Genomic DNA, 57,671 nt, shown 5'->3' with positions numbered 1-57,671 from the left:
GGCGCCCCAGGCGCTCTCGTTGGACAGGCCGATGTGGCGGATCTTGCCGGCGGCGACCATGTCGGCCAGCACGCCCAGAGTCTCGGCGATCGGCACCTCGGAGCCATCGCCGCCGCCCCGGGCGCGGGCGGTGTCGCCATGGCCGAACAGCGGCACGGAGCGATCGGGCCAATGCAGCTGGTAGAGGTCGATATAGTCGGTCTGGAGCCGCTTCAGCGAGCCCTCCAGGGCCTCGACGATATTGGCGCGGTCCAGCTTGGTGCCGGTGCCGGCGGCGCGGATGTAGTTGGTGTCGCTGCGGCCCAGCACCTTGGAGGCCAGCACCACTTTGTCGCGATTACCGCGGCTCGTGAGCCACTGGCCGATGATGCGCTCGGTGGCACCCTGGGTCTCCGCCTTGGGCGGGATGGGATACATCTCGGCGGCGTCGATGAGATTGATGCCGCGATCCAGCGCGCGATCCAACTGGGCGTGGCCTTCGGCCTCGGTGTTCTGCTGCCCGAAGGTCATGGTGCCAAGGGCGATGGACGACACCTGAATGTCGGTCCGCCCGAGCCTGCGATACTCCAGCATGGACACGAATCTCCGTGAGGACGGCCGGGGCGGCCGCGTTCAGCCGCCGGCAAAAGGTGGGGGCGTTCATAGCAGCCCAGATCGAATTGTGGAATGTAATATTGCTCAGAATGTTTATGTGTAAAGTGGCAACGCCGGCCCCTGCCAAGCGGCCCCGTATGGCCCCCCCCCCCGCGACCTTCAGGCGCCGCCGGTCCCGATCCGCGCTCACGGCAGGGGCGGGACCAGTGCAGCCAGCACCAGCTTCACCTTGGTGCGCAGGGGCAAGGCGTCCGCCGTGGCGCGCTCGAACGCGGCAAAGGATTGGTCGAGCTTGGCGCGCTGCACCTGGCGGTCCGCCTCGGACAGAAAGGCATGGGCGATGGCGTTGTGGGCGAACCGCTTCAGCGACCGATAGCCGAACCCGTAATCGCGGGCGGCGCGATAATATTCATTGCTCAGATCGATGCGTGAGACGCCGGCATCGTCGGTGGCCAGCACCACCGGCACCCCGGCGGAGAGATAGGTGGTGATGGGGTGTTCCTTGCCGCGCACGCCGAGGATCACGTCGCTGGAGGTGAGGGCGATTTCCACGGCGACGCCGCGCGCGCGCATTTCCGACAGCAGGCTGTCCATGCCGCGCTCGAAGCCGATGGCGGTGCCATGGCCGATGCGGCGGGCGCCGGCCACTTCCACCGCCTCGCGGATGTGGAAGTCCATCTCAGCCGGCGGGGTGAGGCCGAGCCACAGTTCGCCCGCATGCAGCGCCACCGGCACGTCGGCGCGAGCGAGGAAGGCGATCCACTTCATGTGGGTGCGATAGTCGCGCAGCGAGACCCGATAATCCTCCGGCCCCACATAATTCAGCCCGGCGACGATGCCGGGCACCGCCCGCACCAGAGCGGCCGCATGGGCGGTCTGGGTGAACACGTCCGCCGGGCTGCCGTTGCGGTTCACCTGCGCCAGGAAGCGGAAGGCGACATTGCAACCGGGCTTGGCCGCATCGCCCTTGCAGTCACGCAAGGCATCGATGCGCGCCACCAGCGCCTTCATCTGCTCCGCCTTGGTGGCCACCGCCTGGCTCAGGCCCGCGCGCTCCAGCGCCGCCAGCATGGCGGCGGGGTCGGTTTCGCTGCCGATGGCCTGGGCCAGCCGGCGGCGATCCTCGCCCTCCAGCAGGGTGACCATGAATTCCGCATATTGGGCGGACTCCGCCTGATATTGCTGGATCTGGTCGAATGTCATGGCGGCGATGGCGGCGGCGGTGCTGTCCCACTCGGAGCCGCCGGTGGCGGCGTTGAACTTGCCGAAGGTGGCGAAGAACTGGTCATGGCCGGAGGGCACCGCCAGCGTCGGCACGAACCAGCGGGTGGAAAGGGCGTTGATCAGTAGGTCATAGGTGGTCTGGCCCTGCCGCCCGGCCACCGCCTCGGCGATGGGCGCCACCGCCGGATCGGTGCCGCAGGGCTGCTCCGCCGTGGCGCCTTCGGGCCGCGGCAGGATGGCCCAGTCCGCGCGGCGCAGGCACAGCCCATCGCGCACCGCCCAGGCCACGAAGCGCTCGGCATAGACCGCGCCGGACAGATGGGTGTGCAGATCGCCGCCCTTGGGCATGCCATGCAGGAAGGCGCGCATGCGCGGGTGGTCGGCCCGCAGGGTGTCGAACTGTCCCGCGGTAAGGGTCTCGGGCAGATCGCGGGTGACCAGCAGCAGGCGGGCCCCCAGGGCCACGACCGCGAGAAGGATGACGGCGATCCAGATGCGACGGCGCACGCGCAGGCCTCCGAGGGGGGAATCAGAGGCCACCCTAGCTTAGGCGTGGGCTGGCGGGAAACCACCTCGCCCCCTCCCGCCGTGCCACAGCGGCGCGGCGGGGGAGGCGCGGCGCGTTCAGGGATATTCGATGCGGATCTGATCGCCCACCATGGCGAACGCGGCTTCCGCGCCGGCAATGGCCAATGCCTCGTCCGCGTCGGACAGCGGCACCGCATCCAGCGCGGCGGTGAAGGTGCGCCAATGCAGGCCGCGCCCGGTGGGATGGCCAGCCAGATGCCGGGCGCCGAAGCTTTCCGACAGATCCAGCTTCGCCGCCGCCTTCAGCAGGAAGGCCGCCCCCAGGTTCGAGCCTTCCACCACATAGAGCCAGCCCAGCGCCGGAGCGATCTGGAGCGGGGCCTCGGCGTGCCCGTCGAGGGTCGGCAGGGGTGTTTCCAGATCGGCGGCATCCTGCTCCACCAGATCGAGTCGTCGGCGCCCGGCCAGATCCGGCAGCAGGGCGGCCAGCGCAGGATTGCGGAACAGCGGGTCCACCGCATGGTGAATCCGGTACTGCAAGCGGACAAACCGGCCGTAATTCGCGCGCGAGGCGAACGGGTTTGCCGCCATGATGCGGGTATCGATGGCCTCATGGGCGGCCTGGGTTGCCGCCTTCATGCGTTTTGCCCGGCTCTCCTCCCGTGGGGAGGGGGCAATCGGAGCATCTGATTGCGCGTGTTCCAAGACGTCCATGGGAAAAATGCTCCTTCAAATTACAATAATTCTACGAATGCAGCGCTCGTATCCTGATGGAGCACGCCATTCGACGGAATAGTCTCTTTGTCAGATATGCCACATCTTGCCGTGATTTGAATACCATGCGCGGTGCAAAAAGAAGCGGCTGCCCGTCTGTGAGGCAGCGCTGAGACGCCATGGGCGCCCGTGCGCCCGCGGTCCGCCGGGCGCCCCGCGCGACGGTAAACTTGCGTCCGCGGCCGGTCATGGCCACTGTCTGGCGATGGACCTGAACGAACGCCAACAGGAGATTCTGGCTGTCGCCCGCGCCTCAGGCCGGGTGATGGTGGAGGATCTTGCCGCCCGCCTCCAGGTCACGCCCCAGACCATCCGCAAGGATCTGAACGATCTGTGCGACCGGCAATTGCTGGCGCGCATCCATGGCGGGGCGGTGGTCACCTCCAGCGTGGAGAATGTGGCCTACGAAGCCCGCCGCCGAATCGCCGATGCGGAAAAGCGCGCCATCGGGCGCGCGGCAGCGGCGCTGGTGCCGGACAATTCCTCGCTGTTCCTCAATATCGGCACCACCACCGAGGAGGTGGCCAAGGCGCTGGCCGACCGGCGCGATCTCCTGGTCATCACCAACAATCTGCACGTGGCCATGCAGCTTTATCCCAATCCCGCCATCCGGGTGATCGTGGCCGGCGGCCAGGTGCGTCATAGCGACGGGGCGGTGATCGGGGCCTCGGCTATCGATCTGATTCAGCAGTTCAAGGTGGATCTGGCCATCATCGGCGCCTCGGCCATCGACGAGGATGGCACGCTGTTGGATTTCGATTATCAGGAAGTGCGGGTCAGCCAGGCCATCATCGCCCATGCGCGGCGGGTGGTGCTGGTGTCGGACCATCTGAAAGTGGGTCGCTCGGCGCCGGTGCGCATCGCCCATATCAAGCAGGTGAACGTGTTCGTTACCGACACCATGGTCTCGCCCAAGCTGGCCGAGGTTTGCCGCACCGAGGGGGTCGAGGTGATCGAGACCGGGGCGGAGCCCGGCGCCTGAAGGCAAAGGGCCCCACCGCCGCGGGAGTCGACGGTGGGGCCGCGAGCGCGCCGGCCGAAGGCGGCGCGCTGGTCGGTGCTGCGGCAGGTCGCCGTCAGATGAAGGCCCGGATCATCGCCGCGGCGATCAGCGCGCCCACCAATGGCCCCACCACCGGGATCCAGGCATAGCCCCAATCGGCCCCGCCCTTGCCGGCGATGGGCAGCACCGCATGGGCGATGCGGGGGCCGAGGTCGCGGGCTGGGTTGATGGCATAGCCGGTGGTGCCGCCCAGCGACAGGCCGATGCTCCACACCAGCATGCCCACCATGTACGGGCCGAGGGTGGGGGGAATGCCACCCGCCATCACCGCCTTGGAGAAGATGGCCGCGACGATGAAGATCAGCGCCACCGTGCCGATGATCTCGCTGATCAGATTGGCCGGTGCGCTGCGAATGGCAGGTCCGGTGCAGAACACCGCCAGCTTCAGGCCCTTGTCCTCGGTCTTGGCCCAGTGCGGCAGATATTGCAGCCACACCAGCACCGCCCCGAGGAAGGCACCGATGAACTGGGCCGGCACATATGTGGGGATCTTGGAATAATCGCCGGAGACCACCGCAAAGCCCAGCGTCACCGCCGGATTGAGGTGGGCATCAGCGCTGCCGGTGGCGATGGAGGTGAAGACCCCGGCCATCACCGCAAAGCCCCAGCCGGCGGTAATCACGATCCAGCCCGAATTCTGCGCCTTCGAACTGTGCAAAAGGACACCGGCCACCACGCCGTTGCCCAGAAGAATAAGCACCATGGTGCCGAGAAGCTCACCCATAAATGGCGTGTGCATGGGACGTCTCCAAAGGTCGTTTCTTATTGGCGTGCTGTGCAATGCCCGCCCCGGCGCCGCTGTGCGGTCACCGGAGCGAGGGGGAATGGCGCGGGGCTCAGTTCGCCCAATCCAGCGAACGCTCCACGGCCTTGTTCCAGGAGCCGTAGAGATGGGCGCGCTGGGCCTCGTCCATGTGCGGATGCCAGCGGCGGTCGACGCCCCAGTTCTGGGTGATGTCGTCGGTGGAGGTCCAATAGCCCACCGCCAGGCCGGCGGCATAGGCCGCGCCCAGAGCGGTGGTCTCGATCACCTTGGGGCGCACCACCGGCACATTGATCATGTCGGCCTGGAACTGCATCAGCAGTTCATTGACCACCATGCCGCCGTCGGTGCGCAGTTCGCGGATGGCGACCTTGGAATCCTTCACCATGGCTTCCAGCACCTCGCGGGTCTGGTAGGCGGTGGCCTCCAGAGCGGCGCGGGCGATATGGCCCTTGTTGGCAAAGCGGGTGAGGCCGCAGATGACGCCGCGGGCATTCTCCTGCCAGCGCGGGGCATAAAGGCCGGAGAAGGCGGGGACGAAATACACATCGCCATTGTCGCTCACCGAGCGGGCGAGCGGCTCGATGTCGGCGGAGGTCTGGATGATGCCCAGATTGTCCCGCAGCCACTGCACCAGGGCGCCGGTAATGGCGATGGAGCCTTCCAAAGCATAGATGGCCTTGGCATTGCCCAGCTTGTAGCCCACGGTGGTGATGAGGCCGCAGGTGGAGGGGAACGGCTTCTCGCCGGTGTTCATCAGCATGAAATTGCCGGTGCCATAGGTGTTCTTGGCTTCCCCCGGATGCAGGCAGGCCTGGCCGAACAGCGCCGCCTGCTGGTCGCCCAGGATGCCCGACAGGACGACGCCCTCCAACGGCCCCTTGCCGGTGCCGTAGGTCTCGGACGAGGAGACGATGCGCGGCAGGCAGGCGCGGGGGATGCTGAACAGTTTCAGGATGTCCTCGTCCCATTCCAGGGTTTCGAGATCCATCAGCTGGGTGCGCGAGGCATTGGTGACATCGGTGATGTGGATGCCGCCATCGGGGCCGCCGGTGAGGTTCCACAGCATCCAGGTATCGATATTGCCGAACAGCGCATCGCCGGAGGCCGCCTTCTCGCGGGCGCCGGGCACATTGTCGAGAATCCAGTGCAGCTTGAGGCCGGAGAAATAGGTGGCCAGCGGCAGGCCGGTCTTGGCGCGCAGGCGATCCTGCCCGCCCTCGGCGGCATAGCGGGCCACCAGCTGGTCGGTGCGGGTGTCCTGCCAGACCAGGGCATTATAGAGCGGCTCGCCGGTCTTGCGGTCCCACAGCAGCGCGGTCTCGCGCTGGTTGGTGACGCCCACGGCTGCGAGATCGGCGGTGGAGAGGCCCTTCTTCTCCAGCGCCTCGAAGATCACGGTGCGGGTGTTGAGCCAGATTTCAACAGCATTGTGCTCGACCCAGCCGGGGCGGGGATAGATCTGCTCATGCTCGCGCTGGGCCACGCTGACGATCTGGCCCTTGCGGTCGAAGACGATGAAGCGCGTGCTCGTCGTGCCCTGGTCGATGGCGCCCACATATTTGCTCATGGTGTCCTCCCAGTTGGTCTTTGCTCATTCCCGGCATTGGGGCCGGTTGTGTCTTACCGGAGCGCGGGCGGTTGCCTGACAGGGGCGATTTCGCCGCGCGTGTGCGTGCGCCGAACGGTGGCGCGCGTTCAGTGGCCTTGCAGGAAGGCGTCGATCTCGGCGGCGGCCTCGGGCGGCAGCTTCAGGCCCAGCTTGGTGCGGCGCCACAGCACGTCGCGGGCGGTGCGGGCCCATTCGACGGTCTTGAGATAGGTCAGCTCCAGCGCGGTCAGGCCGGCGCCGAAGTCGCGGCCCATGTCCTCCACCGAGGCGGCGGTGCCCAGCAGCGTATGCACCCGCGTGCCATAGGTATGCACGAGGCGCGCGGTGCGCGCCCGGCCCAGGAACGGCTTGGCCTTGGCCAAAGCGTCGATATAGCGCTCCACATCCCCGTCCGGAATGTCGCCGCCGGGCAGGGTGCCCTGGTCGGTCCAGCCGGGCTTGAGGCCGGGGATGTAAGGCGCCAGATCGCGCATCACATGCTCGGCGAGCTTGCGATAGGTGGTGAGCTTGCCGCCGAACACCGACAACAGCGGCGCGCCGCCCTCCGGCGCGTCGATGTCGAACACATAGTCGCGGGTCACCGCGGAGGCGTTGATGGAGCCGTCGTCGAACAAGGGCCGCACGCCGGAATAGTCCCACACGATGTCGTCGCGGGAAATCTCGCGCTGGAACCAGCCGTTGATGGAGGTGATCAGATAATCCACCTCGTCATCGGAGATGGAAACATCCTGCGGCGCGCCCTCGTAAGGCACGTCGGTGGTGCCGATGAGCGTCAGATCATCCTGATAGGGAATGGCGAACACGATGCGCTTGTCGTGGTTCTGCAGGATGTAGGCGTGGTCGCCGTCATAGAGCCGGGGCACCACGATGTGGCTGCCCTTCACCAGGCGCACGCCCTTGGCGGTATTGAGGCCGAGGCGATGGTTCAGCACATCCGCCACCCACGGGCCGGCGGCATTGACCAGGATGCGCGCGCGCACCTCGCGGGTGGCGCCCGTGGCATCGGTGAGGGTGGCGACCCACAGATCGCCCTCGCGCCGGGCGCCCTCCAGGCGGGTCCCCACTTCGATCACCGCGCCGCGGGCCTGCGCATCCAGGGCGTTGAGAACGACGAGCCGGGAATCGTCCACGGCGCAGTCGGAATATTCAAAGCCCACCTTGGTGATGGGCTTGAGCGGCGCGCCGCGGCGGTCAGTGGCCAGATCCAGCCGCTCGCAGCCGGGCAGGCGCTTGCGGGGGGCCAGATGGTCATAGAAGAACAGGCCGAGCCGCACCAGCCAGGCCGGGCGCACGGAGACATCGTGCGGCAGCACGAAGCGCAGCGGGCGGATGATGTGCGGCGCCATGGCCAGCAGCCGTTCGCGCTCCAGCAGCGCCTCGCGCACCAGGCGGAACTCATAATATTCCAGATAGCGCAGGCCACCGTGGATCAGCTTGGTGGACCAGGAGGAGGTGTGGGCGGCCAGGTCGTCCTGCTCCACCAGCATGACGGAGAGGCCACGGCCCACCGCGTCACGGGCGATCCCGGCGCCATTGATGCCGCCACCCACCACCAGAATGTCGAACGGGCTGGTCTGCACGCCGCCCTCCCTGTGCCGCTGCTGCGCCTCTGTGCCATGAACGCCGATGACACTAATCATGTTTCATAATCTCTTCATAGTGCGTTCAAAACGAAAATTTCAAGAAAATCCATAGCGGACGATATTGCCCCGCCGCATGAATGAAAGCGTTGCATTGCAGCATGTTTGGCGCGTTCCGGTCTCTGAGCGAGTGGGAAGCGCTGGTTTCGTTTCGGTTTGGCGCATGCTGCACTGCATCGCCCGTGGGGCCGCAAGGGGGCGTTGAAACCGGCGGGTTGTGGATTCACCCATAGCCGTCCCCGAATGCTCAATCGACGCAAAGGTCCTGCTCAGGGTGAATGGGGATCATCAAATCCCGGGTGTCGCAGCCGCATCGACGTGCCGGCCGATCCACGTGGCACGCGTTCGAAGAGGGAACTGGTGCGCGACACCACCTGTCGCCACCGCAGGCCAACAGGCCATAACCAAACGTCCGGGCGACCTCAGCGCTGGATCAGGGCGGGGGGCAACGTCACCCTTTCCAAAGCGGTCACCAACTCATCGCGTGCCGCGCCTCGCCAAGCCGTTGACCCAGGAACAGCTTTCCACGGCGATTGCGCGGTTGCCCCAGTGCCGGCGAGAGGGAATGGCCCGGTCCTCGGCAGGGGTCATCTCGCCGCGTCAGAATTTCACCGTGAAGCTGCCCTTGACCATGTTGTCATAGGCATCCGAGGCCACTTGCCCGTTGTAGTAGAGGCCCAGCGTGGTGTTGGCCGTCACCGCCACGTCGAAGCCGACCTCCAGCAGGGCCGAGTCCTTCGCGACCGGCACGCCGGTGATGGCAAATGAGCTGCCACTGGCGAAGGCCACGGGGACTTCCCCATAGGTATCGCCGAATGCGTGCTGCCAGCCGAGCGTCGCCTTCACCGTCGCGGGGAGCGCGAACAGTTGGAAGCTGCTGGACGCGTGCAGGCCGAGCGTCGTGTAGGTGATCGATTGGTCCACCCCGGAGCCGGTGAGCGCGGAGACGCCGCCCGCTTCCCGGAAACTGTCCGTGTCCACATTTACATAGGCCAGCCCGATGAACGGCTCCAACATGCCGCGGGTGAATGCCATGCGGTAGCCAAGTTCGCCGAACACCTGCCCCGTGCGGGCGGAATAGTCCGCCTCGGCCGGCTGGAAAAAGCCCGGAAAGATGATGCTGCGATGGTTGGAGATGTCGCTCCAGGTGAAGGCGCCGCCGAGCTTCAGGTCGAACGCACCCAATGCCCCGCCGCCATAGACCGCCACGTGGTAATTGTCGCTGGAGCCGGACGAGTTCAGCGCATCCACCGAGAACATGCTGGAGCTGTAGCCAAGCGCGAAACCCACGCGCCAGGAATCGGCGAGCGTTCCGTCATAGCCCGCGAATACGCCGTCGGTGTTGCGCGACAGGCTCGAGGCATTGCCGTTGCCGTCAGTGTGCCCCCACGAGCCGAAGCCCTGGACCCAGAACGCGTTGCCGGTTCCGGCCATGGCGGCCACCGAAGCGCCGGCCGCCGCCGATCCCTCGCCGTGCATGCGATCGAGCAGGGCATTGCGGATGAGGCGGCTGTCGTCCATCAGCACCGTGGTCGTGCTGGCATAGATCTCGCCGGAGAGGGCGTTGAAGGCCTGCTGGGCGCCGGCCACGCTGTTCTGTGCAACGATGGCGCCATAGAGCGCGTTCGATGGCCCGAGCGCCTCCAGCGCACCAGCGGTGGCGATGTCATTCGGGGTCGCGGCGACGGCGGTGAAAGACGTGCCATTGCGGCTGACGTCGAGATAGACGTCGTTGGCATCATAGGCCAGCAGCAGGTCCACGAACGGCAGGTCCTGGGTCGGAGCGGAGAAGGCACCGAAGACACCGCCTGCGGCGGTGAGGATGGTGAAACGGGTGCCCGGAAGATAGGCGCCTGGCGCCTTCGTGACGGCCACGCCGCCGGCGATGCTGGCGCTGCCGGTGATGCTCAGTTGCGAACTCTGGCCGGAGGGCGCCAGCTCCACCTGGAAGGTGCCAGCGGGAGTCTGCACGAAATTGCCGGTGAGTTGCAGCGGACTTCCCGGTGTGCCCGCCTTCAGCGTGCCGGAATTGCTGACGCTGGCAATGGTCCAGGTGCCGCTTGCCGTCCACGCCGCGCCGCTGGCGATGGTGAGCGCACTCCCCCCGCCGAAATTGGTGATGGCGCTGGTCAAGGCGCCGGTGCCGGTAAGCACGACCTGACCTGCGCCGCCGCCGCCATCCAGGCCACCGTTCAGCACCGCGCCGGTGCCGAGCGTCAGCGTGTTCACGCCGGCGCCGAACTGCACCGCCACGCCGCCCGTGCCGGTGATGGTGCCGGTGTTGGTGATGCTCGCCCCGGTGCCGTTGAACAGAACACCGATGACACCGCCGACGGTGCCGCTCGCGCTGTTGGTCAGCACCGCATTGCTGGCGAGCAATGCGCCCGCGATGTCATCGTCGAGGATGGTGCCGGCGTTGGAGACGACGGCGCCCACGCCTGCCTGGACACCGAAGCGCCCCCCTTGCACCAGGGCGCCGGCCGCATTGGTGAGCGATCCGCCGGCCCCCAGATTTACGCCGGTGTCCGAGGTGCCGATGATGGTGCCGCTGTTGACGATGGCGCCGCCGGACACGCCGGACACGCCCGTCGCGTCCGCGATCACCGTGCCGCTATTGGTGAAGCGGCCGCTGGTGACGATGGTGCCGGAGCCGATGATGGTGCCGGTATTGTTCATCTGGCCGGTGTTGGTCACGAGGCCCGTATTGGTCAGCGTGCTGGAATTGTTGAAAATGCCCGCATTGGCCAGGACGCCGCCGTTGGTGGACGGGGTGTCCATGGAGACGAGGCCGGCATTGGCCAGCGTGGCGGCAAGATTAACCTGCACCCTGCCGTTGAGCGTGCCCTGGTTGTTCAGTGTCCCGGCAATGACGATCGGGTTGGTGATGGTGGAATTGGCATCGATGACCTGCGTGGAATCGATGAAACCCACCTGTCGGAAGCCGATGGCCTGAACGGATTCCAGCATGGCGTTGTCGCGCACGATCAGGGTGTTGTTGCCGAGCGACCCATCGGCAATGCCGTTGAGTACGCCGTTACTTTCTATGATCAGCGTGTTGGTGCCGCCGGCGAATTTCACCGCCGTGCCGCCCGCCCCCGATATGGTCCCGAAATTGTCGATGGTCCCCTGGCCTGTCTCGGTGAAGAGCACGCCGATGCCGCCCGCGCCTGTGGCTGCGATGAGGCCGGAATTGGTCAGGGTCGCGGTGCCGCCGGCAACACGCACGCCGGCCGAATTGCCGGACACCGTGCCGGAATTGGAAAGGCTTCCTCCCAGCGCCAGTGCGATGCCGACCCCGGCAAGACCGGCAACGGTGCCGGCATTGATGATGGTGGCGAGCCCGATAGACGTGATGCCGTCCTGCCCGCCTTGGATCACCGCCGAAGCGGCGGTGCTGGACACCACGCCCGCGGACAATGCGATGCCGGTGCCATCGGACCCGTTCGCCATGATCTGGCCGGCATTGACCACGGCGCCCTCGCCGGAAATGCCGGCGCTCACGCCCAGGATACGCGCGCCGGCCAGGTTGGTCACCGCCCCGCCGGACATGGCTACGGTGCCGTCCACCCTGCCGCCATTGGTGAAGGCGCCGGAGGTCGTGAGGCTGCCGCCGCCCGTGAGCGTGCCGGTGTTGGTGAAGATGCCGGCATTGGTGAACAGGCCGGTGTTCTGGAACAGGCCCGAATTGCCGAAGCTGCCGGAATTGGCCAGCGTGCCGCCATTGGTGAAGGTCGAACTGTTGGCCAGGGCGCCGGTACTCGTGAACGTGCCGGTATTGGTCAGGCCGCTCGAATTGGTGAATGCACCGTCGTTCGCGAACGCGCCGGCTGTGGCGAAGGTGCCGGTGTTGACGATGCTGCCGCCATTGGTGGACGCCCCGTTCAGGGCGACGACGCCGGCGTTGAACAGCGTTCCTATGTCCACTTCCAGGCGGCCGGTCAGCGTGCCCGCATTGGTGAGCGTGCCGGCGATGAGCCGGGCGTTGTTGATGGTGGAATTGGCATCCACCGCCTGTGTGGCATTGAGGAAGCCCACATACTGGAAGCCATAGGCCCGCACCGTGTCGAGTTGCGCCGAGCCTGCCACCACCAGGGTATTCACGCCGAGCGTGCCGTCGGCGATGCCGTCGAGTTGGCTGCCGCTCTCCAGGATCAGCATGTTGGTGCCGCCGGCGAACCTCACCGCCGTGCCGCCGCCGCCCGAGATGGTGCCGAAATTGTCGATGGTGCCCTGGGCAGAGCCGGTGAAGTTCACGCCAATGCCCGTGCCCCGGATGATGCCGCGGTTGACCAGCGTGGTCACTCCGCCGGTCAGTAACACCGCCGCCGTACCGCCGGCAATCAAGCCGGTATTGCTGATGCTGCCGCCTAACCCCAGGCTCAGGCCGACGACGGTGCCCCCCGCCAGGGTCCCGGCATTGGTCACCGTGCCGGCACCGTTGAGTTGCACGCCGCTCTGCGCTCCCCGGATGAGCGCGGCAGGATCGCCATTGGTGAGGATGGCGAGAAGAGAATTGGAGGTGATGGCCGACCCGACGGTGGCGACGATCGTTCCGGCATTGGTGATGCGCGTCGCAGAACCGGAAACAGCTTGGCCGGTGGTGGCCGAAATGGTCGCGCCGGCCCGGTTGTCGATCACCCCTGCCGCACTCAGGGTCAGCCCACCAGAGATTCTGCCGGCATTGGTCACCGTTGAGAAGATATTCGAACCCGCAGTGTTCCAGGTGGCGGGATTGTCCACGATGGCAATGGTAAAATTCACTATGTTCGAGTTGGTCATCGTCCCGGAGACGAACTCCACGGTGTTGCTCCCCGCCCCACCATCCACGCGGCCGACAAAGCTCGCCCCCTGCGAGATCTGCAAGAGGTCATTGCCGGACGCGAACTGAACCGCAGTGCCGCGGGTCCCGATAATCGTCCCGGAATTGATTACTGTGTTTGCGGGTGCGCTGGCCAGGCTGGGATCGTCCGTGAAGGCGATGCCCGTCGGGCCGCTGACGATGCCGGAATTGACGATGGTGAGCCCGGCGGCATTTCGATCTCCGGAGATGCCGGCCCTCTCATTGCCGGTGATGGTGCCGGCATTGGAGATCGACGCGCCGCCGTGGCTCCAGACGCCATTTTCATAACCCGATATGACGCCGGAGGCGGTGTTTGTGACGGTGCCGCCGCTGAACAGGTAGACGCCTTGGGACACGCCCGACTGTCCGGTGATCTTACCGCTGTTGGATAAGGAGAGGATGCCGTTGCGTGACCCCACGCCCATATTGGAACCCGAAATCGTTCCGGTATTGGAGACGGTTCCGGCGCCTCCGAAACGAATGCCGTAGGTGCCACCGCCGATGCTGCCTTCATTGATCACTGTCCCGCTGTCAGAAAACTGCACACTCCCGGACAGTCGTCCGGAACTACGGTTTAAGATCAATGCCTTGCTGACGCTTAGTATCGAAGTCAGTCCCGAGATGACGCCCGCATTGTCCACAATGTTCTGCCCAACGGAGACACCCCGCAGAGCAATTCCGGTCGTTCCGCTGATGGTGCCTGTGTTGGCATTGGTGACGCTACCGCCCTGTCCCAGGGAGATACCCGTTCCGCCGATACCCAGGACCCACGTGGAGATGGTGCCGGCGTTCACGACCGTGCCGGTAGCGTTGGCGATGTTCACGGCATTCGAGCTGCCGACGATCCGTGCGGTGGCAGTGGTGTTCAGCACCGTCCCGCCACCAAGCAGCACGACCCCTTGTCCAATATTGCCGATGCTAACGTAGCCGCCCGTAATTGTGCCGGAATTTGTGACCGTTGCCGCGCCGCTGAGGATGTTGACGCCGATCCAGGACCCGCTCCTAATGATGCCTTGATTGGTTATCGCGACTGGTCCGTTAGCAGACCGCATGCCCGCCGTTTTCCCGTAGATCATGCCGGTATTGTCGACCCTGCCGCCGGCGCCGAGGGAAAGCCCATACGCGTAGTTGCCGCTAAGGGTTCCGGCGTTGAAGACAGCGCCCGGCACGTCGAGAACGACGCCGCTCTGTCTGCCCATGATGCGGGAGGCCGAGCCGACGTTTGAAACCGTTCCCGCGGAATGCAGGACGACCCCGGAAGCCAAGCTGGACGTGATGATGCCTGCATTGACCACGGACAGGTCAACGCCCGAGAGGGCAATGCCGAGGGCAAGGCTAATGACGCCTCCAGCCTGGTTCTGTACTGCACCTGAACCAGTCAGCGGCGCCGAGCCGGTGATGCTGCCGCTGTTGATAAGCGTTCCACTATTGGTGAAAACTCCGAACGCGGTCAACGTTCCACTGTTGGACAGCGTGCCCGCATTGGTCAAGGAGAACGACCGTATTCCCGTCAGGTTCAGCGTCGCACCGCTGTCCACTACGGCAATCGCGAATCTGGTGAGAGCCGGCAAGGTGTTGGAGCCGGAGAGAATTTCCACGGTATTGGCCCCGGCGCCGCCATCCACCAAGCCGGCGAAGGTCGCCCCCTGCGAGATCTGCAAGAGGTCATTGCCGGACGCGAACTGAACCGCAGTGCCGCGGGTCCCGATAATCGTCCCGGAATTGATCACTGTGTTGGAGGGTGCGCTAGCCAGGCTGGGATCGTCCGTGAAAGCGATGCCCGTCGGGCCGCTAACGGTGCCGGAATTGACGATGGTGAGCCCGGCGGCATTTCGATCTCCGGAGATGCCGGCCGTGTGAATGCCGGTGATGGTGCCGGCATTGGAGATCGACGCGCGCCCGTGGCTCCAGATGCCATTTTCATAACCCGATATGACGCCGGAGGCACTGTTCGTGACGGTGCCGCCGCTGAACAGGTAGACGCCGTCGGATGCGACCGTCCGGGAGGTGATCCTGCCGCTGTTGGACAAGGAGATGATCCCGCCGCGTGACCCCACGCCCATATTGGAACCCGAAATCGTTCCGGTATTGGAGACGGTTCCAGCGCCTTTGAAAAGGATGCCGTAGGTGAAACCGTTGATGCTGCCTTCATTGATCACGGTGCCGGTGTCAGACTGCACGGTCCCGTCCATTCTCCCGGAATTACGGTTTAAGATCAATGTATTGCTGTCGCTTAATACCGAAGTAAATCCCGAAATGATGCCCGAATTGTCCACAGTGTCCTGCCCAACGGAGCTCCGCCGCAGCAGAATTCCGGTGGTTGCACTGATGGTGCCAGTGTTGGTGTTTGTGACGCTACCGCCCTGTCCGAGGGAGATACCAATTCCGCCGATGCCCACGATCCAAGTGGAGATGGTGCCGGCGTTCACGACCGTGCCGGAGGCGTTGGCGATGTTCACGACGGTGTTGCTGCTGATGATCGATGCTGTGGGAGTGGTGTTCAGAACCGTCCCGCCACCAAGCAGGACGACCCCTTGTCCAGGGCCGCGGAGGAGACCAGCCGCTATTGTGCCGGAATTTGTCACCGTTGCCGCGCCGCTGAGGACGTTGACACCGATCCAGGCCGCGCTCCTGATCGTGCCCTGGTTGGTTATCGCGACTGGTCCATTAGCCGACTGGATGCCCGCCATTTTCCCGTAGATCATGCCGGTATTGTCGACCCTGCCGCCGGCGCCGAGGGAAAGCCCGTATGAGTAGTTGCCGCTAAGGGTTCCGGCGTTGAAGACAGCGCCCGGCACGTCAAGAACGACGCCGCTCCGCCTGCCCATGATGCGGGAGGCGGAGCCGACGTTTGAAACCGTTCCGGCGGAATGCAGGACGACACCGGAAGCCAAACTGGACGTGATGGTGCCTGCATTGACCACGGACAGGTCAACGCCCGAGAGGGCAATGCCGGGGGCGAGGCTGATGACGCCTCCAGCCTGGTTCTGTACCGCACCCGCACCAGTCAGCGTCGCCGAGCCGGTGATGCTGCCGCTGTTGATCAGCGTTCCGCTATTGGTGAAAACTCCGGTCGCGGTCAACGCTCCGCTGTTGGACAGCGTACCCGCATTGGTCAAGGTGGCGAACGAGCGTGCTCCCGCCAGGTTCAGCGCCGCACCGCTGTCCACCACCACAATCCCGAAATTGGTGAGAACCGGCAAGATGTTGGAGCCGGAGAGGATCTCCAGGGTATTGGTCCCGGCGCCGCCATCCACCGAGCCGGCGAAGGTCGCCCCACCGGCAATCTGCAGAAGATCGTTGCCTGCGCCGAAGCGCACGGCCGTGCCGGTGCCGGAGATGGCGCCGCTGTTTGTGAGCGTGTTGCTGAAGGTGCCGGCCGTGTCGGTGAACAGGACCCCCGGACCGCCGGTTGCCGTAATGGTGCCGGCATTGGTCACGCGCGTGGCGCCACCGGAGCCGTAGACAGCGAACACCGTCCCGGTAAGCAGGCCCGTGCTGGCATTTGCGACGCTGCCGCCCGCCTGCAACTTCACCGCACCGTCGCCCGTCGCTCCTCCGGACATGACGCCGGAATTCGCGATCGTGCCGGCGCTGCCATTCACCAGAATGCCATTGGAACTGACGGAGCCTGAGGTTTGAATGACGCCGCCCGCGGCATTTGTGACGGTCCCGCCAGCCAGCAGATTGATCCCCTGCCCAACCCCTGTGATCGTTCCAGAATTAGATATTAATCCGCCGTTGTCTAAATCAACTGCCACGCCGCCCTGTATATTTCCGTTATTTATAATCGTGCTATTCGAAATCAGGTGTACGGAAGAATTTGATGATGAAATATATCCGTTATTCGTAAGCGTCCAGGGCTGAGCGCTTGATCCGACTATTCCATTTGAAGTCGGCACCGCAATGGACTGGCCGCTGGGCAAGATAAAGGGATTGCCAGTCGAATAAGCGTCAAGACTGACAGTGGAGGTGGAGCTTCCGAGCGTGGTCTGAGCGCCTGCCGGGCTGACCAATGTGACACCCAGGCCGACAATGGCCGGCGCCGCCCGCAAGGCGCGGATCGATGTGCTGTTCAGCAATGCGCGAAGGCGGCTGCCATTCGAAGCGCCGACCGGGTGACGAGTTTTTGCGCGTGCCGCGCCGATCATGATCCCACCTGAAAAGCGCGCCAGGACGCGCCACTGACGGGGCGCAGGCATCAAGTCGAGCGCGCGGCGGCGCCGCATGTCAATGGGAGTGGCGCCATTAAAACCTTGGCGCTCGTTGAAATCTGTCGTCGCGAGCAATCAGTACAGGTTCGCAATGGAGAGATACGCGGCAAATGGAGCGCTCGTCTGAGGTGTGATGGTGGGGTGGCATATCAATTTGAATCGACCGTTGCGGCGGTGCCACATCACCCCAGCCTCCCCGTCTTTCGTCCATAGGCAGGCCGACCGCCGTTCCGCGAGGTCATAAGCGGCACGCGCGGGAGATCCTGCCGTTTCGCCTCCATGATCGGGTTTTTGGCGCTCCCGTCCGTGGGAAACGTGATCGCCGTCGACGGGTGGTGGAGGTAACCCGACTGCGGTAGCGCACCACTCAGTCACTGAAACGCATCCCAGGCTCCGAGCGAAAGCTCGGCGCCGTTCTTGTTGCGTGTCTCAGGCCCCTCATGCCGAGGCGGGACTTTGGATGAATTGAGCATCCTGATGACAACAATCAGGGACGGAAGTCAGCATATGCAACGGTTAGAGCTGGAGTCCGAGCACGACGATGGGCGCAATCCACATTGCGCCCTGCGCAGGGGATCGCCTTTCCGGCGGGCGCGTGCTTTATCCGCCCCTGTCTTCAGCAAGGCGCGGCCCATGACGCTCCATAAACTTGATCGCTCCACAACCGAGGTCATCGCCGGGCCGGTGGACCCCGCCGTGGTGATTTCCGGCCAGCCCGAAACCAGGGCCTTCGTCACCTATGACGCCCCTGCCGAACGCCTGTGCGCCGGGGAATGGGAAGCCAGCATCGGCAAATGGCGGGTGACCTATGACGAGTGGGAATATTGCCTCATCGTCTCGGGCCGCTGCGTGGTTACCGGCGACGACGGCACGGTGATCACCGCCGGGCCCGGCGACGCCTTCGTGCTTGAGCCGGGCTTTACCGGGACGTGGGAGGTGCTGGAGCCGGTTCGCAAGCATTGGGTGGTGCGGACGCCGTAGCCGCCACCACAGGCCTCACTGAAAGACCTGAAACTGCGCAATGGGGCCGAGCGTCTGGCCAATGGGCTGATCCGCGCGGAGCTGGACCAGGGTGCCACCGGAGCGATGCCCATTCCCGTCGAGACGCGCACGCTCGCGGCCCGCCTCGGCATGACCCCGGAAACTCTGTCCCGCGCCTTCGCCACGCTGGCCGACGACGGCGTGCGAACCAAGGGCGCGCGGGTTGATCTCACGGACAGCGCTGCCCTGATGGCCTATGCCAAGCCGGATCCGTTGCTGGACCTCCCGGAGTGAGCCTGCGCTCACGGGCGCGCCTCAGCGCCTGACGGCGCATCGGGGGCGGCGGGGCAATGTGCCCGCCGGGATGTCACCGATCTTCGCTCAGGCGGCGAGCAATTCGTCCGCCGGCCCAAAGAATTCGTAGTGGATGCGATCGGCTGGAACGCCCGACAGCGAGAGCGCGGCGACCAGGGTGCGCAGGAAGGGGCGGGGGCCGCACAGGAAATAGTCTGCGTCCTGCAGCGGCGTATGCGCCGTCAGCCAGGCGGCATCGATCCGGCCGGCCACGTCGAAGTCGCGGCCGACAGCATCCTGCGCGCGCGGAGCTTCATAGAAGATCGTCACCTTCGCGGCCTGCGCCGTGGCCGCAAGGCTCCGGACCTGGAGGCCCATGGCATGGGTGGTGCCGTCCAGCGTGCCATGGACGAACTGCACCGGCTGCTGCGGATGGCGGTGCACCAGAGTCTCCAGCATCGCCACCATGGGCGTGAGCCCAACGCCGCCCGACAGCAAGACGACGGGGCGCTCGGGATGGTCGGCAAGGACGAACTCGCCGGCCGGCGGCGCCACCTTCAGCACCGTGCCGGGCACGGCCTGTTCGTGCAGCCAGGTGGAGGCCAGCCCCTTGTCCTCCCGTTTCACCGAGATGCGGTAGGTCTCGCCATTGGCGGCATGCGAGATCGAATAGTTGCGCTTGATGGGCGCTTGACCGGGAATCTCGAGCCAGAAGGTGAGGTATTGCCCCGCTTTGTGGCGGAGCACTGGCTTGCCATCGGTGGGGCGCAGGACGAAGGAGGTGATGATGGCGCTCTCCCGCTGAACCGCATCCACGGTGAAGGTGCGCCAGCCGGCCCATCCGCCATCCGCCGCCGCCAGTTCGCGATAGATGCGGCTCTCGCGGGCCATCAGGATATGGGCGAGAAACCAATAGGCCTCGCCCCACGCCGCCAGGATCTCGTCGGTGGCCGCATCGCCCAGGACCGACTTGATCGCTCCGAGCAGCGCCTCGGCCACGTGGGGATAATGCTCGGGCAGAATCTGCAGCCCCACATGCTTCTGCGCGATCCGCTCGACGGCGGGCGCGAGGGCCGCGAGATTTTCGATGTTGGCGGCATAGGCGAGGATCGCCGTCGCCAGCGCGCGCGGCTGCGATCCGGCATCGCCATGATGGGACTGGTTGAAGAGATCGCGAATGTCCGGATTGCGGAACATCCGGTCATACATCTCCCGCACGATATCGAGGCCGTGGGCCTCGAGCGCGGGGACGGTGGCCTTCACGAGCAGCACGGTCTGATGGCTGAGGGTCTGCGACATTATTCTCTCCCGGAGACGGCGCGGGCCGCTGCGCTACAAGCGATGAACGACCGTCCAGGAGCGGGCGCGCGCGGCATGGCCAACTCGATCTCGCGAGACGGTCAGCGCGGCCGATGCAGCTCTCGACAGGCGAGACGGCAGTGCATGAAATCATGCATATGAAATGCATGTATCAGCGCGGGTCGAAATATGCAAATGCGATGCATATATCGACGCATCGGGTGTTCGCGGGGGATCCATGCGACTGACGCTCTACAGCGACTACGCCATGCGGGTGCTGGTCTACCTTGGGACCCATGCGGATCGGCTCTGCTCCATCGCCGAGATCGCTCGCGGCTATGGCATCTCGCAGAACCATCTGATGAAGGTGGTGAATGACCTCTCGCGGGCAGGATATGTGGAAAGCGTCCGCGGCCGCTTCGGCGGCATCCGGCTTGCGCGCCCGGCAGAGACGTTGAACGTCGGCGAAATCATCCGGCACACCGAGGAGGGGTTCGACCTCGTCGATTGCCCGAACTGCGTCATCGCACCGGCCTGCGGCCTGAGCAAGGTGCTTTGCGAAGCGGTCGGCGCCTTCCTGCAGGTTCTCGACCGCTATACGCTGGCGGACCTGATCGGCCGGCGGGCGGCGCTGGCCCGCATCTTTGCCATTCCGGTGGCGGAGGCCAACACCGGCCCTTCAGCGCGGCGTCCTGAGCCGCCTCCGCCGGAACTGCCCCCGGTTGCGGCCAAGGCCCCGCGGCGGAAAAAGACTCCGGCCGCATGACCGTCCGCGCGTCAGAGTGGGGCGACGACCATGCCTGATATGGCCATGCCTGATATGTCCATGCTCGATATGTCCTTGCTTCATCTTTAATAATGTATTTTATATACATGATAAAGAGAGGCCGGCGCCCGCCGATCCTGCGGCGCCCGGACCCAAGGCCGGGAGTTGAACGATGCCAGGCGAGACCGAGACCCGCGCGACCACGCCAGAACAGGCTGCTTGGACCGGATGGCGGTCCTTCGTCCTCGATGCCCGCCACGATGAAAGCGCGATCATCACCTCCTTCATCCTGCGGCCGCGCGACGGCGGCGCGTTGCCCGCGCATCGTCCCGGCCAGCATCTGACGCTTCAGGTGGCGATCCCGGGGCAGGGCAGCCTCACCCGCAACTATACGATTTCAGCGGCGGCCACTGGCGAGACGCTGCGCATATCCGTGAAGCGCGAACCCTCTGGGCGGGTCTCCAATTGGCTGCACGACCATGCCACGCCCGGCACGATCGTGAACGTGATGGCGCCGAGCGGCGCCTTCGTCTTGCCCGACGACAGCACCCGGCCCCTGGTCCTGCTGAGCGGCGGTGTCGGCGTGACGCCTATGGTCAGCATGTTGGAGGCCATTGCCCGCCGCCCGGCGGGGGCAGCGGTCCTGTTTGCCCACGCCACCCACAACGGCCGGACGCACGCCTTCGGCGCCCATGCGCAAGCGCTCGCGGCCGGACGAAGCGACATCACCCTCGCCACGTTCTACTCCCGCCCGGACGAAACGGATGCCGCGCGCGCGGGGGGCGCCCATGCGGGACGGCTCGATATGGCCTGGCTGGAGCATCATAGCCCCATGGCCGAGGCCGACTATTTTGTCTGCGGCCCCCTGTCCTTCATGCGCACCTTCGTCACCGGGCTTGCGCAGGCCGGGGTGCCGATGGGACGCATCCATACGGAATTCTTTGGCGATGTGGAGGATTTGATGGAGGACGAGCGCGCCCCGCGCGATCAGGGCGAGAGCGCCGGCCGGGGCGCCGCGCGCACAACGGCATCGTCCGGCGGCGTGGGCGCGATCATCGGGCGTCCCGACATTGCCGACGGCCTGCTGGACAGCGCATCCGATGCTCTGGTGGCCAGCGACCGGGACGGCCTGATCGTGTTCTGGAATCCGGGCGCGGAGCGCATCTTCGGCTTCAGCGCGGAGGAAGCGGTGGGCCAGTCCCTGGACATCATCATTCCAGAGCCGTTCCGCGCCCGCCATTGGGACGGGTATCACCAGACAGTGGCCAGCGGCGAGAGCCGCTACGGGGCCGGCGACTTGCTGGCAGTCCCAGGGCTCTGCAAGGACGGGCGCAAGATCTCCATCGAGTTCACGATCGTGCTGCTGAAGGGCGCATCCGGTCGGGTGGAAGGCATGGTCTCATCGGTGCGTGACGTGAGCCGCCGCTTCGATGAGATGAAGGCGCTGCGCAAGCAAGTGGCGGAGATGCAGCAAGCCCGGGGATAGCCGACGCGGCCACGCCACCTGCCGCAAGCGGGTGCTTGCGACAGGCCGCGGGATGCAGGGGCATGGTGGGGCCCGATCAGGCCGACCCAAGCTCGGCACCCGGCGTGGGCCTCCAGGACACCGCCATCCTGTGGCGAGGGCGCGCGCCGCGGGTGGCGACGGGGGGGTGCGCACCGGCGCGGAAATATTCGCATCGCTCCTTCGGCGGGCTTCGGCTATCCATGGTCGCCGCTTTCGCCAGAGGACAGTCCATGCCGCACGCCGATCGTCTCGCCGCTTTGCCCACCCCTTCGCTCGTCATCGACGAAGCGAAGATGATGCGCAATATCGCCGGGCTGCGGGACCGGCCGGAACTGGCCGGCGTGACATTGCGCCCGCATCTGAAGACGGCGAAGTCGGTGGAGGTCGCCCACCGCCTGCTGGCCGGCGGCCCGGGGGCGGCAACGGTGTCCACCTTGCGGGAGGCCGAGACCTTCTTCGCTGCGGGCATCACCGACATTCTTTATGCGGTGGGCATCGCGCCGCAGAAGCTGGACCAGGTGCTCGCTTTGCGCGCCGCCGGCTGCGATCTCACCGTGCTGCTGGATTCATCGGCCCAGGCGCAGGCGGTGGTAGCAGCCTCGCTCCGGTCCGGCCGTCCCATCCCGGCGCTGATCGAGATCGACAGCGACGGCCATCGCGGCGGCCTGTCGCCGGACGACCCGGCGCTGATCGAGATCGGCGGCATCCTTCATGCGGGCGGCGCCACCTTGGGCGGGGTGATGACCCATGCGGGCGGAAGCTATGGGGTCGTGGGCGCTGAGGCCCATGCGGCCTTCGCCGCACAGGAGTGTGCCGCCGTGGTGGCCGCCGCCGAGCGCCTGCGCGCGGCCGGCCTGCCGTGCCCGGTGGTCAGCGTCGGCTCCACCCCCACCGCCCATGCGGTGCGCGATCTGGACGGCGTCACCGAGGTGCGGGCGGGCGTGCATGTGTTCTTCGATCTGGTGATGGCCGGCATCGGCGTCTGCCGCACGGAGGACATTGCGCTCTCGGTGCTCACCACCGTCATCGGCCACCAGAAGGCCAAGGGCTGGATCCTGGTGGATGCGGGCTGGATGGCCATGTCGCGGGATCGTGGCACCGCGACCCAGGCGGTGGACCAGGGCTATGGATTGGTGTGCGATGCGGACGGGACCGTCATCCCGGACCTGATCCTGGTGTCCGCCAACCAGGAACATGGCGTCATCGCCGTGCGGCCGGGCAGCGATGGCACCCTGCCGGATCTACCGGTGGGCACGCGGCTGCGCATCCTGCCCAATCATGCCTGCGCCACCGCCGCGCAATATGAGGCTTATGCGGTGGTCCCGGCGCAGGCCGATGCCGCGCTTCTGCACTGGCCGCGCTTCGGCGGCTGGTGAGCGGATTGCGCGGGCCGCCGATCCAAGCCCGCGCCTCCGCCCCGATGCTCAGCCGGCGCGGGCCAGGACCGCGCGCAGCAGCACATTCACGCCGGGCTCAATATCGGCCAGCGTGACGTTCTCCGCCTCATTGTGGGAGAGGCCGCCCTCGCACGGGGTGAAGATCATGGCGGTGGGCACAGCGTGCGCCACATGCATGGCGTCGTGGCCGGCCTCGGTGAGCATGTCCTGGTGTGAATAGCCCAGATCCTGTGCCGCCTGCCGGGTAAGAGCGGTGCAGCCGGCATCGAAGCTGATGCCGCCATAGGTCCAGCTTTCCCGCACGGCGATGCGGCAGCGGGACTTTTCCTCCAGCTCGGGAATGCGGTCCAGGAACATCTGCAGATGCGCCTGCACCACCTCCTCGGAGGGATGGCGCATGTCGCAGGTCATCTCCACCCGGTCGGGGAGGATGCCCAGCAGGTTCGGCTCCGCCTTCAGCCGCATGGTGGTGGACTTGCCGCCGGTGGGATGCAACAGCCAGCCGATCTCCTCCACCGCTAGCGTGACATGAGCCGCGCCCACCAAAGCGTTGCGCCGCTGCGGCATGGGGGTGGGGCCCACATGGCCCGTCTCGCCGAGGACCTCCACCACGAAGCCGCGCACCCCGAAGGCGCCGGTGACGATGCCGAGCTGGATCTTCTGGTCATCCAGGCGCGGCCCCTGCTCGATATGCAATTCGAACAGGCTGTCATAGCTCTGCGGACCGATGACGGCGTCGCCCTTGAAGCCGATCTCCTCCAGCGCCGCGCCCAGCGTGATGCCGTCCTTGTCGGTGCGGTCCCAGGCGAATTGCGCGCTCTTGGCGCCGGTGAACACCGCCGAGCCGATCATGGGCGGCTCGAAGCGGGCGCCTTCCTCATTGGTCCAGTTCACCACTGCGATGGGCAGGCGGGTTTCGATGTTGTGGTCGTTGAGCGTGCGGATGATCTCCAGCCCCGCCAAGACGCCGAGGATGCCATCGAACCGGCCGCCCTTGATCTGGGTGTCCAGATGGCTGCCCACCAGCACCGCCTTGCCATTCGCTTCCCGCCCCGGGCGGAGGGCCACCATGTTGCCCACGGCGTCGATGGCCACCGTGCAGCCGGCGGCCTCGCACCAGTCTTGGAACTGCCGGCGCATCTCGCCATCCTCCTGGGACAGCGCCAGCCGCCGCAGACCGCCGCGGGGCGTGGCGCCGATTTCGGCGGAGCGCGCGAGGGTGGCCCAGAGGCGGGCCATGTCGGGGCGGAGATTGCTGGTGCGGGACATGGAGCGGGCTTTCACGAATGGGCGAAGGCGTGGACGGCCTCAGGGGAGGGGGAGCAAGTGGCGCCGACGCGCGCCTCATTCGCTCTTTGGCGCGACGGGCTCGCTCGGCGGGCGAAACAGGATCAGGGCGTCCTCGAAGGAATTGGCGAACAGGAACAGGCGGGCCAAGCCGCTGATGTCGAACACCTGGAAGACGTTGCCGTGCACCGATGCCAGTACCACCCGCCCGGCTTTGGCATTGGCGAGGCTGGAATGGCGCCAGAGCAGCTTCAGGCCGGCGCTGTTGATGTAAGTGACGCTGGCGAAATCGATCAAGGTATTGCTGCCGCCGGTGGCGAGCCATTCATCCAGGACCTTGCCGAGGTCCGTACACCCCTGCATGTTCAATTGACCGGTGAGGTTCACGGTCAGGATGTCGCCCAAGGTGGCATGCTTGATGTCGAGCATCAGGCGGCGCCCGTTCCGGCGGCGCGCATGGCTTGGAAATGGGCTCGGCCCCCGGTTTCAACTTTGCACATGGGCTTCATCGCACCATTCTTGCCGGTAAGGTCTCGAGATACCGCGTCGCGGCGTTGACTTGTATCGTGCGGGTTTTCGTGGCTGAAATTCGACTCGCCCCTCAGGCAAATGTGCCGAGGCCGGCAGCAGAGACAAGGCTTTTTGGATCCATGGCGGCTGTGAAGATCCTTTCTCTGGATGGTGGAACGCGGCCGCTGGTCACCTGCTACATGCTGCGGCGCCTGATGCGCGAGCAGCCCTTGCTGCTGGAAGATGTGGACGTGTTCGCCGGCACCTCCGCCGGTGCCATCACCTCCTCCATTATTGCCGTGTCCGATACGGTACGGGAAGGGGTCGATCGGGCCATCGCATTCTGGCAGCTCTGGAACCCGTTCGACGGCTTCGGCCCGTTCAGCCCGCGCACCCTGGCGGGCATGTCCGGCCTCTCGGCCTTCCTGACCCATGACATGCTCTATCGACGCCTGCGCGAGGTCCTGGGCGAGGTGCGGCTGCGGGATGCGCAGCGTCGGCTGGTGATGCCGTCGGTCAGTATCGACAATCACGTGGGCCTGAAGCAGCACCGCCATTGGTCCATCGAGATCCGGCACAATCTGGTGGTTCAAGGCCTGCCGGAGTCACCGCTTCTGGCCGATTTGGCGCTGCGCTCCAGTTCCATCCCGGTCCTGCATCCGGTGTTCCAGGGCCATGTGGACGGGGGGCTTTATGCCAACAATCCCAGCATGTGCGCTTTGACCATGGCCATGGATTTCCTGAGCGCCGATATCGCCTCGACCATGATCCTGTCGGTCGGACAGGGGCAGGCCAACAGCTTCATGGCCCTTCCGGGCGGAGATGTGGGCTATGGCGCGTGGCTTTTGAACATGGACAATCCCATGGCGCTTATCAAGCTGGTGATGGAAGCCAATTTGCAGGCGACCAATTATCAGGCCAGCCGGATCCTGGAAGAGCGGTTCGTGCGTCTGGACCCGGTACTGGAGATGGACCTGGAGCCCCGGCCCACCGTGCCCCCCTCAGAGTTCAACGCCCAGCAGGAGGAGAAGGCCGAGGGGGCCGATCTGGTCTCGACCGTCGAGCAACTCAAGGATATCGGTTGGATCGTGGAGGGGGAGGTGCCCCAGCGCAAGGCGCCGCCGGAGCACTGGTCCGCCTGATCGCTTCAGCGCGGCGCGGTCCTAACCGGCGCTGCGCTTGCTGCCGGCCTGATCGGACAAGTCCTGCTCCGGCAGGGCCCGGATCGCAAGGAAGCCCAAGGCAGCGATCACGCTGGCGGTGGCAAAGATGGCGAATATGGCCGACTGATAGTGGCCGATCACGACTGCTTGCTCAGCGGCGTTCAGCTGCGCCAGCTGGTTGAGGCCGATATTGTACATCTCCTTCACTTCCCCTTGGCGCACGGGCAGCAGGACGCCCACGTGGCTCGCCAGGATCGCCCCCGCCACCGAGATGCCGAAGGCGCCGCCCAGGGAGCGGAAGAAGCCCGAGGTGGAGGTGGCGGCGCCGATGTCCTTCGGGTCCACCGCATTCTGGAACGCCACCGTAAGGCCCGGCATCAGCAGGCCCAGCCCGGCGCCGAGCGGGAACAGCAATCCCCCCATGATGATGGGATGGGGCGCAGCGTAGGATGCCACCGTCAGGAGGATCAGCGCGGCGGTGGCGAGGCCAACGCCGGCCACGGCGAACACCTTATAGCGCCCGGTCTTGGTGATGAGCCGGCCGCCGATCACCAGCGACAGCATCAGGCCGGCGGCGGACGGCACCATGGCCAGACCCGATTCCGCCGGCGAGAGCTCTCCCACCAGTTGCAGATAGAGCGGCAGAAAGGCGAGGGCGCCGAACACCGCGATGGTCAGCAGGGTCGAAACCCCGGTGGCGATCAGCCAGATCCGGTTGCGCAGCATGCGCGGGGGAATCAGCGGCTCCTTCACCCGCGCCTCCACCGGCACCAGCGCCAGCGCCAGAACGACGGTGGCAATGCCGAAGCCGATGACCGAGGGCGAGGTCCAGCCCTCATGGCTGCCCCGGTTCAGCGCCAGCAGCAGGCAGGAGGTGGCGGCCATGGTGATGAGCACGCCGAGATAGTCGATCTGGTGGGAGGTGGTGCGCTTGCCCGGCGGCAGCCCCATCCACAGCAGCACCAGCGCGGCGAGACCCAGCGGCAGGTTGACGTAGAAGATCCAGCGCCACGACCAGTATTCGGTGATGATGCCCCCCAGCGGCGCGCCGCCGAGGCTGGCCAGGGTGAACACAGCCCCGAAAATCCCCTGATAGCTGCCGCGGCGCCGCGGCGACACCAGATCGGACATGGTGATCTGGGTCAGGGTCATCAGCCCGCCGGCGCCCACCCCCTGGATGGCGCGGCCGAGGATCAGCTGCCCCATGCTCTGGGCCATGCCGCAGAAGGCAGAGCCGGCCAGGAACAGCACCACCGCCACCATCAGCAGCGGGCGGCGCCCATACATGTCGCTCAATTTGCCATAGAGCGGGGTTGCGGCCGTGCTGGTGAGCAAGAAGATGGTGAGCACCCAGGCCAGTCCCCCCAACGCGCCGAAATCGCTGGTGATGAGCGGCAAAGCCGGGCCGACGATATTGGCGTCCAGGGCGCTCAGCGCCAGCACCAGCAGCAGCCCGGCCAGCACCCGGTGAAACCGGTCCGGCGGCAGGGCCATGGCGGCGGTGTCGTCCTTGGCGTTGGGCACAGCGGTCACGACAGCATCTCTCCTGTGGCGCTGTCCGCCCGCTGCGGGCGTAAGGCGTGGACGGCGTCGGCGCACGACAGCAGCAGGCGGGCCACGTCGTCGGGCACATCGATCATGGCGTCATGGCCGCAGTCCAGTTCCGACACGCGAAAGTGACCATCTGCGGCCAGTTGGGCCGCAATGTCACGGAAATCGGCGGGCTGGAACCGCAAGGTGCAGGCATAGGCCAGCACCGGGATCTGCCGCCACGCCCCGGTGACGACGGCGGGGTCGGCAAAGCTGCGCAAGGCCTGCGGCACGCAGCGGCGGTCCACCCAGGCCACATCGCTCGGCGAGGCCAGCGCATAGATGATGGCGGGGGCGGCGGGAATGACCGGGCCGTGGGGCGTTTCGACCACCCGCGAGAGGATCGCCTGCCGCCGCTCCGGGGTGTCGAGGTCCAGCAGCGAGCGACCGTCTTCCGGCAACAGTGCATCAAGGAGCACCAAAGCGCTGATCTTGTCGGGCATGCGGTCCGCCACCTGAATGGCCACAGCGCCGCCGTAGCTGTGGGCGCAGAGCACCACCTCGCTCAATTCCTCGGTCTCGATCACCGCCAGCACGTCATCCACATGGCTCGCCAGCCCCACGTCGGCGGTGAGAAGATGGGCGCGATCGCCGAGGCCGGTGAGCGAGGGCGCAAACACGCGGTGGCCCTGCCTCGCCAGGATCTCGACCACGCGACGCCAACACCAGCCGCCGTGCCAGGCGCCATGGACGAGAACAAAATCAGCCATTGTCAGGATCTCGCCGAACGATGATGTCGAGGCGTTTGGTGATTGCTATAGTCGCATCAGTTGCAGGCTTTCCTCAAGGTGGGTTCGGGGTGTGTCCCGTCCCATCGGCGAGTGGGCCAGCGCCGGACCGCCCGGGATCGCTCGACCGCGGCGGGACGCGCGCCAGATGCTGGAGATGACCCGATGAAGCCGCACGTCCTGTTGATCGGTGAAGCGGTGACCCTCACCCATGTGGTGCGTCCGACCCTGCTGGCGGATGCGTTGCACGCGGTGGGATATGCGGTGACGCTGGCCTGCGATCCGCGCTTCAACGCGCTGCTGGGCCCGCGCCCCTATCGCACCATTCCGTTGAAATCCGTCATCGATGCCGGCGCCAGCACCCAATTGCTGAAGCAGAACCGGCCGCTGTTCGATGTGGACACCGTCAATGCCTATGTGCGCGAGGATATCCGGCTGATGCGGCTGGTGCAGCCGCATCTGGTGGTCGGGGACATGCGCCAGTCGCTGGCCATCAGCGCGCGGCAGATGAAGGTGCCCTACGTCAATGTCATCAACGCCCATTGGAGCCCATGGTCCGACGAGCCGTTCTCGCTGGTGGACCATCCGGTTTACCATCTACTCGGGCGCGCGAACGGGGACCGGCTGCTGGCGCTGCTGACGCCGCTTGGCTCGATGATGATGGCCCTGCCCATCAATATGGCGGCCCTCAGCCACGGATTGCCGCCGGTGGGGGCAGGAATCCGGGAGACATTCTGCGCCGGGGATTTTGTGGTCTATCCCGACATTCCCGAACTCAGCCCCACCCGCCCGTTGCCGCCCAACCATCGCTATATCGGCCCGCTGAACTGGAGCCCGCCGATCGCGCTTCCGGAATGGTGGGCGGACCTGCCCAAGGACAAGCCGGTGGTCTATGTGAACCTCGGCAGTTCCGGCGAGCCGGCGCTGCTGGACGGCATTCTCGCCGGATTGGGCGATTTGCCGGTGACGGTCGTCGCCGGCATCCCCAAGGCCGCGGCCCTTGGTGCCATCCCCGCCAACGCCTTCGTGGCGGATTATCTCCCCGGCGATGCGGCGGCGGCCCGTGCCGATCTGGTGATCTGCAATGCGGGCGCCTCCAGTGGACCGCAGGCGCTGATGGCGGGAACGCCGTTCCTGGGCATCGCCAGCAATGCGGATCAATTGTCCTACGGCAAGATGGTGGCCCGCTCGGGCGCCGCCGACATCCTGCGCGAGGATGAGGCGAACGCCGAGACCGTGCGGGCAACGGTGGCGCGGATGCTGGCGGAGCCGGCCTATGCCGACGCGGCCCAGCGCCTCCAGAAGCAGTTTGCCGGCTATGACGGCCAAGCCGCTTTTGTCGCCTTCGTGGATGAGATCCTCGGCGAGCAACTCAGGAGCGCCGGCTGAGCAGCAGGCCGGCAGAGACGGCGGCCACCGCCAGCACCACCAGTCCGGTCGGGGTGGTGAAGATTTCACCCTCGCGGCCCAGGAGCACCGCGCAAATCATGATGCTGCCGGCCAGCACCGCCAGCCCCAGGCGGTTGGCGGCGCGGTTGAGCGCGCGCAGATCGTCCCGGCGGCGCTCGGCACCGTCGGTGCGGATGCGCAGCTTACCGCGCTCCAGCGTGGTGAGGAGATTGTCGAGCCGCGTCGGCAGCCGCACGGTGGCGGCCACCAGCCGCTTCAGCCGGTCGGAGTCGGGGCGAAACTCATCCGCCAACAGCCGCTGGGCCAGGGGCAGAAAGCGCTCCGCCGGATCAAACGCGGGATCGATACCGGCCACAGTGCCGGAACAGATGCCCATGGCGCGGAACACGAACAAGAGTTCCGCCTTCATCTTCATGGGCGAGTTGTAGAGCAGGGACTGGTATTCCTCCGACAGTTCGGCGAACTGCGGCAGGTCGCTCTTGCGCACCTGCCCCACCAAGGCGCGGGGGAACTTGGCGATCATCGCCGCGGTCATGCGCTCCAGTTCGTCCAGGTCCGTATCGGGCAGCAACAGATCGCCCTCCACATAGGATTGGACGATGGTGTAGGCATCGCGCGCGCCCATGCCAGTGGCATAGGTGGTGAGCGAGCGGCGGGATTGCTCGGGAATTTCCACCGCCATGCCAAAATCGATGAACACCAATTGGAACGGCCGATTGGGCACGTGTGGGATGTTCATCCGGCCCGATGCGGCGGTGGTGGGCGACCAGTGGGCGGCGGTCTCGCCCTCCGCCGGCAGCGGCCGCACGAACAGATTGCCAGGGTGCGGGTCCGCATGGACAAAGCCGTGGCGGAAAATCTGGTCGAGATAGCAATCCATCAATCTGCTGGCGACGCGGTGGCGGTCGATGCCCGCCGCCTCGTATCCCAGCACGTCATTGATGGGAAAATAGGACACGTCCTCCATGGTCAAGGTGCGCGCGCCGCTGCGGGACCAGTAGATCTTCGGCGTGTGAATGCCGGGATCGGCGGCGAAGTCGCGGGCGAAACGCTCGCAATTGCGCCCTTCCGCCACCAGATCCAGCTCCCGGCGCGTGACCGCGGAGAACTCGCTGGCCAGTAGGTCCAGATCCACCCGGCGCCGGATGCTGCCCACCCGCTTCAATTGGCCGATGAACTGGCCGACGATCTCCAGATCGCTGGCAACGATGAGCTCGATGCCCGGCCGCAGCACCTTCACCACCACCAGCTGGCCGTCGGGCAGTGTGGCGCGATGGGCCTGCCCCAGCGAGGCGGCACCGATGGGCACGGGATCAAAGCGGCCATAGAGCCCGGTGATGGGGAGAAGGAAGTCCGCCTCGATCTGGGCGATGATCTGGTCCGCAGGGGCGGGCGGCACCGCATCGCGCAGGCCGACCATCACCGCCGTCACCTCCTCGGGCAGGAGATCCACCCGGGCGCTGGCATATTGCCCCAGCTTGATCAGTACCCCGCCCAGGCGCTCGGCCTCGCGGCGATATTGAAGGGCGAGCGCCGCCCAGCGGGGGGCGGGTGGGCTGCGGAAGCGCTTCAGCGGGCCGCGCATCAGCACGATGTCCCACCAGAAGATGTGCAGGGCGATGCGCAGGAACAGCCGCCGCACCGCGCGGGTGCGCTGGGCGTTGGTCAGGCCATGGGGCGCGGCGCCAGCGCTCATCAGCTGAAGTCCAGGGGCAAAGCGCGCCGCTGGATCATGTCCTTCACGATGGCGATGTCGCCGTCCTGGCGCCGGTCGCGATCATTGAACGGCACCTTGGCCCGTACCGCATCGCGCAACTGGCGGGCGCGGTGGTGGCAGCCCTCATCCCGGCGCAGGTCCACCGCCTGGACCAGCGCCAGCAGGCAAATGGCGGCCACGGTCTCGGACAAATCCAGCACGCGCAGGCTGTCGCGGGCCGCGATCGTGCTCATGCTGACCTTGTCCTGATTGTGGTTCTCGGTGCTGCGGCTGAAGACGCTGGCCGGCATGGTTGCCTTCAATGCTTCCGCGGTCAATGCGGAGGCGGCGATCTGCATGGCCTTGAAGCCATGGTGCGCGGTGCGGCCTTCGCCCTGCGCGCCCACCAGGTTTTCCGGCAGGCCGTTGCTGGTGACGGCGGAGCAGATCAGCGCCAGTTGCCGGTCCATGAGATCGGCAATGTTGGCGCAGGCATTTTTCAGCCCGTCGGCCACGAAACAGGCATGGCCGCCATAGAAATTGCCGCCGAACAGCGGGTCGCCGGTCTCCGGGTCGATCAAAGGATTGTCCGAGGCGCCGTTCAGCTCGGTCTCGATCCAGGGCTTCATCCAGTCGAGGGCATCGATCAGCACGCCCACCACATGGGGCGCGCAGCGGATGGAATAGCGATCCTGCAACCGGCCCTGGTGCACCGTGGCGGGGCTGTATTCCACATCCTTGGCGATCCAGGCGGCGCACAGCATCTGGCCGGGATGGGGCTTGGCGGCGAAGATGCGCGGATCGAAATGGGCCGGGTTGCCGCGGGTCACGTCGCTGGCCAGCGCCGTGAGGGCGGCGGCCAGGCGCGCCAGCCAGCGGGCGCGCTCATGGGCCAAGGCCGTCAGCGCCACCGAGACGCTGGTGCCGTTCATGATCGCCAGACTTTCCTTGGGCGCCAGAGCGATGGGGGTGATGCCCGCCTCGCGCATCGCGTCGGCCGCCGGCACGATCTTCGAGCGGCAGTAGACCTCGCGCTCGCCCATTACTACGGCGGCCACATAGGACAGCGGGGTCAGGTCGCCGCTGGCGCCGACCGAGCCTTCGCTGGGGATCACCGGCAGGATGCGCTGTTGCAGAAGGGTGGCCAGCCGCTCCACCACTTCGAACCGCACCCCCGACCAGCCGGCGGAGAGCGATGCGGTGCGCGCCAGCAGCACCGCGGCGGCTTCGGCCTCCGAGAACACCGCGCCGGTGCCGCAGCCGTGGAAGCGCACCAGGTTCAGCGCCAAGTCGTCGGTCAGATGCATCGGCACCTCGGTGACCACGGATTCACCGAACCCGGTGGTGACCCCATAGATCCGCTCGCCCCCGGCGATCCGCTCTTGCAGCATGCTGGAGCCCGCCTCGATGCGCTGCCGGAACGCCGCCGTTGTGTCCAGGCTGACGCCCCGCGTCCCCTGGGCCACCGCCCAGACATCCGCGGGCGTGAGGCGCTGGGCACCGATGACGACGACGGGATCGCTGTGAATGGTCATGGAGCCTGAATCACCTGGGTCATCGAAGGGCGAAGGCTAAGCCTAGCCAATTCGATCCATGGGTGCCAAGGCTGCGAGCGGTGGGCCATACAGTTTGGAAGCCGCGGCGGACGTTCCTCTCCCGGTGCGCGCAGATGTTCGGAAATATTTTGCAGCCACGGGAGCGGATCGTGTAGGGCTTTGGACAGAGCCATGTGGCCGGTAGCGGAATGATGCCCTTCGGCGTGACGGGGCATGGTGAGAGGCATTTGGTGGCAGAGATGAATGTCCACTCCTCGCCTTGGTTTCTCGGGTCTGGAATGCCTGCCGGACGCACGGTGCGCCTGTTCTGCCTTCCCTTTGCCGGCGGCAGTGCTGCCGCCTATGCCTCCTGGCAGGCGGCGATTGATCCCCGCTTCGAGGTGGTGCCGGTGCAATTGCCCGGCCATGGGGGACGAATCCGCGAGGCGCCGTTGCAGAGCATGACGGCCATGGCGAATGCGCTGGCCGATGCCATGGCGCCGCGGCTGGATCGTCCCTATGCGGTTTTCGGCCACAGCATGGGGGCGCTTCTGGGCTTTGAAACCCTGCGACGCCTGCGGGCAAGGGGGGCGCCGGCACCGGTGGCGCTGTGCGTCTCGGCCCGCCGCGCGCCCCAGCTGCCTGCCCGGCGCCCGCCGCTGCATCTGCTCTCCGATGCGCAATTGATCGACGAATTGCGCAGCCTGAACGGGACGCCGGACGTGGTGCTGGGGGACCGCGAACTGCTGGATCTGCTGCTGCCGGTGATCCGGGCCGATCTGCGGGCGGTGGAGACCCACGTCCATTGCCAGGAAATGCGCTTCGACTTTCCCATCCATGCCTTTGGGGGCGAACGCGACAGCATCACGGAAGACGATCTGCGCGCCTGGTCGGAACAGACCACTGGGAACAGCAGTGTGACTTTGTATCCGGGTGATCATTTTTATTTGAATGACCATCGCGTGCGCTTGTTGCGGGCGCTCGAAGCGCTGTGCGGGTGACGGGATCATCGATCGCACGTCCCCTGCGCGCCGGGAGGCCGCGGTGGGCGCGTATGCGGAGCCTCACGGCGGCTAGTGATCGGGTTATGGCGCTGCGTGCATGGGGAGGCTCGGCACGGGCGGGACGATGGCGTCCACATGAGATGATGTTTCGGGGTATGGCCTGGGCCTCCCCCGCCTTGGTTTCATTTCTGTAACTTGACGTGGGCTTGGCCGGTTTGTAGCGTTCGCGATACGTCGTAAGAGATTGAGAAAGAAAGACGTTTTCCCTGAATGGTGGATGGAATCGAGAAGGGGGCGAATACTTGAACGTCTCCAGCATCATCGCTGGTATTGCCGGCGCGCGTGCCTGTCTGGTCTTCGAGGGGGTGGTGCACAGCTATGCGGATGTTCGGGCGCAGGCATCTGCCGTGCGGGCGGCGCTCCTGCGCGCGGGCATCCGCCGGGGGGATCATGTGGCGCTGCTGCTGCCCAACGGCCCGGCCTTCGTCGCCGGCTATCTCGGCATCCTGAGCCTCGGTGCCGTGGCGGTGTGCATCAATCCGATGCTGGCAGAGGCCGAGCAGGACTTCATTCTCGCCGACAGTGGCTGCCGGCTTGCGCTCGCTGCGGGCGAGGGGGGCGAGCGCCTCGCGCGCCTGGGCATTCCCACCCTCGACGTGGAGGCTGAGGCGACCGCTCTTGCGCCGGAGTGGACGGCGGATGATGTCCCTGACACGCATCCCGCCGTGATCGTCTATTCATCGGGCACCACCGGCCGGCCGAAAGGGGTGGTGCTGTCCCATGGCAATGTGGCGTTCACCGCCCGCGCCAAGGTGCGCTACATGGGCGTGGGGGCCGATGATCGCCTGCTGCTGTTCCTGCCGCTGCACCATTGCTTTGGTCAGAACGCCATCATGCTTCCGGCCTTTTTCGCCGGCGCGACCCTGGTGCTGCACCGGCGCTTTGACCGCGCGGCGGTTCTTGATGCCTTGCGCGCCGATGGCGTGACCATGGTGTTCGGCGTGCCAACCACCTTCCTCGCCTTGCTGGATCATGTGGATCCCGGCGACTGCCCCACCATGCGCTATTGGTTCTCCGCAGCCGCCCCCCTGCCGCTGGAGGTGGAGGCCCGCTGGCGGCAGCAATCCGGCCTGCCGATCTATCAGGGCTACGGCCAGACCGAGTGCTCGCCCTTTGCCACCTATAATGGCGAGCCCGCCTTGCGCCCTGGGCGCGTGGGCGCGGCCATCGATGGGGTGGACCTGCGCATCGTCGATCCCGCCGATAGCCGGGAGATGCCTCCGGGGGAAGCCGGGGAGGTGATCCTGCGCGGCCCCAATGTGATGCTGGGCTATTGGAACCGCCCCGATGACACCGCCAAGGCCATTCGCGACGGCTGGCTCCATACGGGCGACATCGGCCGGCTGGATGCGGACGGCTACCTGTCGGTGGAGGATCGCCTGACCGACCTCATCATCGTCGGCGGGCGCAATGTCTATCCCGCCGAGGTGGAAAACGCGCTCTACGGTCATCCCGCTGTCGCAGAGGCCGCGGTCTATGGCGTTCCCGATCCGTTTCTCGGCGAGGAGGTGTGGGCGAGCGTGGTGCTGAAGGCCGGCCAAAGCGTGGATGCCGACGCCCTGGAAGCGCTCTGCCGGCGCATGCTGGCCGGCTATAAGGTGCCCACCGCCATTTCTTTTGCACCGACGCTGCCGCGCAATCCCACCGGCAAGATCCTGAAGCGTGAATTGAGGTCCGCGGCCGTGCGTCCGACGCCCGCGGCCAACCGGGCGTCGGGAGATGACGTGGATGCCTGGGTGCGGGGCTGGCTTGGCCGGCATCTGGCCGTTCCGCCCGCCACCATCGCGCCGGACCGGGCCTTTGCCGACTACGGACTGGATTCCGTGCTGGGCGTTGCGCTGGCTCGAGACCTCGCCGATCATCTGCGGCAACCGCTGGATCCCACCCTGGTGTGGGAGGTGTCCACCCTGTCGGCGCTGCTGGCGCGGGTGCGCCAGACCAGCGGCGCAGCCGAACCGATCCGCGCTGCTCCTCTTACCCCGTAGCGAGCCCATGGCAGAGCGCATGACTTTGGGTGATGGCCTCTTGTCGGCTTCCGCGTCGCGGGAGCCGATCGCCGTGGTCGCCGCCGGCTGCCGCTTTCCCGGCGGCGCCGACGATCCCGAGGCCTATTGGCGGCTGCTGCGCGACGGGGTGGATGCGGTGGGACCGGTGCCCGCCGCCCGCTGGGGCGCTGAAGGCGCTGGCACGGGGCGCGCCTATTCCCATGACATGGCCTGCCTGGAGGGCATCGACGGCTTCGACGCCGCCTTCTTCGGCATCTCGCCGCGCGAGGCTTCTGCCATGGACCCGCAGCACCGGCTGCTGCTGGAAGTGGCATGGGAGGCGGTGGAACGCGCCGCCTGGTCGCCGCGCCTGCTGGCGGGCTCGCAAACCGGGGTCTTCATCGGCATCTATTCCGACGATTATGCCCAGGAACGGCTCTATCGCCGGGCGGCGGAGCAGATCGACGGCCATGGCGGGCTGGCGATGATGCGCAGCCTGGCTGCCGGGCGCATCGCCTATGCCCTGGATCTGCACGGCCCGGTGATGGCGCTGGATGCGGCCTGTGCCTCCTCGCTGCTGGCAATCCATCTGGCCTGTCGCAGCCTGCGGGACGGGGAGTGCGACCGGGCCTTGGCGGGCGGCGTCAATCTGGTGCTGTCGCCGGAGATCACCTTGGCCCTGTGCCAGATGAAGGCGCTGTCCCCCAGCGGGCGGTGCCGGACGTTCAGCGCCGATGCGGACGGCTTCGTGCGCGGCGAGGGTTGCGGCGTGGTGGCACTGCGCCGGCTCAGCGATGCGGTCCGCGACGGCGATCCGGTGCTGGCGGTGATCCGCGGCTCGGCGGTGAACCATGATGGGCGCAGCAACGGCATTTCCGCGCCCAACGGCACCGCCCAGCAAGACGTGCTGCGCGCCGCTCTGGCCGATGCCGGGGTTCCCGCCGCCTCCATCGGCTTTGTGGAGGCCCACGGCACCGGCACCAGTCTGGGCGACCCCATCGAATTGCGCGCACTGGGCGCGGTTTACGGCGCGGACCGCGCAGCGCCGCTGCCGGTGGGATCGGCCAAGACCAATTTCGGCCATCTGGAAGCGGCCGCCGGGGTGGCAGGGTTCCTGAAGGTTGTGCTGGCCCTGCTCCAGGGCGAGGTGCCGCCCAATCTGCATTTCACCGCGCCGAATCCCCATGTGGCGTGGGACTCCCTCGGCCTCGCGGTGCCCGTCGTGCCGCAGCCGTTTGCGGCCAGCGATGCGCCGTTGCGCGGCGCCATCAGCGCGTTCGGCATGAGCGGCACCAATGTCCATCTGATCCTGGAGGCGGCGCCGGAGCTGGACGATGCGCCGGTCCCGACCCGTCCCGGCTACATCGCCGCGCTCTCGGCCAAGAGCGAACCGGCGTTGCGCGCGCTGGCGCTGCGGCACGCGCAGGCCCTCGCCGCCATGCCCGACGTAGAGCCGGCGGCTGTGGCGCGGAGCCTGAACGCGGGCCGGGGCGCCTTCCCGATCCGGGCTGTGGTGCCGTTCGCGGATGTGGGCGCTCTGGTTCGGCAACTGGAGCATCTGGAGATCGCCCCGGTGCCGGCACGCCGGCCGAAGGTGCTATTTGCGTTCTCCGACGGCGTTGCGCTGCCAGCCGATGGCGGGCAGGCGCTCATGGACAGCACGCCTGCCTTCGCCGCGGCGGTGCACGCCTGCGCGGCCGCGGGCCTCGTGCTGGCAGATGGCGAAGCCCATGTGCGGGCCTTCGTGTTGGCTTACGCCCTGTCCGCGCTGTGGCGCAGCTGGGGTCTGGCGCCGGATCGGCTGACCGGGCAGGGCTCCGGCGAGGTGGTTGCAGCCTGCGTGGCGGGGGTATTGCCCCTCGCACAGGCCGGCCGCCTGCTCCAAGCCCGGCGCGCGGTGGCCACCGATGCCCCCGAGGCCGGGCGGCTTTCCTTCATGGCGACGGTGCGAAGCCTGGACCTGCGGGCCCCCGAGGTGCCGTTGGTGTCCGGCCTCCTGGGTCGGGAAATCGTCGCAGAAGCCACCAGCCCATCCTATTGGTGGGCGCAGCGGGTGGGGACCGTGGCGGACGTGCCAGCCGAAGCCGGGACGTTCACCATCGAGATCGCCCCCAGCGGTGCGCAATGGACGGACCTCCTGCCGCAGCTTGCCGCCGCCCATCTCGCCGGGCTCGATGTGGAGTGGTCGGCGGTGGAGGCGCCATGTCGGCGACTGGCGCTGGGCACCTATCCATTCGAGCGCGGGTCGTATTTCATCCCGCGCCCGGATACGGCGACCGTGTCCACGGAACGTGGGCTAGCGGGTCGCCGCATCGATGTGGCCGGGCGAGACGAGGTGCGCTTCACGCTTGATCTGGGCACTGACCGGCTGCGGTTCCTCCGTGACCATCGGTTTGCCGGTCGGGCGACCTTTCCCATGGCCGGGTTTGCGGAAATCGCCCTGCAGAATATGTCGCCCCATGGCGCGGCCGCAGGGGGGCATGACGGGTTGATGCCGTCTACCGGCCTGGGGATCGAGAACCTGGTGGTGCGGCATCCGCTGGTGGTGCCGGACGATGGCCCCCTGGAGGTGCAGAGCGTCATCACCCCGGAGGGCGGCTGGCAGCTTTTCGCCCGCGGCGCCGCGGGGATTTGGACGCTCCATGCCACCGCCCGGCTGGCAACGGCCGCGGTGCCGCCCGCCCCCCAACATCTGCCGGAGCCCGCAGCTGCCGCATCGACTCCAGGGGAGGTGGTCTATGGCGGGCTGACGCAGTTCGGCTTCGCTTATGGTCCGGCATTTCGCGGCTTGAAAGACTTCACCTTGGACGCGGACGGGGTGCAGGCCCATGTGGAGGCGCCGCCCGAAGCCGGTCCAAGCACGGATTATCTGCTGCATCCCGCGCTGCTGGATGCGTGCCTGGTGTGTTGCAGCGCTGTGCTGCCGCCACAGGAGCCCGGCTTCACCTGGATGCCCCAGGGCATCGATCGCCTGACGGTGTTCGTGCCATCCGCTCGCGCCGCCACCTGCACGCTGTGCCTCGGCGGCGACAGCACGGAGCGATCCTGTCGCATCGACCTGACCTTATGGGATGCCGAAGGACAGGCGGTGGCGCAGCTCGATGGCGCCGTCTTCGTCCGGGCCGCGCTGGGGACCGATGCGGTGGAGGATGAGGGCATCGGCACCCAGTCGGAGCTGCTCAGCCTGCGCTGGCACCGGGCGGAAATGACCGACGGGGGGGTGCCACGCGTGTTCGCGCTGCTGGGCGACCACGGGGAGAGCGTCCGCCATCTGGCGCTGGCACTTGCGGCGGGCGGACACCAGGTGGTGGAGATCCCCGTCGCCGCCTGTGCCACTGCAGATGCCTTGCGCGCTTGGATCGCCGACGCGCAGGCCGGCGCGCCTCAGGGCCGATGCCAGCTTGTCTATCTGGCCACCACCGTTGCCGATCCCGCCGCCCTCTCGGTTCCATCCGCTTATGTGGAGGTGCTGCGCCTGATCCAGGCGGTGGGCCACACCGGACATCGCGCGCCGCTGCGGCTGGATCTGGTGACGCGCGGCACACAGCGGGTGGGCAGCGAGCCGGTGACGGGCGTGGCCGAAGCGGGGCTCTGGGGCCTGTCGCGGGTCGCGGCCACCGAATATCCCGACGTGTCATTCACCCGCATCGACATGGACCCCGACGCCACCCAGCTATTGGCGGCGGAAATGGCGGATCTGGCGGCATGCCTGCTGACGGCGCCGCGCGGCGAGGACCTGGCGTTGCGGCGGGGCGTGTGCCTTGCGGCACGGCTGACGGCGGATCGCCCGCACGAACCGGACCAGGCCATCACTCTGCCGGTGTTCGACGGCCAGCCGCCGGGGCCGGGCGAGGTGATCATCGACGTGGTGGCCAGCGGCCTCAATTTCCGCGACGTTTTGCACGGCATGGGGCTGCTGACGGATTCCGCCGACCGCATGCCCTATGGCCTGGAATGCGCCGGGGTGATCGCCGCCATCGGCGCCGGGGTTGAGGGGCTGGCCGTCAACAGGCCGGTGATGGCCGGCCTGACCGTTGGCAGCCTTGCCGGCCGGGTGCGGGTGCCGGCGGCCTTCGTGGTGCCCAAGCCCGATCGTCTGTCATTCCGCGACGCGGCTACCCTGCCGCTGGCCTTTCTCACCGCCCATTATGCCCTTGATCACCTGGCCCGGCTGAAGCCGGGCGACCGGGTGCTGATCCACGCCGCCGCCGGCGGGGTGGGGCAGGCGGCAATCCAGGTGGCGCAGCGCGCCGGGGCGGAGGTCTTCGCCACCGCCAGTCCGGGCAAATGGCGCTATCTGCAGCGCCAGGGCGTGACGCATATCTTCAATTCCCGCACCACGGAGTTTGCTGCCGAAATCCGCCGCGTGACCGACGGGCGGGGCGTGGACGTGGTGCTGAACAGCCTCTCGGGTGACGCCATCTCCGCCAGCTTTGCGGCGCTGGCCGATGGCGGCTGCTTCATCGAGATCGGCAAGATGGGGGTGTGGAGCGACGATGAGGTGGCCGCGCTCGGGCGCGGCATCGCCTATCACCGCTTCGATTTGTGGGACATCAAGCGCGACGAGCGCCTGATCGCCGCCATGATGGCGCAGATGCTCGCCCGCCTCACCGATGGCAGCCTCACGCCGCTGCGCTCGGAACTGTTTGCCATCGAGAATGTGGGCGCGGCCTTCCAGCAGATGGCGCGCGCCCGGCATATGGGCAAGATCGTGCTGTGGCAGGCCGCCGGCGCCGCCAGCGACCTCATTCGCCCCGATGCCACCTTCCTGGTCACCGGGGGCCTGGGGGCGCTGGGCCTGCATGCGGCGGACTGGCTGGTGCGCCATGGCGCCCGCAGCCTCGCTCTGGTGGGCCGTCGCGCGCCGGGGCCGGACGCGGAGGCGATCCTGGCCGCGCTGCGAACGGCTGGAGCGCGGATCGAGGTCTTCCAGGCCGACGTGAGCGAACCGGCCGCTGTGGACCAGGTGATGGCCTCGGTGCGCGCCACCATGGCGCCGTTGCGCGGGGTGATCCATGCCGCGGGGGTGCTGGACGATGCCTTGCTGGTGAACCAGAGCGCGGCGCATCTCGCCACGGTGCTGGCGCCCAAATTGCGCGCCGCCTGGCTGCTGCACCAGGCGACCCTGGACGAACCCCTGGACCTGTTCTTCCTCTACGCTTCGGCCTCGGGTGTAGTGGGAACCGCAGGTCAGGCCAATTATGCCGCCGCCAATGCCGCCCTCGATGCCCTCGCCGAGCATCGCGCCAGCCATGGCCTTGCGGCGCAGGCCATCGATTGGGGTCCGTGGGCGGGCGCCGGCATGGCCGAGCACTTGGACAGCGGGGCCGGGAGCATCGGTCGGATTTCGGCGGTGGCAGGTGCGGCGGTGCTCGACCGCCTGCTGGTGCATCGCCCGGGCCATGTGCTGGCCATGCCGTCGGGTTGGGAGGCTGGCTTGATACCGGGCCGGCATCCGGTCGGGCTTCTGGCGGGTTTGGGAACGCAGGCGCCGGAGGACGGCGCGCCCGAGCCCGCGTCGGCTTTCCGCCGCCGCCTGGACGCCACCGCTGGACCCGAGCGTCTGCGCCTGCTGCGGGCCCATGTGCGCGCGCTGGTGGCCACGGCGCTGGAGTTCCCCGCACCGGAGGCAGTGGATGTGGCGCGGCCGCTGGAGGACATCGGCTTCGACTCGCTCATGAACATGGAGCTGAAGGCGGCGCTGGAGACCGATCTCGGCGTGTCCCTGCGCGCCACCCTGGCCTATGACTATCCCAGCATCGACGCTTTGGTGCGCCATCTCACCGAGGATGTGCTGCACTGGCGCGAGAGCGATCCGGAGGCGGCAGCGCCGGCACAAGGCGATGGCGAAGCCGAGCGCGCGCTGCTGGCTGAGCTGAACGCTCTGAAATATTGAAGGTGCTTCCATGTCCGACATGAACGCTGGCACCTCTGCGACCACCACCGAACGGGCCTTGCGCGCGATTCGCGACCTGCGCGCCAAGGTGGACACGCTGGAGCGCCGCCAGAACGAGCCGGTGGCGATCGTGGGAATGGGCTGCCATTTCCCCGGGGCGAAAGACCTCCACGCCTTCTGGGACCTGCTGCTGAGCGGCACCGATCCACTGGGGCCGGTGCCGGAGGATCGCTGGGACATCGCCAGCCTCTACAGCCCCGATCCGCAGGCGCGCGGCAAGACCGTGAGCCGGGAAGGGGGCTATCTGCCCGGCCTCGACACTTTCGACGCGAATTTCTTCGGCATCACCCCCCGCGAAGCCCCCTTCATCGACCCGCGCCAGCGGCTGATCCTGGAAACCGCCTGGGAAGCGCTGGAGGATGCCGGCATTCCCGCTGAGCGGTTGATCGGCTCGCCCACCTCCGTGGTGGTGGGCACGCTGACCAATGATTACAACCAGCTCATTACCGCGGATGATCGCTGGGTATCCGCCAGCACCGGCACCGGCACGTCCAACTCCATCATCGCCAATCGCCTGTCCTATGTCCTGGACCTGCGCGGCCCGAGTCTCACGGTGGACACCGCCTGCTCGGGATCGCTGCTGGCGCTGCATTTGGCCTGCCAGACCTTGCGCAGCGGGGAGGCCACGCTGGCGCTGTGCGGCGGGGTGGCGGTCAATCTGGTGCCGGCCCCCGACATCTGTTTCTCCCGCATGGGGGCGCTGTCGCCGCGCGGACGCTGCCACACCTTCGATGCCGCCTCCGACGGCATGGCCCGCTCGGAAGGGGCCGGCATGGTGGTGATGAAGCTGCTGTCGCAGGCGCAGGCCGATGGCGACCGCATCTATGCGGTGATCCGCGCCACGGCGGTCAATCACGACGGTCGCAGCAATGGCATCGCCGCTCCCAATGGGCAGGCCCAGGAGGCTCTGCTGCGGGAGGCCTATGACAAGGCGGGCCTCGCGCCGCACATGGTGCAATATGTGGAAGCTCACGGCACCGGCACCATCGTCGGCGACCGCATCGAACTCCAGGCGCTCAGCGCCGTGTTGGGCACGGGGCGCGCGCCGGACCGGACCTGCGCGGTGGGGTCGGTGAAGAGCAACATCGGACACACCGAGTCCGCCGCCGGCATTGCCGGCGTGATCAAGACGGCGCTGGCTCTCAAGCATCGGCTGCTTCCGGGCAATCTGCATTTCGAGACGCCGCATCCCGCCTTGGCGGAAGCGACCTTCCCGTTGGATGTGCGCACCAGCGCCGGGCCGTTCCCGTATCCGGACGCGCCGCTCATCGCCGGGGTCAGCGCCTTCTCGTTCGGCGGCGCCAATGTGCATGTGGTGCTGGAGGAGCCTCCGCTCGCGGCTCACGCCGTTGTCGCTGAGCCGCAGGCCCTGGTGCTACCGGTGTCCGCCCGCACGCCGGAGGCCTTGCGGGATCTGGCGCGGGCCTATGTGGGCTATCTGCGCGCCGCCGATGCGCCGGATTTGGCGGACATTTGCGCCACCGCCGCCCTGCGCCGGACCCACCACGCCCATCGCCTTGCCGTTGCCGGCGCCAGTTGCGCAGAGATGGCCGCCCAGCTGGAGGCCTATCTGGCGGACGAGGATGCGCCCCATGTCGTCATGGCCAGCCGGCGCGACGGCGCGCCCGATGCGCCGCTGGCGTTTGTGTTCTCGGGCCAGGGCTCGCAATGGCTGGGGATGGGACGCGATCTTTATGCCACCGCGCCGGCCTTCCGTGCGGTGGTTGATCGCTGCGAGACACTGTTCCAGGCCGAGGCCGGATGGTCGCTGATCGCCGAACTGAATGCGGCGCCGGAGGCCTCGCGCCTGGACGAGATCGACGTGGTGCAGCCGACGCTTTTCGCCCTTCAGGCGGGGCTCACCGCGCTGTGGCGTGACTTCGGCGTGACGCCGGACGTGGTGATCGGCCAGAGCATGGGCGAGGTCGCGGCGGCCCACGCCGTCGGCATTCTGTCGCTGGAGGATGCAGCACGGGTGATCCTCACCCGCAGCCGGTTGCTGCGCACCAAGCGCGGCGTCGGAGCCACCGCCGTGGTGGGGCTTCCGGCAGCCGAGGTCGAGACCGCCTTGGCCGGACAGGCGGACCGGCTCGGGGTGGCCGGCACCACTAGTTTTACCTCCACGCTGATTGCGGGCGATGGGGATGCCGTACGGGCCTATCTGGCGCAGCTGGAGGCGGCAGGCACCTTCTGCCGGCTGCTGGAAAATGTCGATGTGCCGGCCCATAGCCCGGCCATGGACAGCCTGCGGCCGCAGTTGGAAGCGGAGTTGGCGGGCATTGCGCCGCAGCCGGCGCACACCCGCTTTCTCTCCACCGTGACGGTGCAGGACGAGGCCGGCCCGAACCTTGGTGCCGCCTATTGGAGTCGCAATCTGCGCGAGCCGTTCCGCGTCGCCGATGCGGTGGCGCGACTGGCGCGGGAACGAGCCTATCTGTTCCTGGAAGTGAGCCCTCATCCGGTTCTGGTGGGCGCTGTGCGCCAGACCTTGCAGCATCTGGAGGCGGACGGCATCGCCTTTGGCAGCCTGGTACGCGAGATGGACGGGCCGCTGGCCATGGCCACCGCCTTGGGCAGCCTCTGGGTGCAGGGGCATGCGGTGGACTGGACGCAGGTGATGCCGGCGCACGCACGCTGCGTCTCGCTGCCATCCTATCCCTGGCAGCGCGAGCATTTCTGGGTGGACCAGATCGCTGCCGCTACAGGCGGCGCGGTCGGCAGCCGGCGGGCGGGAGGCCACCCCTTGCTGGGCACGCCGTTCGCGGCGGCACAGGGGGGGCGCCAGTTCTGGGACGGGGAGATCGACACCGCCAGCCTGCCGTGGCTGCGGGACCATGCCCTATCGGGCGTCCCGGTTCTGCCCGGCGCCGCTTATCTGGAGATCGCGCTGGCGGCAGCCCGGCAGGCGCTACCCTGGCCCGACGTGACCCTGACGGACGCCAGTTTCGACAAGATGCTGCTGCTGCCGGAGGGCGAAAGCCGGCGCGTCCAGGTGTGCCTCACACGTACCGGCGGCAAGGTCGCGTCGGTGGAGATCCTGAGCCGTCCTGCCGCGGGCGACGAGGACTGGAGCCTGCATGCGCGCATCGGTGTGCGGGGCGACGGGGCGGCGGCTCCGGAACGGGTCGAGATCACGCCGGAAGCCGGCGTGGCGGTGTCGCTCGCGGACTTTTATGGGCGGTTTTCCGCCGGTGGGCTCGACTATGGCCCCATGTTCCGGGGCGTGCGCGCCCTGCGCAGCAGCACTCGCGGGGCGTGGGCGGAATTGGGCTTGCCGGACGGCACCCTGGATGCCCGCTTTCGGCTGCATCCGGCGCTGCTGGACAGCGCATTCCAGGTGGTGGCCGCCATTGGTCGTGAGGCCGGCGCCGCAGGCCCGGTGTACCTGCCGCAGGGCGTCGGGGCGATTTCGGTGTTCGCGGGGGCTCCAGCGCGGGTGTTTGTGCGGGCGGTGCTCACCGGCGATGCCGTGCCCGGCGCCCCAAGCCTGTCTGCAGACCTGACGCTGCATGACGGCAATGGCACCGTGCTGGCCAGCATCACCGATTTGCAACTGCGCCGCGTCGATGAGATCCGCCCGGCCGCCGAGCCGCGTTTGCGCGACAGCCTATATGCTCTTGAATGGCACGCTCTTCCGCGCCCGGACGGCACGGTGATGCCCGATGCCGCCGGCCTATGGCTGCTGGCCGGGCCGCAGGGCGCACTGGCGGACACCGTGGCGGACGCCCTGCGACAGCGGCGCGGCGAGGCGCGTGTGGTTGCCCAGACTGCCGACCTCGCGGCCGAGATAGCGGCTGCGGGGGACGCCTTGCGCAGTGTGGTGCTGCTCGGCGCCGGTGGCGGCGACACTGTCCCCGATGCGGTCTATGACGCGGTGGCCATGCGGGCGCTCCCCGCAGTCCACTCCCTGGTGGCACGTGGGGAACGGGCGCGCCTGTTCATCGTGACCCAGGGCGCGATCTCATGCGGCCTTGCTGATCCGGCGCCCCATTGGGCGGATGCGCCGCTCTGGGGTTTTGGCCGGGTGGTGGGCATCGAGCATGGCGAGATCTGGGGTGCCCAGATTGATCTCGACCCCGCCAATGGGGCCGGCCAGGGTGAGGCCTTGGTGGACGAATTGCTGGACCTTGGGGAAGACCGTGAAATCGCCCTGCGCGGAAGCCAGCGACTGGTCGGGCGATTGGCGCGCGTGCCGAAGCCGGGGCCGCCGCCGGAGCCGGTGCTGCTTCGCCCCGATGCCAGCTACCTCATCACCGGCGGCCTCACCGGCCTTGGCCTGGAGACCGCGCACTGGATGGTCGCGCGCGGGGCGCGGCGGTTGGTCATCATCGCCCGCACCCCGCTGCCGCCGCGCGCCACATGGGCGGCATTGGCCCCGGATACGGGTGAAGGCCAACGGGTCGCGGCGGTTCGCGCCTTGGAAGCATTGGGGGCCTCCGTGCGGCTGGAGGCGTTCGACGTGGCGGATGAAGGCCGGCTGGGCGCGTTCCTCACCGCCTATCAGGACGAGGCCCATCCGCCGATCCGCGGCGTGATCCATGCGGCGGGCGTGATCCAGGACAGCCTGCTCTTGCGCATGACCTCCGCCGACGTGGCCGCGGTGATGCGGCCCAAGGTGGCCGGGGCCTGGGCGTTGCACCGGCTGACGGCGCATCTGCCGCTGGATTTCTTTGTTCTGTATTCGTCGGCCTCCTCCGTCCTGGGACAGGTGGGGCAGGCCAATTACGGCGCCGCCAATGCCTTCGAGGATGCCTTGGTCTGGCATCGCCGGGCACAGGGCCTGCCGGCCACGAGCATCAATTGGGGGCCTTGGGCGGAAATTGGCCTGTTCGCACGGCTCGGGCTGTCCGAGCGCGCTGGGCTGGCGGGCATCGCCGGCATCACGCCGACGCAAGGGATGGCAGCGCTGGAGCACATCCTGGCGCTGGGCACCGCGCAAGCCGTGGTTCTAAATGCCGATTGGGCGCTAGTGCCGCAGAGCCCGCGCCTGTCGCTCCTCCAGGCGGTCGTCGAAACCGGAATGGACGCCGATGTCACCGGGGACGGGCTTGCCGATCTGTTGCTGATGGACCCGGCCACACGGCAAGCGGAGCTTCGTGCCCGGCTCGGACAGATCGTGGCCGGCGTGCTGCGGTTCGATCCGGCCAAGCTGGATCATCGCCGTCCGCTGACCACCCTGGGCATGGATTCCATCATGGCGGTGGAAATCCGCAACCGCATCAAGCGCCAGTTCGAGTTGACGCCGAGTATCGTCGACCTGTTCACCGGCTCGGTGGCCAAGCTGGCGGACTGGCTGGAGGAAGAGTTGGGCCTCGATGCGCGCCTGGCCGCCTTGCTGGATGAAATCGAAGACTTGCCAGCATCAGAGGTCGAGGCGCTGCTCGCGTCCGAGCAGAGGGTCGCGTGACCATGAACATCGAAGACCGCCTCGCGCAATTGTCACCGCAGCAGCGCGCCCTTCTGGCCCGCCGGCTGGGACAGAAGGCGCAGGCCGCCGCCGCTCTGCGCGTCGCGCCCCAGCCCCGCGACGGACGGCGGTTTCCGCTGTCGTTTGCGCAGGAGCGCTTGTGGTTCGAGCATGTGTTGGACCCCGACAGCCCGGCCTATAACGAGGCCGTGGTGCTGCGCGTGCGGGGTCCGCTGCACCTCGCTTGGCTCACCGCGGCGTTGGACGATCTGGTGGCGCGCCACGAGATCCTGCGCACCGCCATCGTGGCAGCGGGCGAAAATGCGGAGCAGGCCATCCTGCCCGCCGCGCCGGTGCCATTGACCCGGCTTGACCTCGCCGGGGCCGACGCGGTGACCGTGGATGCGGCCATCCGGGGCGAGATCCGTCGTCCGTTCACGCTCGCCACGCCGCCGCTGCTGCGTCTGTCGGCATTGGCCGTAGGGCCGGATGAGCACGTCATCGTGTTCGTGGTTCACCACATCGTATTGGACGGCTGGTCCGCCGCCGGTCTGTTCCGCGACATCTTCGCCGCCTATGGCGCGCGCCAGCGCGGCGAGAGCCTTGCGCCCGTCACGGCAAGTGTCGCCTATGCGGATTTCGCCGTCTGGGAGCGCGCCCGTTTCGCTAGCGGCGCCCTGGATGGGGAACTGGACTACTGGCTCCGCCACCTTGCGGAGGCCCCGCCGCCGCCGGCCTTGCCGCTGGATCGGCCGCGTCCGGTCGTGCGCAGCGCAGCGGGCGGGCGGGTGGTGTTTCGCTGCGATGCCGCCCTGACCATTGCCGTGCGGGCCCTGGCCCAGCGCTGCGAGACCACGGTGTTCGCCACCCTGGCGGCGGCTTATGCTGTGCTGCTCGCACGCACCTCCGGGGTCGATGACGTGATGCTCGCGGTGCCCAGCACCACCCGCGATCTGCCGGAACTGGAGAGTGCGGTCGGGCTGTTCATCAACACGCTGGTGCTGCGCCTGCAGGTCGATGGGGCACAGGCGTTCACCGAGGCGCTGGCGGCGGTGCGCGATTGCGCCATCGAGGCCCGCGCCCATCAGCTCTATCCCTATGAACATCTGGTCGAGCATCTGCGCCGGGCCGGCGATCTGGGGCCGGTGCCGCTCACCGCGCTGATGTTCGACGTGCAGAAGCTCCCCACGGGCATCGCTCCGACGGGCCTGGAGATCGATTATCTCGATATTGATCCGGAGATCAGCAAATTCGATCTGGGCCTCTCCATCAAGGACGAGGGTGACGCCCTGGTCGGCACCTTCGAATATGCCGCCGATCTGTTCGACCGCGCCACCATTGATGGCCTCGCGGAGCAGTTCCTGACGTTGCTGTCGGACTGTGTCGCGCGGCCCGAGGCGCGAGTCTGCGACCTCGCCCTGATGTCCGGGGCCGCGGCTGCCGCAGCCCTGCGCGCCGGCATCGGCCCGGCGTTGGATATCGGGCCGGAGCGTCCGCTGCATCATCTGTTTGTCGCCCAAGTCGCCGCGACCCCGGACGCGCTGGCGGTGGTGTGCGGGGAGGACAGCCTCTCCTATGCCGCGCTGGAAGCTGCCGCCAACCGCCTGGGGCACCGCTTGGTGAAATCGGGTGTCCGCCCCGGCGACAGTGTCGTCTTGCAATTGGACCGTTCGGTCGAGCTGGTCGTCGGCATATTGGGGATTCTCAAGGCCGGTGCGGCCTATGTGCCGGTGGATATGCGTTGGCCGTTGGCCCGGCAGGCCAGCATCATCGCTGCCTGCGGTGCGCGGGTCGTGGTTGGGGGAGGCGAAGGTGAGGGAGCGCCCGAGGGCGTTCTGCGCTGCGCCCCCTTGATCGCGGATGAATCGGCGACGGCACCGGATGTCCGCGTCTGCGTCCAAGATCCTGCCTATGTGCTTTACACCTCCGGCTCCACCGGCGCCCCGCGCGGCGTGATCGTGAGCCACGGAGCGGTGGTGAACCTGTTCCACGCTCTGCGCGAGACGGTCTATGCCGGTCTTGGCAGCACCTTGCGGGTGGCGGTCAACGGACCGGTGGTGTTCGACACCTCGGTGAAGCAGATCATCCAACTGCTGGGCGGGCATACGCTGGATGTGATCCCGGAAGCGGTGCGCACGGACCCGGCGGCCCTGGTGCCCTATCTGGGCGCCCATGGGGTGGAGGTGCTGGACGCGACCCCGACCCAATTGGCCATGCTGCTGGCGGAAGGCCTGCTGAGCGGCGGCGCGCCCGCGCTCAAGGCGGTGCTGGTGGGCGGCGAGCCCATCGATGGCGCGCTGTGGGCGGAGTTGGCGGCGCAGCCAGGCGTGCGCGCCTTCAATCTCTACGGCCCGACGGAATGCACCGTCGATACCACCTGGGCCGAGATCAAGGGACCGTTCCCCCATATCGGCCAAGCGCTGCCCAATGTGCGCACCTATGTTCTAGACGCCGCGCAGCGCCCGGTGCCGGCTGGGATGCCGGGCGAACTTTATGTCGGCGGGGCGGGTGTGGCGAAGGGCTATGTGGATGCCCCGGATCTGACCGCAAGCCGCTTTCTCTCATTGCCGTTCGATCCCGCGCCGGTCTATCGCACCGGGGATCGGGTTCGCCGCCGCGCAGATGGCAGTCTGATATTTCTTGGCCGGGCGGATGAGCAGATCAAGCTGCGGGGTTATCGCATCGAGCCGGGCGAAGTGGTGGCTGCGCTGAAGCGGAGCGAGGGCGTGGTCGACGCCGCCGTCGTGGGGCACGGCGAGGGCGCGCACCAGCGGCTGGTGGCCTATGTGGTCGTCGATGCGGCGCGCGCGCCAAAGGTGAACGGCCAGCCGCGCCACATCCTGCCCAACGGGCTGGCAGTGGCGCAGCTGAACCGCAATGAGACCGATTTCCTCTATGAGGAAATGTTCGAGCTGGAAGCCTATTTCCGCCATGGGGTCGAGTTGCGGGCCGGCGATGTGGTGTTCGATGTGGGCGCCAATATCGGGCTGTTCACCTTGTCCGCCCATCTGGCGGCGCCCGGCGTCACCATCCATGCCTTCGAGCCGAACCCCACTGTGCATGCGATCGCCACCGCAAATGCGGGCCTCTATGGCGTTACGGCCAAGGTGCATAATATGGGGCTCTCGGGCGAGCCCGGCACCGGCGTCTTCACCTTTTATCCCGGCTTCTCCTTCCTCTCCGGCCTGCATGCGGATCGCGCGGCGGATGCGGACGTGGTGCGCTCCTTTGTGCGCAAGCACGACGGCGACACCGGCGAGGCGTTCGAGCCGGCCTTGCTGGAGGAGTTGCTGGACGACCGATTGGCCAGCCACACCCTCGAGGTGACGTTGGACACCCTGTCCAACGTCATGGCCCGGGAGGGGATCACCTGTATTGATCTGTTGAAGATCAATGTGGAGAAGAGCGAGGCGCAGGTGCTTGCCGGCATTGCCGATGCGGATTGGCCGAGGATCCGCCAGGTGGCCCTGGAACTGCACGACATGGACGGGCGGCTGGACGCGGTTCTGAGGCTGCTCAGGGTGAAGGGCTTCACCGTGACCGTGGAGCAGGACTGGCGCCTGGAGGAGAGCGCCAAGACCAATTACTATCTCTATGCCCATCGCGGCCCGCGCCCCGGCGCCCGTCCCCCCCGCGCCCCGACCGTTCCCATGCTGGACGCGGAGCGGCTGCGCGCCGATCTGGCGGACCGCGTGCCGGACTATATGGTCCCCGCCGACATCGTCTTTCTCGACGCGCTGCCCATGACCGTCAATGGCAAGCTGGACCGGCGGGCATTGCCGGCGCCGCCATCCGGTGCGGCGCAGATGTCCGAAACCCCGCGCACCGAGACCGAGCGCCGCCTCGCGGCCCTTTGGGCCAGCGTCCTGCATCGGGATGCGGTGGGTATCCATGAAGATTTCTTCCGCATCGGCGGGCATTCCCTGCTGGCCACGGTGCTGATGGCGCACGTGCGCACCGCCTTCAACGTGGCCCTGCCGCTGCGCGTCTTGTTCGAGGCGCCCACGGTGGCGCGCCTGGCCGCGCGCCTGGATGCTGAACCGGCCGCGGCGGACAGCGACGCGGCGCCGGTGGCAGCCCTGCCGGAGCTTGTTCCTGACCCGGCCACATGGCACGAACCCTTCCCCCTGACGCCGATCCAGGAAGCCTACTGGATGGGGCGCACCGCCACGTTCGAACTGGGGCAGGCGGCGACCCAGATCTATCTGGAACTGGAGCAGGTGGGCTGGGAGCTGCCACGCATCGAGGCCACTTGGAACCGTCTGGTGCAGCGGCACGACATGCTGCGCGCGGTCATCCTCAGCGAGGAGCGCCAGCAAGTTCTCGCCCAGGTGCCGTACTATGCCATCGCCTGCGCCGATTTGCGTGGCCGCCCCGCCGCCGAAGTGGAGCGCCACCTCCAGAGCGTGCGCGAGACCATGAGCGGGCAGACCTTGCCGGCGGACCGCTGGCCGCTGTTCCAGATCCGCGCCACACAGATGGATGACGGCAAGGTCCGTCTGCATGTGGGTGTCGATGCGCTGATCGCTGATGCCGCCAGCCTGTTCCTGCTCTTCGACGAATGGCGCCGGGGCTATGAGGCGGGTGGGGAGACGCAGCCGCCGCTGGCCATCGGTTTCCGCGATTATGTGCTGGCCGAACGCGCCCTGCACCAGGGCAAGCTCTATCAGGCCTCGCAACGCTATTGGTTCGACCGGCTCGACAGCCTGCCGCCGGCGCCCGAGCTGCCTGTGGACCGCGCTGCTGCCGCCGCCGTGGACAAGCCCCATTTTGTGCGCCGGTCGCGGCGGCTGTCGCCGGCCGCCTGGGCGGCGCTGAAGGACCGCGCGGCCAAGGCCGGCCTGACGCCCTCGCTGGTGCTGATCGCCGCTTATGCGGAGGCGCTGGGCACATGGAGCGCCAGCCCCCGCTTCACCTTGAACCTCACCACCTTCAATCGTCTGCCGCTGCATCCGGATGTGGTGGGGCTCATGGGTGATTTCACCACGCTCACCTTGCTGGAGGTGGATCACTCCGCGCCCGCCCCCTTCCTGGAGCGCGCCCGCGCCCTTCAGGGGCGGCTGTGGGATGATCTGGAGCATCGCTACATCAGCGGCATCGACGTGTTGCGCGCTCTGGCCCAGCGCCGCCGCAGCGGCGTCTCGGCGCTGATGCCGGTGGTGTTCACCAGCGCTCTCGAAATCGACCCTGCCGGCCAGGAGAGCCAGCGCTTCGGCGAAGTGATCGAGAGCGTGTCGCAGACGCCGCAAGTGTGGCTCGACCATCAGGTGATGGAGTGGAACGGCGCTCTGGTGCTCAATTGGGATGCGGTGGAGGACATCTTTCCTGCCGGGATGCTGGACGATTTCGCCCAAGCCCATGGCGATCTGGTGGAGCGCCTCGCCACCTCAGACAGTGCCTGGAGCACCTGGCAGGGCAACCTCACCCCGGCGGCTCAGCTCGCCCAGCGCGCCGCCATCAACCAGACCCAGGAGACGTTTCCGCCGCACCGCCTGGAGGCGGGATTCCTCGCCCATGCGGTGGCGCATCCCGAGGCGGCGGCGGTTATCACCGACCGCCGCACCCTGAGCTATGGCGAACTGCTGCGCCGCGCCGTCGAGATTGCCGTCCTGCTGCGGGCGCGCGGCCAAGGCTCCGGCACGCTGGTGGCCGTGGTGATGCGCAAGGATTGGGAGCAGATCGCGGCAACGCTGGGCATCCTGATGGCCGGTGCGGCCTATCTGCCCATCGATCCCGATTTGCCTGCTGAACGGCGGGACTATCTGCTGCACCATTGCGACGTGACCATTGCTTTGACGCAGTCCGCCGTGGATGTGGGGCTGGCATGGCCCGTTGGGATCGAGCGTATTGCGGTGGATCTCTTGGCGGGGCAGGGGGGCGACTTGGCCGGTTTGTCCGGCAGCGTGGGTGCTCTCCCCCTGGATGATCTGGCCTATGTGCTGTTCACTTCGGGCTCCACCGGCGTGCCGAAGGGGGTGATGATCAGCCAGCGGGCCATCGCCAATTCCATCGCCGATTTTACCCGCCGCTATGGCTTTACGGTCCACGACCGCACCTTCGGCCTGTCGGCACTGGGCTTCGACCTGTCGGTATTCGACATCTTCTGTCCGCTCTCCTCCGGTGGCGCCATCGTGCTGCCCGATGCGGACAAGCTGCGCGACCCCGCCCATTGGGCGGATCTGGCCCGCCGGCATTCCGTCACGGTTTGGCAGTCGGTGCCGGTGCTGATGCAGATGCTGGTGGAGGCGCTGGAGCCGCGCCGCGATCTGTGGCCGCAAAGCCTGCGCTGCGTGGTGATGAGCGGCGACTGGATTCCGGTCTCGTTGCCGGATCGCATCCGCGCCTTTGATCCCGGCGTCGCCGTCCATGGCCAGGGCGGCGCCACCGAGACGTCCATCAATGCGGTGGTCTATGCCATCGGCGCAGTGGACCCGTCCTGGCGCTCCATTCCCTATGGCAAGCCGTTCGCCAACCAGACCGCCCACATTCTCGACGCTGTGCTGGAGCCGTCGCCCATCTGGGTGCCCGGCGAACTCTATATCGGCGGCGTGGGCCTGGCCGAGGGCTATTGGAAGGACCCGGAGAAGACCGAAGCGGCCTTCATCCGCCATCCTCGCACCGGCGAACGGCTCTATCGCACCGGTGATTTCGGGCGCTATCTCCCCGATGGCAACATCGAGTTCCTGGGCCGCCGCGATACGCAGGTCAAGGTGAACGGCCACCGTATCGAATTGGGCGAGATCGAAGCCGCGCTGGCCCAGCATCCGCAGGTTGAGAGCGCCGTCGCGGCGGCGCCGGCCGATGGGCTGGGGCAGCGCCGGCTGGTGGTCTATGTGGTGCCGCGCCGCGACGAACCGGATGCGGAGCCGGGCGTCGAGTTGAGCACCGAAGGCGTGCTCAGCGATCCCATCGCGCGGGTAACGTTCAAGCTGAACCGCCATGGCCTGCCCGATGTGGCTCCGGATGCGCAGAGCATCCCGCTTCCCGGCGGCGGCTTTGATGCCGAGCGGCGCGCCGCATGGCTGGCGCGTCAGAGCTTCCGGCACTTCGTCGGCGAGATCATCGCAGCGGAGCGGCTCGGGGCGGTGCTGGGGGCGCTGCAGGAACTGCCCATGGACGGAGCGCCGCTGCCGAAGTTCCGTTATCCCTCCGCCGGCAGCCTCTATCCGGTGCGGGTCTATGTGGTGGTCAAGGACGGGCGCGTCGCCGGTCTGGCCGGTGGGGCCTATGTCTATAATCCCAGCGCCCACCGCCTTGTGGCTGTCGGCCCCGAGGCGGCGATGGCACCGCTCTATCCCGGCCCCAACCGGCCGCTGGTGGAGGCCTCGGCCTTCTCGATCATCCTGGTGGGCCGGCGCGCGGCGGTGGAGCCCATGTACGGCCCACTGTGGCGCGATTTCTGCCTGCTGGAGGCGGGCTATATGGGCCAGTTGCTGTCCTCCGCCGCGCCTGCGGAACAGATCGGTCTGTGCGCCCTCGGCTTCCTGGCCGATGCGCCGGCCCGCGCCCTGCTTCACCTGGATGCGGCCGACGTGGTGCTGCACAGTTTTGCCGGCGGCGGCATCAGCGCGGCGCAACTGGAGAGCTGGTCGCCGGAGGAAGTGCCGCAGCAGGGCCTGACGGCGGACGCGGTGCGGGCGTTCCTGCGCGCCAAGCTGCCTGAGTACATGGTGCCGTCCAGCGCGGTGTTCCTCGATGCCCTGCCACTGAACGCCAATGGCAAGGTGGACCGGGATGCGCTGCCGCGCCCCGATGCCGCCATCCCCGTGGCGGAGGCCGGCGCGGCGCCGGCATCCGAGGTGGAGAAGACCATCGCCGGGGTGGTGGAAGGGGTGCTTCAGCAGCCCACCTTGGGCCTCGACAGCAACTTCTTCGACCTTGGCGCCAATTCGGTTCATCTGGTGCAGATCCATCGCAAATTGCAGGAGGCGCTGGGGCGCACCTTCCCGCTGGTGGATCTGTTCCAGAACCCCTCCATCCGCCGCCTGGCTGTGTTTCTGGACGGGGGCGCGGGCGAACTCGACACCGACGACATCGTCGCGCGCGTCGAGCGGGCGCGACAGGACCGCAGCAAGCGCCTGGCCCGCCGCCGCGGTGCCGGGGCGGACACATTTTCAGAAGCGGAAACGGCATCATGAGCACCGAACCCCTGGACGGCATTGCCATCATCGGCATGAGCGGGCGGTTCCCCGGCAGCCGCGACATCGGGCAATTCTGGCGCTCGCTGCTGGAGGGCAAGGAAAGCATCACCCACTTCACCGACCAGGAATTACTGGACGCCGGGGTTCCGGCGGCGGTGCTGCGCCAACCCAATTATGTGAAGTCCGGTTCCTATCTGGACGAGATCGATCTGTTCGACGCGGCCTTCTTCGGCATCAGCCCGCGCGAGGCGGAACTGATGGACCCGCAGCAGCGGCTGTTCCTGGAACACGCCTGGCTGGCGCTGGAAGACGCCGGCATTGTGCCTGAGCGGTTCGGCGGCGAGATCGCCGTGTTCGGCGGCGCCAGTTTCAGCACCTATGGGCTGCTGCATCTGCGGGCCGAGATCGGCCATGTGGGCAGCCTTGAGACGGTGCTGGGCAACGACAAGGACTATCTCGCCACCCGCGTCTCGTACAAATTGGGCCTGCGTGGGCCGAGCGTGAGCGTGCAGACCGCCTGCTCCACCTCGCTCACCGCCGTGGCCATGGCCTGCGACAGCCTGCTCAATCTCCAGGCGGATGTGGCGTTGGCCGGCGGCGTGACCGTGAAGTTGCCGCTCAAGAGCGGCTATGTGTTCGAAGAGGGCAGCATTCTGTCCCCGGATGGCCGCTGCCGGGCATTCGATGCCAAGGCGAGGGGCACCATCTTCGGCAGCGGCGTTGGCGTGGTGGCGCTGAAGCGGCTGGAGGATGCGGTGGCCGATGGCGATCCCATCCATGCGGTGATCCGCGGCTGGGGCGTCAACAATGACGGCGACCACAAGGTCGGCTTTTCCGCCCCCAGCGTGGACGGGCAGGCCCGCGTGATCGCCACCGCACTGGCGCAGGCGGGCGTCTCGCCCGACACCATCGGCTATGTCGAAGCCCACGGCACCGGCACCCCTTTGGGCGATCCCATTGAGGTGCGCGCGCTCACCCGCGCCTATGGTTCCGGTGCCAAACGCACGGCCAAGTGCGGCATCGGCTCGGTGAAGACCAATGTGGGCCATCTGGAATCGGCGGCGGGGATCACCGGCCTCATCAAGGCGGCGCTTGCCGTCAAGCACGGACGGATCCCGCCCAGCCTCAATTTCGAGACCCCGAACCCCGAGATCGACTTTCCCGCTACCCCGTTCCAGGTGGTGGACCGGCTGACCGACTGGGATGGGCAGGGCCGTCCCCGCCGGGCGGGGGTGAATTCCTTTGGCATGGGTGGCACCAATGTCCATCTGGTGCTGGAGCAGGCGCCCGCAGTCGCGGTCGCGGTCCCGGAGATGGAGCGTCCGCAGCATCTCCTGGCCCTGTCCGCCCGCAGCGAAGCCGCCTTGCGCGATCTCGCCGGTGCTTATGCCGATCATGTGGCGCTGGCCGGGGCCGAGGCCGCGCTGGGGGACATGGCCTTTACCGCCGCCACCGCACGCCGGCATTTTTCGCATCGTCTCGCCGCGCAGGCCCGCACCGCCGAGGACTTGGCCTCTCAGCTCAAGGCCTTCGCCGACGGTAGCGCCACTGAGGGCGTGGGTGAGGTCGGCGCGGGCCCGGCGCCGGAGATCGCCTTCCTGTTTTCCGGCCAGGGCGCGCAATATGCCGGCATGGGCCGGGAGCTTTACGAGACCTCGCCGCGCTTCCGCCGCACCCTGGACCGCTGCGCTGCCATTCTGGCG

General features: G+C 67.3%; 28 protein-coding genes (1 of these 28 running past the window's edge). 14 read left to right on the top strand and 14 right to left on the bottom strand.

The window, feature by feature from the left end; translation table 11 throughout:
• The 3 genes from AAG816_RS19765 to AAG816_RS19755 form a co-directional block, all read right to left on the bottom strand.
• A protein-coding gene (locus AAG816_RS19765) for an aldo/keto reductase (RefSeq protein ID WP_341991394.1) crosses the window boundary here: on the bottom strand, nt 1–570 show its 5' portion. 483 nt of this gene lie to the left of the window's left edge; 570 of the gene's 1,053 nt are visible here — the first part of the coding sequence; it begins with the start codon at nt 568–570; the stop codon falls past the left edge of the window.
• Between the two features lie 210 nt (nt 571–780).
• Nucleotides 781–2,325 carry an adenosine deaminase gene (locus AAG816_RS19760; RefSeq protein ID WP_341991389.1) on the bottom strand — a complete coding sequence of 515 codons (1,545 nt, stop codon included), beginning with the start codon at nt 2,323–2,325 and terminating at the stop codon, nt 781–783.
• Between the two features lie 117 nt (nt 2,326–2,442).
• Complete coding sequence (locus tag AAG816_RS19755; RefSeq protein WP_341991388.1) at nt 2,443–3,060, bottom strand: biliverdin-producing heme oxygenase; 618 nt, start codon at nt 3,058–3,060, stop codon at nt 2,443–2,445.
• 259 nt (nt 3,061–3,319) lie between these two features.
• On the opposite strand from AAG816_RS19755, the gene AAG816_RS19750 reads away from it, so the two are divergent.
• Entirely contained in the window at nt 3,320–4,102 is a 783-nt protein-coding gene (locus AAG816_RS19750) for a DeoR/GlpR family DNA-binding transcription regulator (RefSeq protein ID WP_341991393.1), read from the top strand.
• Between the two features lie 94 nt (nt 4,103–4,196).
• On the opposite strand, the gene AAG816_RS19745 is transcribed toward AAG816_RS19750, so the two are convergent.
• The 4 genes from AAG816_RS19745 to AAG816_RS19730 all read right to left on the bottom strand — a co-directional run bounded on the left by AAG816_RS19745 (nt 4,197) and on the right by AAG816_RS19730 (nt 17,327).
• A complete protein-coding gene (locus tag AAG816_RS19745) occupies nt 4,197–4,922 on the bottom strand; it encodes an MIP/aquaporin family protein (RefSeq protein WP_341991387.1) in 726 nt (241 codons plus the stop codon).
• A gap of 97 nt (nt 4,923–5,019) precedes the next feature.
• Complete coding sequence (glpK, locus tag AAG816_RS19740) at nt 5,020–6,516, bottom strand: glycerol kinase GlpK (protein ID WP_341991386.1); 1,497 nt, start codon at nt 6,514–6,516, stop codon at nt 5,020–5,022.
• Between the two features lie 128 nt (nt 6,517–6,644).
• Nucleotides 6,645–8,138 carry a glycerol-3-phosphate dehydrogenase gene (locus tag AAG816_RS19735; protein ID WP_341991385.1) on the bottom strand — a complete coding sequence of 498 codons (1,494 nt, stop codon included), beginning with the start codon at nt 8,136–8,138 and terminating at the stop codon, nt 6,645–6,647.
• 660 nt (nt 8,139–8,798) lie between these two features.
• Nucleotides 8,799–17,327, bottom strand: a complete 8,529-nt coding sequence (locus AAG816_RS19730; RefSeq protein WP_341991384.1) for a hypothetical protein — start codon at nt 17,325–17,327, stop codon at nt 8,799–8,801.
• A 558-nt stretch (nt 17,328–17,885) separates the two neighbouring features.
• On the opposite strand from AAG816_RS19730, the gene AAG816_RS19725 reads away from it, so the two are divergent.
• Both AAG816_RS19725 and AAG816_RS19720 read left to right on the top strand, forming a co-directional pair.
• Nucleotides 17,886–18,233: a cupin domain-containing protein gene (locus tag AAG816_RS19725; protein ID WP_341991383.1), complete on the top strand. Its 348-nt coding sequence runs from the start codon at nt 17,886–17,888 to the stop codon at nt 18,231–18,233.
• A gap of 18 nt (nt 18,234–18,251) precedes the next feature.
• Nucleotides 18,252–18,527: a helix-turn-helix domain-containing protein gene (locus AAG816_RS19720; RefSeq protein ID WP_341991392.1), complete on the top strand. Its 276-nt coding sequence runs from the start codon at nt 18,252–18,254 to the stop codon at nt 18,525–18,527.
• 87 nt (nt 18,528–18,614) lie between these two features.
• Here AAG816_RS19720 and hmpA read toward each other — a convergent pair whose 3' ends face one another.
• The gene (hmpA, locus tag AAG816_RS19715) at nt 18,615–19,826 is read right to left on the bottom strand and encodes an NO-inducible flavohemoprotein (RefSeq protein WP_341991382.1); all 1,212 of its coding nucleotides are present in this window, start codon (nt 19,824–19,826) and stop codon (nt 18,615–18,617) included.
• Nucleotides 19,827–20,064: 238 nt separating this feature from the next.
• On the opposite strand from hmpA, the gene AAG816_RS19710 reads away from it, so the two are divergent.
• The 3 genes from AAG816_RS19710 (at nt 20,065) to AAG816_RS19700 (ending at nt 23,475) form a co-directional block, all read left to right on the top strand.
• A complete protein-coding gene (locus tag AAG816_RS19710) occupies nt 20,065–20,592 on the top strand; it encodes an Rrf2 family transcriptional regulator (protein WP_341991381.1) in 528 nt (175 codons plus the stop codon).
• 172 nt (nt 20,593–20,764) lie between these two features.
• Nucleotides 20,765–22,078, top strand: a complete 1,314-nt coding sequence (locus AAG816_RS19705; protein WP_341991380.1) for a PAS domain S-box protein — start codon at nt 20,765–20,767, stop codon at nt 22,076–22,078.
• 251 nt (nt 22,079–22,329) lie between these two features.
• Nucleotides 22,330–23,475 (top strand): alanine racemase, encoded by a 1,146-nt coding sequence (locus AAG816_RS19700; RefSeq protein WP_341991379.1) that lies wholly within the window; start codon nt 22,330–22,332, stop codon nt 23,473–23,475.
• A gap of 48 nt (nt 23,476–23,523) precedes the next feature.
• Here AAG816_RS19700 and AAG816_RS19695 read toward each other — a convergent pair whose 3' ends face one another.
• Entirely contained in the window at nt 23,524–24,765 is a 1,242-nt protein-coding gene (locus AAG816_RS19695; RefSeq protein ID WP_341991378.1) for a Zn-dependent hydrolase, read from the bottom strand.
• A gap of 75 nt (nt 24,766–24,840) precedes the next feature.
• On the bottom strand, nt 24,841–25,212 hold the full coding sequence (locus AAG816_RS19690; protein WP_341991377.1) for an STAS domain-containing protein: 372 nt from the start codon (nt 25,210–25,212) through the stop codon (nt 24,841–24,843).
• 230 nt (nt 25,213–25,442) lie between these two features.
• On the opposite strand from AAG816_RS19690, the gene AAG816_RS19685 reads away from it, so the two are divergent.
• The gene (locus tag AAG816_RS19685) at nt 25,443–26,435 is read left to right on the top strand and encodes a patatin-like phospholipase family protein (RefSeq protein WP_341991376.1); all 993 of its coding nucleotides are present in this window, start codon (nt 25,443–25,445) and stop codon (nt 26,433–26,435) included.
• 21 nt (nt 26,436–26,456) lie between these two features.
• Here the strand turns inward: AAG816_RS19685 and AAG816_RS19680 are convergent, their stop codons facing one another.
• Nucleotides 26,457–27,989 carry an MDR family MFS transporter gene (locus AAG816_RS19680; RefSeq protein WP_341991375.1) on the bottom strand — a complete coding sequence of 511 codons (1,533 nt, stop codon included), beginning with the start codon at nt 27,987–27,989 and terminating at the stop codon, nt 26,457–26,459.
• Nucleotides 27,986–28,756 carry an alpha/beta fold hydrolase gene (locus tag AAG816_RS19675; RefSeq protein WP_341991374.1) on the bottom strand — a complete coding sequence of 257 codons (771 nt, stop codon included), beginning with the start codon at nt 28,754–28,756 and terminating at the stop codon, nt 27,986–27,988. The genes AAG816_RS19680 and AAG816_RS19675 overlap by 4 nt, the downstream gene beginning before the upstream one ends.
• A 183-nt stretch (nt 28,757–28,939) precedes the next feature.
• On the opposite strand from AAG816_RS19675, the gene AAG816_RS19670 reads away from it, so the two are divergent.
• Entirely contained in the window at nt 28,940–30,163 is a 1,224-nt protein-coding gene (locus tag AAG816_RS19670; RefSeq protein ID WP_341991373.1) for a glycosyltransferase, read from the top strand.
• Here the strand turns inward: AAG816_RS19670 and AAG816_RS19665 are convergent.
• Nucleotides 30,147–31,880 (bottom strand): AarF/UbiB family protein, encoded by a 1,734-nt coding sequence (locus AAG816_RS19665; protein ID WP_341991372.1) that lies wholly within the window; start codon nt 31,878–31,880, stop codon nt 30,147–30,149. The genes AAG816_RS19670 and AAG816_RS19665 overlap by 17 nt on opposite strands.
• On the bottom strand, nt 31,880–33,415 hold the full coding sequence (locus AAG816_RS19660) for an aromatic amino acid ammonia-lyase (protein WP_341991371.1): 1,536 nt from the start codon (nt 33,413–33,415) through the stop codon (nt 31,880–31,882). The genes AAG816_RS19665 and AAG816_RS19660 overlap by 1 nt, the downstream gene beginning before the upstream one ends.
• A 299-nt stretch (nt 33,416–33,714) precedes the next feature.
• Between AAG816_RS19660 and AAG816_RS19655 the strand changes: the two genes are divergently transcribed.
• The 6 genes from AAG816_RS19655 to AAG816_RS19630 all read left to right on the top strand — a co-directional run.
• Nucleotides 33,715–34,416, top strand: coding sequence for an alpha/beta fold hydrolase (locus tag AAG816_RS19655; RefSeq protein WP_341991370.1), 702 nt, complete (start codon nt 33,715–33,717; stop codon nt 34,414–34,416).
• A 305-nt stretch (nt 34,417–34,721) separates the two neighbouring features.
• Nucleotides 34,722–36,464 carry an AMP-binding protein gene (locus tag AAG816_RS19650; protein WP_341991369.1) on the top strand — a complete coding sequence of 581 codons (1,743 nt, stop codon included), beginning with the start codon at nt 34,722–34,724 and terminating at the stop codon, nt 36,462–36,464.
• 19 nt (nt 36,465–36,483) lie between these two features.
• A complete protein-coding gene (locus AAG816_RS19645; RefSeq protein WP_341991368.1) occupies nt 36,484–42,360 on the top strand; it encodes an SDR family NAD(P)-dependent oxidoreductase in 5,877 nt (1,958 codons plus the stop codon).
• A gap of 10 nt (nt 42,361–42,370) precedes the next feature.
• Nucleotides 42,371–47,827 (top strand): type I polyketide synthase, encoded by a 5,457-nt coding sequence (locus tag AAG816_RS19640; RefSeq protein WP_341991367.1) that lies wholly within the window; start codon nt 42,371–42,373, stop codon nt 47,825–47,827.
• A gap of 2 nt (nt 47,828–47,829) precedes the next feature.
• Complete coding sequence (locus tag AAG816_RS19635; protein WP_341991391.1) at nt 47,830–55,965, top strand: amino acid adenylation domain-containing protein; 8,136 nt, start codon at nt 47,830–47,832, stop codon at nt 55,963–55,965.
• The coding region (locus AAG816_RS19630) for a type I polyketide synthase (RefSeq protein ID WP_341991366.1) at nt 55,962–57,671 on the top strand (1,710 nt) is incomplete at its 3' end. The genes AAG816_RS19635 and AAG816_RS19630, both read left to right, overlap by 4 nt.

Source organism: Azorhizobium sp. AG788, from assembly GCF_943371865.1.
GTDB lineage: Bacteria > Pseudomonadota > Alphaproteobacteria > Rhizobiales > Xanthobacteraceae > Azorhizobium.
Note: the sequence above shows the minus strand (reverse complement) of the source record. Positions and strands in the feature narration are given on the sequence as shown.

Excerpts from the sequence above, each read along its gene's own strand:
- AAG816_RS19755 (WP_341991388.1), bottom strand. The coding sequence starts at position 3,060 with ATGGACGTCTTGGAACACGCGCAATCAGATGCTCCGATTGCCCCCTCC.
- AAG816_RS19745 (WP_341991387.1), bottom strand. The coding sequence starts at position 4,922 with ATGCACACGCCATTTATGGGTGAGCTTCTCGGCACCATGGTGCTTATT.
- glpK (WP_341991386.1), bottom strand. The coding sequence starts at position 6,516 with ATGAGCAAATATGTGGGCGCCATCGACCAGGGCACGACGAGCACGCGC.
- AAG816_RS19725 (WP_341991383.1), top strand. The coding sequence starts at position 17,886 with ATGACGCTCCATAAACTTGATCGCTCCACAACCGAGGTCATCGCCGGG.
- hmpA (WP_341991382.1), bottom strand. The coding sequence starts at position 19,826 with ATGTCGCAGACCCTCAGCCATCAGACCGTGCTGCTCGTGAAGGCCACC.
- AAG816_RS19710 (WP_341991381.1), top strand. The coding sequence starts at position 20,065 with ATGCGACTGACGCTCTACAGCGACTACGCCATGCGGGTGCTGGTCTAC.
- AAG816_RS19705 (WP_341991380.1), top strand. The coding sequence starts at position 20,765 with ATGCCAGGCGAGACCGAGACCCGCGCGACCACGCCAGAACAGGCTGCT.
- AAG816_RS19700 (WP_341991379.1), top strand. The coding sequence starts at position 22,330 with ATGCCGCACGCCGATCGTCTCGCCGCTTTGCCCACCCCTTCGCTCGTC.
- AAG816_RS19695 (WP_341991378.1), bottom strand. The coding sequence starts at position 24,765 with ATGTCCCGCACCAGCAATCTCCGCCCCGACATGGCCCGCCTCTGGGCC.
- AAG816_RS19690 (WP_341991377.1), bottom strand. The coding sequence starts at position 25,212 with ATGCTCGACATCAAGCATGCCACCTTGGGCGACATCCTGACCGTGAAC.
- AAG816_RS19675 (WP_341991374.1), bottom strand. The coding sequence starts at position 28,756 with ATGGCTGATTTTGTTCTCGTCCATGGCGCCTGGCACGGCGGCTGGTGT.
- AAG816_RS19670 (WP_341991373.1), top strand. The coding sequence starts at position 28,940 with ATGAAGCCGCACGTCCTGTTGATCGGTGAAGCGGTGACCCTCACCCAT.
- AAG816_RS19665 (WP_341991372.1), bottom strand. The coding sequence starts at position 31,880 with ATGAGCGCTGGCGCCGCGCCCCATGGCCTGACCAACGCCCAGCGCACC.
- AAG816_RS19660 (WP_341991371.1), bottom strand. The coding sequence starts at position 33,415 with ATGACCATTCACAGCGATCCCGTCGTCGTCATCGGTGCCCAGCGCCTC.
- AAG816_RS19655 (WP_341991370.1), top strand. The coding sequence starts at position 33,715 with ATGCCTGCCGGACGCACGGTGCGCCTGTTCTGCCTTCCCTTTGCCGGC.
- AAG816_RS19645 (WP_341991368.1), top strand. The coding sequence starts at position 36,484 with ATGACTTTGGGTGATGGCCTCTTGTCGGCTTCCGCGTCGCGGGAGCCG.
- AAG816_RS19640 (WP_341991367.1), top strand. The coding sequence starts at position 42,371 with ATGTCCGACATGAACGCTGGCACCTCTGCGACCACCACCGAACGGGCC.
- AAG816_RS19635 (WP_341991391.1), top strand. The coding sequence starts at position 47,830 with ATGAACATCGAAGACCGCCTCGCGCAATTGTCACCGCAGCAGCGCGCC.